Below are 57,671 nucleotides of genomic sequence, written 5' to 3' on the forward strand. Positions count from 1 at the left end.
ATGGCGGACTAGCTAAGAAAATTCAAGAGCATTTAGTAACAGTAACACCGATGATTCGGGAGGAATTAGAAACAGCAATTATCAAACCTGCTGAACAGGTGAACTTAGCAGTAGAACCGGAATTAGTTTCTCAAATGATTGCAGATGTAGAAAATTCGCCAGGAAGTTTACCGTTGTTGCAGTACACGCTGACAGAACTATGGCAGCAAAGAACTGAAGAACGGTTAACCTTGACTACCTATAGCAAACTAGGTGGAGTCAGGGGAACCCTGCAAACACGCGCTACAGAAGTTTATGAGTCATTATCACTTGAGGAACAGCAAGCAACAAAGCGGATTTTTTTAGAATTGACGCAGTTAGGAGAAGGAACAGAAGATACTCGTAGACAGGTTGTGCAGCGAGATTTAGTTAGTTCGCAGTATTCAGAAGTTGTGATTAATAAAGTAATTCAACGGTTAGCTGATGAGAAGGTAGTTGTCACCAGTACCTTATCTAATCAAATTGCTGTGGTAGATGTGGCACATGAAGCACTGATTCGCCATTGGTTGCTATTACGCAAATGGATTGAGGAAAGTCGGGATATACTGCGACAAAAGCGGAAAATTGAAGCGGCGGCGGCTGAATGGCGGGATAGAGGGAAGGTGAAAGATTACCTGTTTCAGGGGAAACGCTTGACAGATGCAAAGATTTTTCAAAAAGAACAAGCTGAAAGTTTAAGATTATCCAACCAGGCTGAAGAGTTTATTCAAGCAAGTAGCAGACAAAAGCGGAATGATAGCTTGCAGTTTATTGGTTTTTCTTTAATTCTTCCATTAATTTTCCTTATATATGTGACTCCAGGAGTTATAAAACAGATTGAGATAAATCTACTTTGGCAGACTCTCGATACTGTTAAGGGTAAAGAGTATAGTCAGGCAAGAATTCAAGCACTTGAAAAACTAGTCCAAGCTGGTGAGAGTTTAGCTAATAAAAATTTCAGCGGTACCAACCTCAGGGGTGCCAACCTCATCGGTGCCAACCTCATCGGTGCCAACCTCAGCAGTGCCAACTTTAGTAATGCCAACCTCAGTAATGCCAACCTCAGCGGTGCCATCCTCATTAATGCCAACCTCAGCGTTGCCGACCTCAGTAATGTCAACCTCAGTAATGTCAACCTCATCGGTGCCGACCTCAGCGCTGCCGACCTCAGCGGTGCCAACTTCAGCTATGCCATCCTCGGTAATGCCGACCTCAGCTATGCCGACCTCAGCTATGCCAACTTCAGAAGTGCCTACCTTAGCAATGCCAAAAATTTTACTCCTGAACAAGTTAAATCTGCTGATGGTTGGGAGAAGGCAAAATATGACGAGGATTTTCGTGCCAAGCTCGGTTTACCACCAGAACCAACTAAATGAATACTTTGGATTGCGTTTTCATTTTTACCCAATCCTGCGATGCAACTTTCGGCAAACTTTTTCTACATCATTAATCGACTAAAAGTAGTTGTTTTGCAATCTTTTTTGCGTCTATGAGTAAAACCAAAAGATTTATTTGTCAAAGCGAGTAAAGCTCACAAGACTTAGAGATTGCATCGCTCGCAATGAGTTTTTATAATTAAGCGATCACACCAAACAAAGACAAACCCTGCATCTAGTCTGAAAAAATGGTGTTACATAGCACTCGCTCTTTTCAAGATTGCTTTGCTGGCAATGAGTTTTTATAATTAAGCGATCGCCTGAAGTGACTCCTGTCAACCCTGAAGCCACTTCCGCCAACCCTGAAGTCACTCCCGCCAACCCTGAAGCCACTTCCGTCAACCCTGAAGTCACTCCCGCCAACTCTGAAGTCACTCCCGTCAACCCTGAAGCCACTCCCGCAAACCCTGAAGTCACTCCCACAAACTCTGAAGCTACTTCTGTCAACCCTGAAGTCACTCCTGTTAACCCTGAAGCCACTTTTGCCAACTTTGAAGTCACTCCTGTTAACCCTGAAGCCACTTTTGCCAACTCTGCATCTAATCTGAAAAAATGGCATCAAAGAGCGATCGCAGCAAATAAAAACCAACCCTGATGTCAAAAGTAAACCCGTTAGTCCTCCAAAAGTAATAATAGTAGTGTTTGCAATAACTAATATCATATTTAACCTGAGTTACCCTTAAATCAATGGGGACAAATGAGCTGTGAAAATAATCAAACACAGGCGGTTAAACTATATCAAAAAGTATTGCTTTCATCAAAATGGTTAACCGTTTACTGATGACTATTAACTGATAACTGTCAACCACCAAGTATTATGTATAATTACAATCCCTTAGACTGCCTACCTTCATCGGCGGAATTACCAGATTCTGATGATACCCCTGTGGATAACGAACTACAAATATTAATTCCTAATTTATTGTTAGCCATCTTAGCCTCGATTTGGCAAACCCGTGATGACTGGTTTTTCGGTATCAACATGGGAATTTACTATACACCATTACAACCTGCTATAGTCCCCGATGGGTTTTTGAGTTTAGGTGTTGAACGTTTTGTTGGAGAAAACGGACGTTCTAGTTACGTTTTCTGGGAAGAAGAAGGGATTACGCCCATTTTAGCTTTAGAGGTGGTTTCTCAAACCTACAATGGCGAATATGAACAAAAGAAAATAGACTATGCTCAATTAGGCATCTTATATTATGTGATTTATGCACCAACGCGGCTACGTCGTAAGCGTCAACGTTTAGAAGTTTATCGCTTAGTTGAAGGTAACTATATTTTACAACTCGGCGATCAAATTTGGATGCCAGAAATTGGTTTAGGGATTGGACGAGAACAGGGTACTTATCAAGGAAGAACACGAGAATGGCTATTTTGGTATGACCAAGATGGTAACAGATACCAAACTCCAGAAGAAATAAACGTACAACAGCAACAACAGCTAGAACAAACTCAGCAGCAGCTTCAAGAACTTTTAGCCAGATTACAACAACAAGGAATTGACCCAAATTTACTATGAACTATCCCTGGCTTAGAGGTTGTCTGAGAAGTATCAAATATTTGTTGATCCCCCCTAACCCACGCCACTTGCTCCACTTGGGGAGACCCCAAGTGGAGCAAGTGGCTCCCCTTAAAAAGGGGGGATAAGAGTCTTAAAGTCCCCCAATTTATCGGGGGATTTAGGGGGATCTTCAAGGGTTAGGTGTATACAAAAAAACTTTTCAGACATCCTCTCAAGCAAATTTTAACAGAGTATCAAACGATACCTTCACAAGTTACTGTTGTTGATGTGGATGAAGTGTTAATGTTTGATGATGAGAGAAATCAATATTTGTGGTTCAATATTGGTTGGAAACAAGGGAAAAGAGTTAAAGGAATTTCTGTCTATATTCGCATTAAAAATGAAAAAATTTACATTGAAGAAGATTTGACTGAAGAAGGAATTGCAACTGAGTTAATGCGTTTAAATGTTCCTGCTAGTGATATTGTCTTGGCTTTTCAGCCTCCAGAAGTGAGGAAATACACTGAGTTTGCAACGGTTTAAAGCAGCAAAGCAGACTCAAATTTAAGGAGGGTTAGGGAGAATCAAACCTTAACCCAAGTGCATTTGCAAATAATTAACTACGATTATCTATCTGAGCGCGTTGCAAACTTCCAGAGAAGTCAACATAGACACTTTTCCATTCTGTGAAAACATCCATTGCAGTAGTTCCAGCTTCGCGGTGTCCGTTACCGGTTTGTTTCACACCACCAAAGGGCAAGTGTACCTCTGCGCCAATAGTCGGGCCGTTAATATAGGTGATACCTGCTTCGATGTCGCGCATAGCAGTAAAAGCCCGATTGATATCGCGGGTGTAAACTGAAGAAGAAAGACCATAATTGCTATCATTGAGAATTGCGATCGCTTCCTCAAAGGAGCTAACCTCAATTAATGCCACCACTGGCCCAAATATCTCTTCACGAGCAACTCGCATATCAGGAGTTACATCATCCAAAATAGTTGGTTGAAAGAAGTAACCGTTTTTCAATGAAGCTTCACTGGCAATTTCCCCACCAATTAAAACCTTTGCTCCTTCCTCACGGGCGATATCCAAATACTTGCTCACCTGTTGGAGTTGCTTTTCATTGACTATCGGCCCAATATCTGTATCAGAGTCGGTGCCAGCACCCAAGCGTAACTTACTAGTACGCTCATAAAGCATAGCGGTAAATTTTTCCTTGATATCACGATGCAAAATCAGCCGACTGGTGGCCGTACAACGTTGCCCAGTTGTCCCAAAAGCTCCCCACACTGCACCATCAAGAGCAAGTTCTAAATCGGCATCTTCCATCACCACTTGAGCGTTTTTACCACCCATTTCCAAACAGACACGCTTGTGAGTCCGTCCGCAAGTCGCGCCGACAAAAGCACCTGTTTCTGAAGAACCAGTAAACGATACTAAATCTACATTGGGATGCTCAACTAAAGCTTTCCCCGCCTCTTCTCCCACACCATGCACCAAGTTAATTACTCCTGGTGGTAAACCTGCTTGTTGAAAAATTTCAATCAATTTAGTTGCACAGGCAGAAGTATCTTCGGCAGGTTTGAGGATGACTGTATTGCCACACACCAAGGCTGGCATAGCTTTCCAGCAAGGAATTGCCACTGGGAAATTCCAGGGAGTAATTAAAGCACAGACTCCGATGGGCATCCGCACAGTCATGGCGAATTTATTGGACATTTCCGAGGGTGTGGTTTGCCCAAATAGTCGCCGTCCTTCGCCAGCGCTGTAAAAGGCGCAATCAATACCTTCTTGGACATCTCCCCTAGCTTCCGTCAAGGGTTTACCCATTTCCCGACTGATTAATTGAGCAAGTTCTTCTTTATGCTGGAGCAATATTTCTCCAACGCGAAAGATGTATTCTGCCCTCGCTGGGGCTGGGACTTTGCGCCAACTGCGGTAGGCTTTACGGGCGGCGGCTACTGCTGTATCTACATCTTTAACTTGAGAACGGGGAAATGTGGCCACCACTTCGGTTTTATCGGCAGGGTTGTGACGCTCCAGGGTTGTTTCCCCAACAGCACTCAACCATTGACCATCTATATAATTGCGGCAAGATAGCGGAGTTGTCATTTTGAAAATCTCCGGCTGATGATCCACTGAAACTTGTGTATTAAGTTTGCTTGCTTTCTAGTTTGGCGTCAAGGCTCTGTTTTTTAGGCGTAAACGTTGTCAGTCTTTCTTAAAGTAGAATGCACACCAATACCGTTCGGTTAAGGAATTTTTTGGTTGAGGTAGGCTGTTCTTGGCAGGGAGAGAAGAATTGCTGAAGATAACCCTCTTTCCTCCCCTGCCTCCTAAAATTGGGAGAAGGGGAGACAATTCCAAAGTTCCTCTGGCAAGCTTGCCAGAGGGATTTAGGTTAAAAGCTCATTGATTCATGCAAGAAGTTTAATGTTTCTTTCACATCCCAAGCTGTGACTTATTTTACACCTGCAATACATTATTACTAATCTAGTTTAAGGCTAAGTGACTAATCATTAACAATGACACGCTGCCCTGTGAAGGTGAACCGAAACGGCTCACCTTCACCTACAGGCTCGTTTTCATCTAAAGGATTTTTAGTCAAATCGAAAGTACGAACTTCAAATGTTCCTTCCACTGTCTGAGTCATTCGATTAAATCTGAAACGATAATCGGCTCTACCAGTAGTGATAGAGGCTGTGCTTTCTGGAGCTGGGAAATTGAAGTTCAATGAAGTAGCGGTAATTTCTCCCGATTTGTTAAACTTCCAGACACCTCGGCCATCAGTGAAACGATTGTTGGGGAAAGACTGAGCAGCGATAGGCACACCCTTTGTGCCACCTTGGTTTGAGTCAATAGCGAAAAAGTTGCCGTCTTCAGTCAGTGTAATCACTCTACGTCCCACAAATTTGCCATTGAGGAAGGTAGACAAGATATATGTCCCGACGACAAATTTGTCATTATAACCTTGTTGAAAAAAATTTGAGTCTTTTACGGATTGAGCCATTGCCTGACTTGGGCAAAGATAGGGTGTTGATAAAGCACAAACTGTTAAGATGGTAAAAATTTTACGAATTGACATAACTCACCTTTATTTGATGCCGTTAGCAGAACGCCAATACCCCCACAGGAGAACCAGAACCACCACGTAACCTCAGAACTGCGATCACTAGAGTAGTACCTTTAGGTGGCAGTTGATCCAAATTTGTCAGATTCTCCAACACAATGCGCGGTTTTTCCAATACCAAGCGGTTAATCGCAAAACTGTTATCCTGTCCTGGGTCTACACCATGAGTATCAATTCCTACCCCAATTATTTGCCGTTCATTGAGTAAAAATTGAGTGGCATCGCTGCCAAATCCTGGAAAGTGGGGAATCCCTTGAGCATCATGATTGAGGAATGCACTTTTATCCAACCACTTTTTTTGCCAACCAGTATTCAGTATAACTACGCAGCCACCAGAAATTTCTCCGTATTCTGCTTCCCAAGCCAAAACATCAGTAATAGTCAGAGCATAATCAGGATTAACTGCTGTAGCTTGGCAAACATTTATGACCACCGCAGGTACAACCAAAGACTGGGCTGGGTATTGGTCAATTCCCACAGCAGAACTATGAAAACTATTAGGGGCGTTGATATGGGTAGCAGTATGTTCCCCCAAAGAGAAACGCCGCAGGTAATAGCCATCATTATTTAGTTCTGCCACAGTTTCAAATTCTACTGTGGGATCTCCAGACCATTGGGGAATATCTACGTCAATTACATGACTTAGGTGGATAACACGTGTGTAGGTGATACTATTTTGACTTTGGGGTTGTATCATCCCAGCCTTCTATTTTATTTGTACTCAGGGATTTTTTTGTCAGGTGCGTAGGTGCAGTTCACTGTGTACATTATCTCGGTTGGCTACGCCTACGCAAAGATAGTACTACCATTACAACTTTTTTCAAACCTAATTCCCTATACTTGAAGAAATAATCCCCCCAATTCCTGTAAATTTTAGGTTATTGAGGGGGTTCAAATGTTGCAGCAAAAAGTGAGTTGATCTTAGTTAACAACTATTAGGTTAATTTTTGATTAAGCTTAGATTAAGATTAGATATCTCCAGAAATTAAATACGTGTTATCCAGAACCCCTGTAGAGATGTAGCAGTGCTACGTTTCTACATTTTTTTCACTTATATCTCTATTGTGTGATATCTACGTTGAGGGCTCTTGCTTTAGTGGAATCACCACAACAAACTCGGCACCTTCTCCTGGTGCTGAAATACACTGGATCTTTCCACCGTGTTTTTGGACTATAATTTGGTAGCTAATTGATAATCCCATACCCGTGCCCTTACCCACAGGTTTTGTAGTGAAGAACGGGTCAAATAGGCGTTTGCGTACTTCCTCAGTCATGCCTGGGCCATTGTCAGCAATTCTAATGATTACATGGTCTTCTTGAATGAGGCTGCGAATGCGAATTTGTGGAAAAGTCATTTGTCCTTGGGAAGCAGTGTGTTGGACGGGTTTCCCGGCTTGTTCGCTCTTAGCGTTCCCGAAGGGTAGCAACTGCCGTTCATTTGTCTTTTGTTTAGTATTGTTTACTAATGACATAGGTGCTTCACCTTCCTGCAAGGTATGACTATTGATATAGGCGCTTCGCCTTCTTGCAAGATATGACTCTTCTAAAGCATCGATCGCATTTGTCAACAAATTCATAAACACCTGATTCATCTGTCCAGCGTGACAGACTACTGGTGGTAAATTGCCGTAGTCTCGGATTACTTGGATTTCGGGATGTCCTGGTTTGGCCTTTAGGCGATTTTGCAACAGTAGCAAGGTGCTATCCATCCCTTCATGAATATCCACTGCCTTGATACCGTCTTCATCAAGGCGAGAAAAATTGCGTAAAGATAGGACAATCTGCCGAATGCGTTCGGCTCCCATTTTCATAGACTCCAGGATTTTGGGTAAATCTTGCTTGAGAAAGTCTAAATCAATGGTATTGATTTGTCGATCAATCTCTGGTGTTGGTGGGTAGTAGCTCTGTTGATAAAGTTCTACTAAGTGCAGCAAATCCTTAGTATATTCATGGGCGTGGCTAATATTGCCGTAGATGAAATTAACCGGATTATTGATTTCGTGGGCAATACCTGCAACCAATTGTCCTAAACTGGACATTTTTTCAGTTTGAATCAGTTGCGCTTGGGTTTGTTGAAGTTCTAGCAGTGTTGCTTCTAGTTGCTGGGCTTTATCTTGAGCAGTTTGGGCAGTGATGCGACTTTGGGTGTAAAGTTTAGCTTGGTCAATAGCGATCGCTAGTTGAACTGTAACTGCTTGTAGTAATTCTACTTCGTTGTCCAGCCAAGGCCGCAACCCACTACAATAACCACAGCTAAATGCACCAATTTCGCCAGATTGGGTGTGTACAGGCAGCGACATAAAGGCAGTGAAACCAAAATCCTGTAAAAACTGCCGTGCTATGGAATTGTCCACAGTCTCGGCATCATCAATACGGATGATTTCTCCCTTCAAAATTTTGGTTGCAATTAGTTTGATTTCGGCATTAGTTGCTTCTTGCTGATTAAGCAGACAGGGTAAAAAGGAACTTTTCGCCTCATATACTCTTTCCCAGTAGGATAGATCAGCGTCTTGTCGATACCAAAAGAAGACGCAGCGATCGATCTGGAATAAGTTATGAATCTCCTGCACTGCGGTTTCTACAATGTGATTGAGATCCAAAGAACCTCGAATCTGACTAGAAAGACGATTGAGTAATGTTTCCCGCTGGACGCTTTCTCTGAGTGCAACTTCTGCTTGTTTACGGTCAGTGGTGTCATAGCAAATACCAACGAAGTACAAAATATTGCCATTAGCGTCTTTAATAGCAGATGAGTTGCTTGTATGCCATCGCCAATTACCATTTTTGTGTTTAACTCGATATTCAATTGCCTCTTGTTTCTTGCCTGTTGTCAAAATTCTTTGGAAATAATCGGCACAGATATGCACATCGTCAGGATGTATAAAGGGAATAAAAGATTTGCCTTCAACCTCTGCAATCTCATGCCCAAAAATCTCAGTCCAGTTAGGAGAAACGTAAGAAAATATCCCTTCAAGTGTCAGCGCAAAAATAACGTTATTGGCATTTTCCACAATGCTGCGGAACTTGGCATCACTTTCTATTAAGGCTGCTTGGATGTTGTCGCTGGTGTCGCGGATCAGAACTATGATTTGCTGGTCTAGTAATGGTAATAATCTAGCTTCAAAATTATTATTTTCTTCTGGTAACAGTAACGTATATTCAAAACTGATTAAAGATTGAGTTTCAAGTACTTGATTTATTGCTTGATGGAAGCGATCGCCTACAGCAGTCGGTAAGCATTCTTGCAAACTTTTGCCCTGACAATCTCCTGGTGGAATATACAGACTCTCCATCTTCCCTGGCTTGTAATCCAGAATACTTCCATCAGCATCAAGGCGAAAGTATGAATCAGGAAGTACTTGCAAAATCGCTGCGAATTCTGATGTTTTTTGGCGTAACTGTGCTTCAACTGCTTGTCGTTTGCTAATTTCAGCTTGCAGTTGCTCTAATGCTTTTGCTAATTGTGTTGCCCGATCTCTATCTGTAATTTTACGTAGGTTGTGAGAGGAATTTGTAGATAGCAAGCAGCTTTCTGTTAGGGAAGGTTGATTTATCCCTATCGGCACTTCTGTTAGATCGATACAATAACCGATGTAACCGACAAAGCTACCATCTGCTGCAAATCGTGGCGCGGCTGTATCTAAAATCCAGCGATATTCGCCATCAACTGCACGCAGGCGATATTGTCTTTGGAAGGAATTATGCGTCGCAAATGCTCTCTGGTATATATCTTCGCATCGTTGTGTATCTTCTGGATGGACGCTGCAAGTCCAAATATTTCCTATTTCCTCTTCTGGCGCAGATGCAGACGCAGTTTTTGTTAGATGTGTTCCAGTAAATTTCAGCCAATTAGAATTGAAGTAACAGTAAAGTGCATTGCATCCAGACATCCAAATCATCAGAGGAGCAATATCCGCCTGCTGGCAAAATACTTTTTCATCCTGTTGTATTTCTTCCTCTTCAACTATGATTTCTTTAACGTAGCTCTGCACCTTTTTAGAAAACACTTTTGCCTGCCTGCTCTGCCTAAATTATTAAGGTAATATGCTGAAAATACAATTTCTTAATATATGGATATAATCTTGTTTCTGCCAACTTGTTAACGATCTTAATACTTTATTTATTTTTATATATGCAGCAATTCCTCTTTTTCTGTAAATAAATTGAAAAAATGCTGAAGTTATCATTAAGATTAACTTCAGCATTTTTGGTGAAAATTAAACTATCCAAGTGTCAAGGAAGTTGTTTAACTTTGCTTCTTCTTAAAATCACTTATAAATTCATCTTAACTATGTGATTGCATTGCTCAGAAACCTAATTTAGCTTTACGGAAACTATTTGATTTTTGAATATCTGAGGTGTCTATATCTCCGACTTCTTTAAGAAGTCGGGGATCTAACTTTTCACGAATGATTTACGACTGCTATATAACGGTTCCCGCATAGGTAAGCTGTAAGCTACAGAGAGAAATAATTAACCACAGATGAACACAGGTAGGTTAGCACAGCTATGCTATCCTACCTGTGTACCTTACTCAAATGAAAATCGCTACAAGTATAACTTAAATGGTAATGAAATCCATTGCAGTAATCAAACTTGAATTGGCAGCCGTCAAGGATGCCAGAGTTTCAGTACCGAACTTAATCAGGGTATTCCACTAGCAGGGGTAGATATAGCCTAGCTGATATAAGTGGCATTCCTAATCTGACAGTAAATTTCCCCAAAAATAGATTAAATCAAGATAAAATCGGCTGAAGTCAGCAGACTAGAATTCACGCCATTGAGGGTTGCCAACAACTCATTGTTACTCGTCAAACGAATTAACGTATTACTACCAGAAGCAACTACCGTGAGTTGTCCAAAGCTTAAACTCGACAAACCCACTAAATCAGTGCCATCTTGAAAATCGGTAATCGTGTCGCGACCTTCGCCGCTAGTGAAAACAAAGACATCAGCACCAGTCCCTCCGATGAGTTGATCGTTACCCAGACCCCCTCTGAGAGTATCATTGCCAGACCCCCCCGTAAGTTGGTCATTTCCGCCTAAACCGAATAGACTATCATTATCATTGCCACCAGAGACATTATCACTTGCGGCACCCCCGGTAAAGGTATCGTTGCCACCTCCTAAATCAACCACAGCATTGCCATAAGTTCCCAAGAGAGTGACAGTATCATTGCCATCTTGGGGGGTATTACTCACGGGTTCATCTCCCTTCATATTCAGGAAGAAGCCACTCTTATTCATGGTGACGGTGATGCTATCGTCTCCATAGCCTCCCGTAATCTTGCCATCAGAACGAGGTGCCGTACTGGGATTGTTGTCATTATCCCAAGTGGCTGCGAAAGTGACTGTAATCGTGTCGTTTCCTGTACCACCATGCGCCCCTAAAATGCCATCAGGGTCAGTAATCGTATCATTGTCACCGCCACCAAACATCAGATCCAAGTTCCCTAATCCACCATTGATGGTATCATTCCCTGCCTTTCCTTCCAGGTAATCATCGCCAGCATTGCCATTGATGATGTTAGCAGAGGCTGTACCAAGGAGGTTATCATTGGCTGAACTCCCTTCGAGATTGAGTGGATTAATACTGAGGCTGACGGTAGCGGCATTACTGATTGCCCCTGCTGTATCTTTAATCGTGTAGCTAAAGCTATCAGCACCGGAGAAATTGAGATTAGCTTTGTAGGTGAAGGTACCATCAGTATTCTGAGTGACAGTGCCGTTGCTAGGGTTAGTGAAACTGTTGATGGCGAGGATGTCACCGATATCGGGGTCAGTGTCGTTGGCCAGAATGGGAATGACTATAGATTGCCCTTCTACGACTGTAGCCGTATCAGGGTTGGCAACAGGAGGTAAGTTATCATTGCTGACTCCATTGATGGTGATGTTGATGACTTGATTAGCAGTGCCGTCAATTGAAGAAACAGTAAAGGTTTCGGTTTTGCTTTGAGCTGTGTTGAGATATTGTACGTCACTGTTGGCTACGGTATAGGTGTAAGTTCCTGTATTGGTAATACTCAGACTACCTAAGTTACCTGCTGTTGAGGTGACGATGGTACTAAATTGGTTTTGTCCGGCATCGACATCATTAACGTTAAGTGTACCTATCGCTGTGAGGTTAGGATTACTATCATCTTCGGTGACTGAAGCTGTTGCCGTACCTGTGATGGTGGCAACATCGTTAGCGCCATTAATCGTGATGGTAATGTCTTGTGTGTTAGTACCACCCAAACCATCATTAGCCGTAATCACATAGGTGAGAGTGAGGGTTTGACCGACAGCAAGGTAGTTGAAGGCTTCCGTGCCAGAGTTGAAGTTCCAGGTGAACTGACTCCCGGTAGTTGTATTAGTATCTACTACGCTGGGAAGGGTTAAGTAAGTTAAAAGTGTGGCATTGTTTGGCACTAGCCCAGTGGTATTACCAGAGGCGGTGAGGGATGAAACTGCAACTGTTACCACATCCTTAACATCAGGATCAGTGAGGGTGAGGGTACCATTGGCAGTCAGCCCGGCATTGGTTTCGGTAACAGAGGCTGAGGCACTGCCGCCAGGATTTATCCTGATAACAGGAGGCTGGTTGTTGATGTAGTACAAAAGCGTGCCGTAATTTTCTCCAACAACGGCATCGAGGTCACCATCACCATCGATATCGGCTAACGTGGGTGCGCTATTATACCCTACATCAATGCCATTGAAGGGGTTGCTGCTGTCCGTTTGCTGAGTGTATTGGGGGTTGGTGGCACTGCCCGTATTTTTGTAGTACAAAAGCGTGCCATTATTTTCTCCAACAACGGCATCGAGGTCGCCATCACCATCGATATCGGCTAACGTGGGTACGCTCTTAAAATCCACATCAATGCCATTGAAAGGGTTGCTGCTGTCGGTTTGCGGAGCGTATTGGGGGTTGGTGGCACTGCCCGTATTTTTGTAGTACAAAAGCGTGCCATAATCTTCTCCAACAACGGCATCGAGGTCGCCATCACCATCGATATCAGCAAAGGTAGGTTTGCTATACCACCCCACATCAATGCCATTAAAGGGGTTGCTGCTGCTGGTTTGCTGAGTGTATTGGGGGTTGGTAGCACTGCCCGTATTTTTGTAGTACCTGAGCGTACCGTACCGTTCTCCAACAACGGCATCGAGGTCGCCATCACCATCAATATCAGCAAACCCACCTTTGCTGAAAAGCCCCACATCAATGCCATTGAAGGGGTTGCTGCTGGTTTGCTGAGTGTATTGGGGGTTGGTGGCACTGCCCATATTTTTGTAGTACCTGAGCGTGCCGTAGAATTCTCCAACAACGGCATCGAGGTCACCATCACCATCGATATCGGCTAGCGTGGGTGCGCTATTATACCCTACATCAATGCCATTGAAGGGGTTGCTGCTGCCGATTTGAGGTACAAAAGCCATAATAATTGGTTTCCTTTGGTAAACAATTGCTTTTGAGAAGTCAAGACACAATTGATTGGATCTCTACAGAGGTGAATGGCTAGCAGTAGCCATTCACCAAGACTTTGAGCGCAGTTCGCCAGGTTTCGCTCTTTTGAGATGAGCTTGTCGCTAGCAGTTCTCCAGGAGGCTTTTCGAGTTGCCAGCTCAACTTCAAAAGCAACGCCTCAAGGGTAGAGGTAGTCAGGTCGAGCTGGTACACCACTTGCAACTGCTGAGTTCCCTGTTGTGCCAGTTCCTGCTGCAAATAGTCAACCAGGCGTGTCCCAATCCCTTGCTGGCGATACTCTGGCAACACCAGCAACGATAGTAGTTGTGCCGTTTGCTCTGTTAGCCGTTCACATATCGCCATACCCACGATTGCCCCTGCCACTAAGGCAGACACCCCCAACAGTTCGCCTTGCTGGGACTGGGTTTGCCACCGTGTTTGCAAACTAGGGAAAGTCAGGGCATCGTACTTAAGCATGTTGCCAGGATTGAGGTGGTAAACGCGCTGGTATTTGATGGAAATTGGGGAATGGGGCATTGGGCATTGGGGAGCCACTGCGGTCTTGGGGTCTCCCCAAGTGGAGCAAGTGGCGTCATTGGGCATTGAGGAAAGACTTGTAGCAAATTCTTCTTTGCCCCTCTGCTCTCCTGCCTCCTCCCCCCTCGGCAACCCCGCCACAGGTGCTTTCGCCCCGATACTAGGACGTTTAACGGTGGGTTTAGTAATCACAATGCCGCCAGAACCGGGGAAAGTAATCAGGCGTTCAATATCATCTTTTTGCAAACCCAACGCTTGGGGTTGACGCACACCAGGCAGAACTACCACATCAAACAGTTCTTCGACCACACCATCCAGGTGCAGCCAATGGACGATTTCGCCAGTGGTGATGTCAATCACCATCAGTCCGCAATGGGCGACATTACCCTCCTTTGCTAGTCGAGTTTCTAAGGCTAGTCCGCTAAAGGGACGCGATCGCAGTTTCGATAAACCCACGACGGCATACTTGTCCCAAAATGCCAGCCCCCGCCCGAACCCAGGACAAAAGGTTAACGGCACGAATTTACCCGCCTCGATATACCCCAACTCCCCTGTGCCAGCGTTAAGCAGCCACAGCTTACCCCTATACCAACGCGGGGAGTGGGGCATGGATAACCCGGTGGCGATGATGTCGTTAGTTTGCACATCGATGACAACCCCACCTTTAATCCGGTGGTCACGCCATCCAACGGCGGTGTCGGTGGTACTACAAGCTGTAACGTATGCTGGTTTACCCTCGCGCATTGCTAACCCGTTGAGATGGCAACGGTCTTCAGCTGCCAACTTCGAGATAAACGGCGGTTGCCACAGGGGTACAAAACTGTAGTCGTTGCTGATGGTGGCGAGGCAGCTAAAATCTGTATTCACAAATATGAGATTTTCTGCATCATCTAGCACGACATCGTGGACATTCAAATCGCCTGTGGTGTAGGCAGTGCGGGGAATATAAAGGCGATCGCTTTGCTGATAAATTTCCCCTGATGCGAGTAAATTCTCAAAACGCCAAATTTGATAACGTGTGCTAAGATATATACTGTTCTTTGATGCATACATGCCCATTGGTTTGTCAAATAACCGCTCGTGGGCAGCCACTCGTCCTTGGGAATTGCAACCGATGAAAAACAGCCGATTGGTTTGATAGGTAGTGAAAGCGAGGCTAACAAACTGGGTTTGCAACCAGGGTACTAAGTGCGGTGAGCAGGTGATTTCTAATTTGGGCGCACTGGAAAATGAGATGGGGTTACTGCGGGGCAGAAAACTTTCCATACAACAAAAGTTTTAAATTTATCAGTAATTTTTGAGCAAACAAAATACCCTCCATGACCCCTGAATTGAAGTATATGGAGAGAGCGCTCAACTAATTTCTAGTTTTTATTTATCAGTAGTGATGGTAATCTTACGGCTAAATCTTTGGTGCTTGAGGGAACTTTATCAAAATTTCAATAAATAAATATAAATCATCCCTCTAAGGGCATAATCTTAGTTTCTAGGAAAACTCCAAGAATTTACCGCTTCTTTTTATTGCTTATTGCTACAGAAGATTACAGCTACTTCTAATAAAAGAGATGGCGGTGATGTCTTCATAGAAAATTCACAATCTTAAAGATTTTCATCCCAAATCAATATTTATTAGGACTTACGCATTGACAGGAAAGACTAAATATGGAGCATTTGAAAACCACATCTGTTGTAGAGGCACAAGCAATGCTGTGCCCGTAGGGTGCGGGTCTATTTACCATCAATAATTAATAAAAGCCTGAAACGAGCTATTTTGGTAAATTCATACCATGATTAATTTGTAGAGTGCGTGAGTCCTATTTATTTTTTATTTTTTTTAGCAAAACCAGATTTTTCAAAATTGTCTTGATGGGTTAAAGGGGACTAGGGATATTAAGGAGACGCAAGGACTAATGCTCAATACTTCGACGCCGCTCAGTACAAGTGCCCAATGCCCAGTCCCTTTACGTTACGCGAATCGCTGGCGATCGCGTTTTATATGTTATAAAGCTCACAGAAATTAATGTTAGGCGGAAACTACTTTATGGAACCAGATAAACTGGGCCGTTTTAAGGAGTACGGCAAATTCATCCTCCGAAAGATAGATTCTGTGCCGCAGTACCCTTCTAAACAAGAAGATTGGGTTCCAGCTAGTCTTGATGACTGTCTTCTTCGTTTGCGATCGGCTGCCCAGAAAACTGTAGACCTGGCAACTTCGCCTGTGAAAATTGGTGTGATGGGGGAATTTAGTAGTGGAAAAACCTTACTTTTAGGCAGTCTAATTGGATATGCAGATGGTTTGCCAGTCAGTGAAAACCCCACTACAGGTAATGTTACCGCCATACACATTATCCCGCAAGACGATTTTGCAACTACTCAATTAAGTAACTTTACGGTAGAGTATCTTTCTCATGAGGGAGTACACGAGTGTCTACGCTTCATGTTAGGGGAAGCTAATAAACGAACAACAGCAGCAGGGCTTCCTCCGATACCAGTATCAAAACTCAACTCTGGCACAGATATTATTAGCTGGTGTGAAGAAGCATGGAATAGCAGTAACAATTTAGAGCTACGTTATTTACTCCGGGAGTTGGTATTATTTCTGCGGGCTTATCAAGCTTATGGGGAGGTTATGTGTGGTGGGCACTACCAAATTGATGCTACTACCGCCCGTGAGGGGCTACAGCTCGTTGAACAGCCAATGGCAATCCAAACTCTGAAATTTGAGGATTTACCCCCAGTGCATATCCGATTACCAAGTCCACCCCAGAGGCTACCAACAAAGTTATTGCAAAATAGTTTCCCACTTATCCGCCGCGTAGATATCGATGTAAAAATATCACGGGAAATTTGGGATTTTGCAGATGCAGCGAAATTTATTCTCATCGACTTTCCAGGATTGGGGGCTGCTAATTCGGGGGCTAGGGATACCTTTTTGTCATTGCGGGAATTGGCAGAAGTACAGACAATTTTGGTATTGCTAAATGGTAAATCTCCCGGTAGCGATCGCGCCAATAAAATCTTCACGATGATGCAGCAGCAGCGACCGGGACAAGATCTGAAAGATTTAATTCTCGTTGGTGTGGGTCGCTTCGATCAATTACCTCTAGATAGCGAGGGTGGCGAAAGAGAACTCGATCAATTGATTGAAGATGGCTCATATTTGCAGCAAGAAACAGTTTTCCAAAAACTCAAAATTCTGCATACGACTATTGACAGTGCAGAAGCGTTTACAACCCAAAAAGACCGCATCGTTTTACTATCGCCACTGTTGGGATTGGCTGAATTGGCAAAACGTTCTAGTACAGTCAAAGCCGGTTCACCAGAGTTTTTGGCTAACTTAGACTATCCTGATTACCTAGATCGGTCTAAACGGCTACAAGATAAATGGGAACGCTTAAGTAAACATCTGCTAGAATCTGACACCCGTAGCTATTTGGGCAGACAGTTGGGTTACTTTGGTCAAGATGGGGGACTTAGTAAGCTGCGGGAATTGATTCAAACTCACGTAGCTACTCATGGTCTGAAGCAACTGCATGAAGATACTAAAAGAGCTGCTGATGTGGTGAGTCAGCAACAAGATCACTTGAAAGACATCATAGATGAAATTCATGAGCAAGGTATCCCTACAGGTGATAGTCCCGCTTTTATCGAATTGCGTTTTGTGGTCGAAAGCTTAGATAAAATTTACAGAAATTTCCAAAAAGATATCGGGAAAGAACCACTCAAAGACCGGCGTGGTGTTGTTGTCAGCGATATAGTAAAAGACGAACTCACGTTTAGAATCCTCAATTGGAACCAGTGGACTTTACTCTTCAACAAAGCTAATAATGGAGCGATCGCTCTGGCAGAATCTAAAGGTGCAGCCGGGAAATTATTCGATCGGGGAAACCGCGTAAATACTTCCCTTCCGACTAAGAGTGATGATTTTTATCCAGTATTTGAAAAAACCGTTAAAGAAGTAGAAGATTTTGCCCGCGATCGCATTCATCAAGCCCTGGTAGATTTGTTGAACCAATTATCAAATTATATAGCCCCAGAACGCGAACAATTGCAGGCATTTTTCCACCCAGAAATGGAACAAGAAATCGAAGAAAAATTTGGTTTTGAAGATGCGGATCTATTTTACAAATTATTACTAGGATGCGATCCTAACGAATGGAAAGAAGCAATCATCTCGGAAATTACTAGTAAAGATAAAACTGTTGCACCTGAAATTATTTTCCCTCTAGCACGTCAAGACGATAAACACAACGTTGGTCAAATATTTGATTGGGCACCAGAGAAAAGCCAAGGCTTACCCAGATCGAGCAATCACCAACTTTTAGTACTGCGACTGCGAGATGAAATTACTGCTAGCGCCAGCCTCCATCTTGTGCAGTATGTCAGCGAAGTTAATCAGCAAATCAATTCCGAACTAGAAGGCATTTTGGATCAAATTATTCCGAGTCTGCAAAACCTTTCAAAAAAAGAAACTTTGCTGAGATATCTAGCGGCTGGGGAATTGCCATCTGAAATACAAATTCCTACTTGGTTGCAGATTATTTCAGAACTTGCTGCTATTTCTTACTTAGATGATTTGAGATAAGCTAACTCAGAAAGTGACTGATTGCGATCGCTACAGTTATAAGGATGTATTTGTGAGACGTGATGCGATTTTTTATGCAATTTTTAAGCGTGTCCCAGGATTGTTTTTCGAGTTAGTAGAACAGCCACCAGTAGAAGCTGCTAGCTATCGCTTTGAATCAGTTGAAGTTAAAGAACCAACATTTCGGATTGATGGGGTATTTTTACCTCCACCTGATGCAACATCTCAGATGATATTTTTTGCTGAGGTACAATTCCAGAAAGATGAATTACTGTACCATCGCTTTTTCTCAGAGTCGATGCTGTATATGTATCGTAATCCATCGCTTTACGATGACTGGTACGGAGTGATTATTTTACAGTCTCGCAGCTTGGAACCGGAAAAAACCACTATTCACAGATCGCTACTGAACAGTTCCCAAGTACAACGGATTTATTTAGATGAGTTAGGTAGTCCTGATGAGCAAAGAATAGGTATCAGTTTGATGCAGTTGACTATTGCCTCAGAGACTCAAATGGTGCAAGAAGCGAAACGTTTAATTGAGCGGGTGCAACAAGAACAAATAACTGTTTTAGCGAAGGAGGAGATAATAGATGTAATCACAACAATCGCTATTTATAAATTTGCCAACTTAAGTCGTGAAGAGGTAGAGGCAATGTTAGGAGTTAAGTTAGAAGAAACTAGAGTTTATCAAGAAGCTAAACAAGAGGGACGAAAAGAAGGACGAGAAGAGGGACGAGAAGAAGTAAAACTTGAACTTATACCTCAGTTCTTAGCTCGTGGTATGTCGATGGAAGAGGTTGCCCAATTACTTAATTTAACCATCGAACAAGTAAGACTTGCAGCTGAGTAATCACAACCATTACTGTTTATAAATTTGCAAACTTAAGTAGTGAAAAGTAAAAGCGATGTTTGAAATTAAGTTACAAGAAACTAGGGTTTATCGAGAAGCTAAACAAGAGGGATTAGAACTAGGACGACAAGAAGGACTAAAACAAGCACTAGAAAAAGGACAAGAACAAGCAAAACTTGAACTTATACCTCGGTTCTTAGCTTATGGTATTTCTATAGAAGAAGTTGCCCAGTTACTTAATTTAACTATCGAACAAGTCGAACAAGTAAGACTTGCAACTGAGCAAGAATCTTCAACATCAACTCAGTAACTGCCGTAATTTTCATAGCGATCGCCTAGTTTGGGCTACGCCTACGTCCTTTCATATAAAAGCGTAGGCGTAGATATTGCACCAAATAAAAAAGCCAGTGCTAAAGAGAATCAGTGGTACAAGACCAACGATTAACAGTCTTTACCACAACGATTCTTTAAATTTGTAATTTTATGATACAACATTACAGTTTTTAGCTAGCGATAAAACAAACAACAGAAACTGATACTATAATGAACCCTTTCCAACTCAACAAATATAGCGATCAAGAACCAAGCAAGAAACAACAAAAAAGATTTCCGGGATGGTTTGCTTTAGATTTTGGCACGTCGAATTCAACAGTGACACTTTTCGATCCAATTGAAGTACCGATCGCAGAAATTTTACCCAAAGAACAAGAAATGCGGTTGCGCGATCGCTTATCGCAATGGCTAAGTTCTCCCGCCTCAGTTGCCTTACCAGATGTCAGCGCTGATGATTGGGCAAAGTTTATCATAGAAATTAGCAAAAATTTGGAGATAGAACCCAGCCAATTGAGTGAAGTATTTGAGAGTGATAATAAAGAGCGATTTTTGGAAGCAATTCGCCAAATTGAACTTTCTTTAGGAAACAGCGAGAGATTCCGCCGTGCTGTCAGCAAAAAACTTTACCAAATCTATCATGAGGTGTTTCGTGTCCCCACCTTAGAGTCGCAAAATCTGATCCCAGTTGTGTTAGATATCGATCGCCGTGATACAGAAATTCCCAGCGAGTCGGAAATTTCATATTTAGGGGACTTAAAACTACAGATGGGTAGGGAAGCTAGAGATAACCGAAAAAAAGCGATCGCTCAAGGTACAAGCGGTTCTTTAAAGGAAATTATCAGCAGGTTTCACCATTCACCCAAACGCTATTTTGGTCAGGAGCGCTCGTTTTCAGTTATTTTGGATGGTGAAGAAGAAACAATTACTGCTAACCAGTTAATACAATCTGCTTGGGCGCATTTAATCGAGTTAACTGAAGACTACCGCCAACACGCACGACGCAGATTTTCTGAAGGAGATTTTTTAACAGCAGTTGTCACCTACCCAACAGTCGCCCCACCAGTTGTTCGTAAGGAAGTTAGGGAATTAGTTGAGCAGTTGGGAATCGATGATGTGCAAACTGCTTATGATGAAGCCGTTTCTGTGGCAATATTCTTTTTATGGCGAGAATTTGGTGGTAATCTCAACATTGGTATTGAGTCATTCAAAACCCGTTGCCGTCAAGCAGGAAACAAATGGTCACAAAATGTCCTCGTCTTGGATATCGGCGGCGGAACTACAGACTTAGCTTTAATTGAACTGACTTTGGAAGACAAAACCCCAGCTTTTGCTGATTATGAAGACCGGGGTTTAGGAGGACGTTACTATAAACTTACCCCCAAACTATTAGGTTCATCTGGTCATTTACAGCTAGGTGGTGAATTAATTACACTGCGAATTTTTAGATTATTAAAAGTTGCGATCGCAGACTTTTTATTGACAGCAGTAACAATAGGCGATCTTGAAAACGAAAAGTTAGAAGATTTAATTAACTCTGAGTTAAACGAGCGCTTCTTAGAACAAAGCAAATTTAAAAATGGCAGTCTTTTAAAATGTTTAGATAGAGAGAATCCAGAAGGCGATATTGCTTATAAAGATGCCCTAGATACTGCCGAGAAAGTATTACCCACCCGTTGGCAACAAACACCCCAACGCCTGCAATCCTTTTATATTCTCTGGGATCATGCAGAAGCAGCTAAACTAAAACTTGGGCAAAAGCCACCAGCAGAGAATTCTCTATTAACCTTCACACTTTCTGAGCAGCAAATTTCCGAACTGCTTACCCAAAACGCCATTAAATTGCAAGTTAGAGATCCAAATAACATCTGCATTACCCTAGACAACCAGCAATTTGAACGAGCCGCCGCATCTGGAATTAAAGAAGCGATCGGAATTGCCAAAGGATTAATGGAAAGCCGTTTATGTCCCGATGATATTACCAAAGATTCTTGGAATTCCCAAAAAGTTGATTGGTTAATTTTGTCTGGAAAAACTTGTAATTTAGACATAGTGCAGCGCCAAATCTACCAAGAATTTAGTAAATCTCCATATTTTGTCTGGAATCCAGAACGGATTACTTTTGTGTTGGAATTTACCAAGCTAGCCACCTCCGCCGGGGCTTGCTATGCCGAAAAGTTACGAAGATTGAGATTCGATCCAGAAGAGTCTAAAAGCTTGCTGCGTAAGGGAGCCAACCAGCTAGAAATTGATGTCAAAAACCTATTTTATTATTTACCCTGCAACTTCAAACGCAAAACCCAAAGTAACGATTTACTAACTATATTCAAAGCTGGACAAGAACTCTATCAACTCGCACCTTGGGAAACTGTTGCTAAAGTTCGTACTCATTGGCAAGGCACACAATTGACTAATATTATCTACCGTCAGGATTACGAAGAAGGAGATTTACGACTTTGGGGAAGCTTTGACGGTAAAAACCTGATGAATCAACTGGAAATACCAGAAGCAGAGTTTTTGAAAAAAATCAAAGTCCAGTTTGAGATTGACCAAACCCTCGAATTTAACGTATTGCTTTGTCAAGGAAATCCCCATTATTTAATTGACATTCCTGGCATTGATTTAGAATCGGTAATTTCAGAAACTTCAGCCCTATTTGCTGATGGTAAATTAAACTGGAATATTGCTGTGGAACGCTTCAATAAAGACTTAAATGATGGTGATATTGCCGTCAATGTTATTGAGTCAGCAACTGTCGATCAACCAGATGCCTATCATCTTGTGTTTGAAGTCGGAAATGATGGTAGTAAAACGTTTCACAAATTTCATTATTTGCGCGATGGTGTGACGCAACCAGGAATTGGGTTAATTAGTAATCCCTTACCTCCATTCCCACAAACTGGCCAGCACACCTTCTATGTTTATCAAACAGATGCCGAAACCAACAGCAAAAAATGGATAAGAATTGGCGCACTCAGCAAACCAGATGTAACCACAGATTACCCTTGCCAATATCGTGTAACTCTCGATGATCAAGGTATTCTAAGGATGCACGCTGGTGAAGTCCCTTACTGGACATCACAAAATCAAGAATGCCTGAAGCAAGAAGGATGTGTTTACCGTGCTGAATTAGAGTTACAACCTAATGAAGTTGATAAAGAACGCGATCCCTTTTGCGGCATACATTAACTCTTGCATTAAACCTCTACTGTTGAAAAAATTAATATTTTTAAACAAAAAGGGTCGCAGAGGTTTGCCAAGCTTAATTTGCTACGAATCACATACAGGTAATATTTGGAGGTGATATTCATGCAGCACTTGCGTCAATTATTAGAGATAGAAAACTCTGAGTTAGCCCGGTTACTGCGGTTTAGTCTGTATGGACTAGAGGCTAATCTGAATCAGGCTCGTGCAGAATTACCATTAGATCCAGGATCTAAAATATGTGATGAGGTGCTGCAAGAACTTCATAACCTCTTACAACCTGCACCGCCACAGCAAAATACTGGTTGGGAAGATGCGCCAGATGAGTTAAAACTAAATCACCTTCGAGAAGCTTTTAATTCTGACTCAGAACTTAATTATTATTTGGGTAATTCCCAACTGCAAAGCCAAACAGACTCAGATTTGTGGAATGAAATTCAACGTAAACTGCTGCGAGTCCCAGAGGATTTAGCTGCATCTTGGCGATCGCGCACCTTAGATTTAGCTCAAGAAGTTGGTGCGATCGCAGATAATTCTAATCTCTTTCAACTTCCTTTTATCCGCGACGAAATTATCTACCCTGGTCTTAGTGGTACTGTTCAAACCCAGGGATTATGCTTATATCAACAAGCACTTTCAAATCCACTAATTACCCAAGGTAATGCATCCGATTTACCAGCGGCATTCCTATTTTTATATATGAATTTTATCGAAATAGACCCAGATTTACATCATGCTTTAAAAAGCGTTTTTAGCTTCGATGTCATTTCCTTACACTCCAAACCAGAACAGCGCGATCAATATATTGATGCTTTAAGCGATCGCTTCCAACGCACCCAAAAAGCTGAGAAAAACACTGATACTCTGTCAATTCTGCGTGCCTGGATTGACATGGACGAGGCTATACATTCCCTTATTTTTGTACCACCTGCTGAACGCTATTCTTGGTGGGGAAAGCTACAACATGAATCACGGCGTATCCTGAAGAAAATCGCTGATGAAGCTATTAATGCAGGTAATGAAGTGCGAATTCGCCAATTATCAGGACTTTATGCAGATATCTGTGCTTTATCCAAGGATGACTTACAACTAGACTGTGGTGGTATTCCTGGCGAAGTTTTAACTTGTCTTCGAGTATATGCGCGAATTAATCAAGAAGAATCTCCAGGTCGTGTAATATTTCGCTCATCACGCTAGCTGCTAGCAACTTTTCTAATTCTTGAGATTATGAGGTAAGGCAGACAATTTTACAAATCCCCGCCTTGCCTCATAATCTAATGAAGCTAAAAACGTTTAAATCTAAAGGATGCCCCAGAAGTGTAAAATCCCTTGACCAGAAAACACTTCAAGCGCAACAGCAGATAAAAAACCAATCATTGCAAAACGACCGTTCCAGTTTTCGCTCTGAGGAGTGAAGCCCCAGCGCAAAGCATTAGGATCTTCTGAAACTGAAGGCGTAGTCTTCTTAACGTTTGCCATAAAAAATACTCCGAGCTTTTATGTTGTAACAGTTATAACTGCCTGTAAAGTAATGTAACAGAATTTTACGAAAATGCAACATAAACTCAAGATAAAATTCAGTAAGAGATATTACGGGTACGTACTTTTTTGTTGGTAGGTTTGCGATCGCCTAACTTATTTTTCACCAATTTTCTGGAAAGGATGTTAAAAATGGCTAGAGTTTCATTTTTGTAAACTTTTAGATAGATAAAAATGGCAATACCTAATTATCAAAATATAATGCTTCCATTACTTAAATATGCAGTTGATGGTCAAGAACACTCTATGAGAGAAGCCATTGGAGCTTTAGCCGACCAGTTTAATTTAAGTGAAGACGAACGAAAAGAATTATTACCATTAACCCGCGTTACGCTACAGGAGCGGAGAACGAAAGTATTGATGCTGATTTAGTTAGAGCATACACAAATACTTTTTAGTAAACAAATTGAATGTTTATATTACCCCAAGTGTGACAATTTCTAATTATGCTCAAAAGTCCTCTACGATATCCTGGTGGTAAGTCGAAAGCAATAAATCAAATAGTTGAATATTTACCAGAGAGCTTTTCTGAATTTCGAGAACCTTTTGTGGGTGGTGGTTCTGTATTCATTTATTTAAGACAAAAGTTTCCTGATATTAAGATTTGGATTAACGATTTAAACCACGAACTCTTCTTATTCTGGAAATTTGCCCAATCTGATATAGCTCAGTTAGTTAAAGAGATTCGGGATATTAAGGTTAAATATACAGATGGCAAATTACTCTTTGCAGAATTGACTAAGATAGATATCAATAATTTATCTGATTTACAAAGAGCCGTTCGCTTTTTTGTCCTTAACAGAATTACTTTTTCTGGAACTGTAGAATCAGGTGGTTTTTCGCAAGAAGCTTTTCATAAGCGCTTTACCAATTCTTCAATAGAACGATTAGAAAAGTTAGAAGATATTTTGTCAAATAATGTCCAAATTACTAATTTGGATTACAGCCACCTATTAAAATCAAAAGGTAAAGATGTATTTTTATTTTTAGATCCACCATATTTTAGTGCTACAAAATCAAAATTATATGGTAAAGATGGTGACTTGCACACTTCTTTTGAACATCAGAGATTTGCTGAAATTTTACAACAATGTCATCATCGCTGGCTAATTACCTACGACAACTCAACGCAAATTCTAGAAAATTTTCAATGGGCTAATATTTCAGAGTGGGAATTGCAGTACGGCATGAATAACTACAAACAAAGTGGTGCAGCTAAAGGAAAAGAGCTATTCATTACTAACTATGAAGTTCAAGGGAATTTAGACAAAATCGCATCTTCTATTGCATAGTCCAGCAACCACGGTACTGCAAACTGCTGCGGTTCTTGAGGTGAATGAGTCCGCTGCCAATCAATGGTTCGCCGCAATGCTTCATCTAACGGCACAATTTCCTTATATTCCAACTCTTGACGGATACGAGTTGGGTCTACAAACCAATCTTGCTGTGTATTGACAGGCAATTTCCCCTCTGATGGTAACTGGCTTTTAGGTACGATAACAACTTTACCCTGCCATCCTGCTATTTTTCCGATTTTGGTGATGCGTTGAGCTTCGGTAAGTGCTTCTACATCAGCGACATGATAAATGCGACTAATTGCGCGTTCGTTTGTTGCTGCTAGTGCGATCGCATACGCTACATTTTCTACATAGCCGTAAGAGCCACGCCATTGAGCGATATTGTCTTCCAAAACAATTGCAGAACGGTTATCATCCATCCGCCGAAGATAGGAATACAGGCGATGTCGGAAATCTCTGGAACCATATACCATTGGCAGGCGTATAATCGTTCCGGGTAAGTTGGATGCCATCACTATCTGCTCCACCAGAATCTTTTCATAATCAATTGGCACAGCGATCGGTCTAGAGGGTATTTCTCGATATGGATAAAGTTGTTGGCGCAGGGGCGAATCTTCGGTAAGTGGTACAGGTATAACATCAGATTCCTTACCCCAAAGCACATCGTATGCACGATACACATCTATACTGCTAATCGCAACAACACGCTGGGCAATACCTTCAAATGTGTTCATCAGAGTTAGTGCATCTTGTTGGTTATAGGCAATCATATCTACCACAACTTGAGGCGAAAGCTGCTTAAACTTGCTTTTCATCTCCAAAAGATGGGAGCGATCGCCCAAAATTTCATGCACACCTGGTGGTAAGTTAGCTGTAGTTTTTCCCCGATAAAATACGCTCACTTCATGACCCATTGTAATCAGTTGACGGACTACAGGAGGGCCAATAAAATTTGTGCCACCAATGATGAGTATTTTCATTTTGGTTTCCATCCATTTAGGTTGTTTGCAGATTCAATAGATACAGATGTTTTCAAGATAATATTGTCAATTAAACCGTAGGCTTTTGCTTCTTCGGGACTCATGAAAAAGTCACGTTCAGAGTTCTGTTGAATCTGCTCTGGCGATTTACCTGTATTGACAGCGAGTATTTTGTTCATTAATTGGCGGAAATACAAAATTTCTTTGGCTGCAATTTCAATATCAGATGCTTTTCCCTGAGCGCCTCCTAATGGTTGATGAATCATAATTCGAGCATTTGGTAGAGCATATCTTTTACCCTGACTTCCAGCAGCAAGCAAGAATGATCCCATTGAAGCGGCAATACCGATGCATACAGTACACACTTCTGAACGAATTTGATTCATGGCATCATAAATAGCCATTCCTGCTGTCACCGAACCTCCAGGACTGTTAATATACAATGTGATATCTTGCTCTGGAGCTTCAGCATCAAGAAATAGCATTTGGGCAACGATGAGGTTAGCTGTCTCGTCTGTAACTTCATTTCGCAAAAAGATAATTCGCTCTGCAAGTAAGCGTGAATAAATGTCTAATGCTCGCTCCCCTCTTTCTGACTGTTGAATAATCATTGGGATGCTGATTTGATTTTTAGAATTCATATTTGATATCTCCAAATAAAATAAAATGTTCATTAAAAACTATTTTTTTAATAAAATGCTTAGGCTATTTTTTGAAGAAATTAGGATTTTTATAACCTCCTCAAAGATTCCCATCTCACCAAGACGAATTGTAATAAGCTCAGGGTATGAGCAGGCGTAAACCAAAATGTTCCTGCTTTGCATTCACATACAGCAGTTTGAATCGTTCCTTTCAGGACAAAAACATATTCATCACAAGGATGGTAATGAACTGGAATCACTGTGCCAGCAATCATTTGTAGTCTATGAATTGAACCTTTTGGCACTGGTTCAGCTAATGGCAATAATTTTGTACCTGGAACAGGCTGAAACTCAAACCATGTTTCAGCTTCTGTGTCAACAAAAGTCTGTTTATTCATATTTAGTTTTCCAAAAGCTCAATTTAATTTGGCTTGGCTAATACTTGTCTAACTACAAATGATAATATTGCCAAGCTTTGAATTTAAATGTAGATATTGACGTGCAATATGTGAATTACCACTTTAATTTGTGCAGAGTGTAGCTAAAATTTGTGGTAACTTTTCATGTAAACTGTCGTTCCATCCACCATTAAGAAAATAACTAAAAACGATACTATCTAATGCCTCATATCTACCAACAGGTATTGATGAAAATACAGTGCTGCGATTATTTGGCATTACTGTCTGTATCCCTACCTTGGACTCATGCATAAATTTGCCTTGCCACGGTTGAGAAAGTTGCATTGGTTCATTCAGCTTGATGGCTTTTTGAATCAAACCTTTATGTTCGAGTAGAAGTTTCGTACCCCCAACTACGGGTTGGATTGTCCAGGTAACAACTGAAGGCTGGCACATCATACTGTCTTGCCAAGTGAATGCCAGTCGTCTTGGCTCATCAAGTTCAATTACCTGACAGTCTATTTCTTCCTCCAACCCTGGCAGTGTCGAATGCACAAATCGAAATTTGTGTCCCAAACGCGGCTCAAAGTCGTTTTCCATTAGCCATACTGCCAATGCCTCACGGTTAGTGAGTACCTGCCAAACCCGTTGGGGAGGATAGGGATAGAACACTTCCATATTCAATCGGAGCATCAATTTTCCTCCAAATAATTGCCAAGGGCATCGAGTTTTTCTTGCCAAAACTGCTCGTAATCAGCAATCCATTCAGATATCTGTTTCAATGGCTCCGGGTTTAGCCGATAGAAACGCTGTCGCCCTGCTTTCCGCATTTGTACTAAGCCTGCCTCGCAAAGAATCTGTAAGTGCTGAGAAATCGCTGGCAAACTCATGGCAAATGGCTGGGCTAGTTCTTTGACTGGTTGCTCACCACTACGTAACAGATCCAATAGCGCCCTGCGTGTGGGATCTGCGATCGCCACAAAAACATCCGCACTGGCAGCAGGTCTACTCATTCCTATTAACCATATATTTAAGCAAACGCTTAACTATTTATAGAATACATAAGTAATTGCTTAAATGTCAACTACTAGGAACAGCAAAAGATTTGGATTTTAGTTTCCCAAGCTTGGCTGCTACTTTCTCATTTTTCGATAGGATGGCTCCCATACCTACAAAAACCTTAGCTATGGCAACTTCCCCAATCCCTGCTCAAAAATCCTCTATTAGCTGGTATATTCTGTTGCAACAATTAATAGATGGACAATCATTGTCCCGCGCTCAAGCTGCTGAATTGATGCAAGGATGGCTCAGTGAAGCGGTTCCCCCAGAGTTATCGGGAGCTATTTTAACAGCGCTGAACTTTAGAGGCATTTCTGCTGACGAGTTGACCGGTATGGCTGAAGTATTACAATCTCAATGTTCGCCACTCAGCACTCAGCACTCAGTCCTCAGCACTGTAATTGATACCTGTGGCACTGGTGGAGATGGTTCATCAACTTTCAATATTTCTACAGCAGTTGCTTTTGTTGCTGCTGCATCTGGCGTACCTGTCGCCAAACACGGCAATCGTTCAGCGTCTAGTCTCACAGGAAGTGCAGATGTATTGGAAGCCTTGGGTGTAAACTTAAGTGCCTCTAGTGAAAAAGTACAAGCAGCACTACAAGAAGTCGGGATCACCTTCTTGTTTGCTCCTGGTTGGCATCCAGCACTCAAGGCGGTTGCGTCATTACGGCGGACTTTGAAAGTGCGAACAATTTTTAATTTGCTCGGGCCGTTAGTAAATCCCTTGCGTCCTACTGGGCAAGTGGTAGGGTTATTCACTCCCAAACTTTTGGCAACTGTTGCTGAAGCTTTACAGAATTTGGGCAAGGAAAAGGCGATTGTGCTGCACGGGCGAGAAAAACTTGATGAGGCTGGGTTAGGAGATTTAACTGACTTGGCGGTGTTATCGGAGGGAGAAGTGCAGTTAACTACTATTAATCCCCTAGATTTGGATCTAACGCCTGCTACCATAGGTATGCTTCGGGGTGGAGATGTCCAAGAGAATGCACTGATTCTCAAGGCGGTACTCCAAGGTAAGGGAACTCAGGCGCAACAGGACGCAGTTGCCTTAAATGCGTCATTGGCGCTGCAAGTAGCAGGTACGATCGCATTCCTCAATCATGCCGAGGGTATTACAATCGCTAAGGATATCCTACAAAGTGGGGCTGCTTGGACGAAGTTGGAGCAATTAGTTGAGTTTCTGGGGAATTGATTTGCGATCGCAATTGCGGACGGAATTCGACGATATTACGCTTAATGGTGACATCATAATTACCAAAAAAGTCATGTCCTAAAAGTCCAGTTTCTAATTCCGCACCTGCGATCGCAACTGGTATTTTATTTACTATTACCCCGCCAACGGCCATCGAATTAACATAGCCCACAGGAAATTCTACCGCTCTGGAACTTGCGGTGTTTGCCTTAGCTTTTCCCACTGTCACGATTCCCAAAGCATTAGCCATCTCTTGGGTAATTACAGTGCCACTTGCTCCCGTATCCACAATCATCTCAAATTGTTGCTGGCCATTGAAGGTGACTTCCACAATCGGCGTACCACCAATTCGTCTTTTTATCGGGGCTGTAAATACTGCTTCATCGGGAATCACCACTGCTGATGATGGCAAACCTGGCTCTGGTGATAACGGTTTTGTTTCTCGTGGAGGTAAAGTGAACTTTGGTGTGGTTTCTCTCTGGGGAACAACAACTACTATTTTATGAGGTACTCTAACTGCAACAGGGCGAGGATTAGCTTGCTGTTGGGCATATTTAACTTGGCGGCGATATTCCGTGATTTTGGTTTGAGCGATCGCAAATTCTGGGCTTTGTCGGCGTACTTTTTGCATCAGCGCGATCGCATCCTGGTACTGACTCGCCACCAATTTCCAATCATCTGGAGATTGAGCTGATTGGCTAATACTCCAAGCGCCAACAGCTTTGTCTCGGCCCATCTCAAAAAGACTTGGTTTACTTTCAAACGGATCTAGCGGCTGCGCTTCTGGGGTAGCTGCTGGTCTTACTGGTTCAACGCTAGGCTGGACTGGTGCTAGATCCCCAATTGGCGTAGGTTGCTCATCGCCACCAATAGCGGTGTTCAGTTTGTCTTCACTACAGGCAACGCACAAAACCGCTAGAGTGCTTGATACAAAAATTAGGGTTGCACGGGATAAAAAAGACTGAAGCATAATTAATTTTAACTGCCCAAGCTTTGTCAAATCCACTCCCGCTGCTTTAATTCCTTTTTAATTTTAATTAACTATCTTAAAAAATCCTAATTGCTCAACTCATGGGATAATTAACAATTGCAGTATTAAGGAATAGGGAGTGGAGAATAGGCGATAAGAGTTTTCCCAATGCCCAATACTTCGGCTTACCTCGGCTTCGCTCGGCACAAGTCGCAGTTCGACTGCGCTCACCGTAAACTCAGTACAAGTGCCCCATGCCCAATCCCCAATCCTATCACCTATGCCCCTGACTGACTCAATACCAGCTTTACTTGTCCTAGCAGATGGAACCACTTATCGCGGTTGGTCTTTTGGTGCGACGGGAACCGCGATCGGAGAAGTGGTGTTCAACACTGGTATGACCGGCTATCAAGAAGTCCTGACCGATCCTAGTTACCGCGGTCAGATTGTGATTTTTACCTATCCTGAATTGGGGAATACTGGCGTCAATCTTGAAGATGAAGAATCAGATGGACCCCAAGTGCGGGGTGCGATCGCCCGGAATATTTGTCACCGTCCAAGTAACTGGCGATCAACACAATCTTTACCTGACTACCTCAAACAAAACCAAATACCAGGAATTTACGGCATTGATACCCGCGCCCTCACCCGCAAAATTCGGATGTTTGGAGCGATGAATGGTGGTATTTCTACAACCATTCTCGATGAAGCGGAATTGTTAGAACAGATACTAGCAGCCCCCAACATGACAGGATTGAATCTAGTTCGTGAAGTCACCACCTCAACGGCTTATAAATGGTCTGATCCCACAATTCCAGCTTGGGAATTTAACTCTGAGGCTGCGGAAAATCTTGAGGAAGCCTTTACCGTTGTTACCCTTGACTTTGGCGTCAAACGTAATATCTTGCGTCGCTTAGTAAGTTATGGTTGTCGGGTAATTGTTGTACCCGCTGATACACCACCAGAAGAAATTCTCAAATACAATCCAGATGGTGTGTTTCTTTCTAATGGGCCTGGCGACCCTGCTGCCGTCACTGAAGGGATTGCAACTGCCAAAGCTCTCCTATTAAGTGAAAAACCCATCTTTGGTATTTGTATGGGACACCAAATTTTAGGTCATGCACTAGGGGCAGAAACCTATAAACTCAAATTTGGTCATCGTGGTTTGAATCAGCCTGCCGGTTTACAACAACGGGTAGAAATTACTAGTCAAAATCATAGTTTTGCTATTGACCCAGATTCTTTACCTACGGCAGTTGTAGAAATCAGCCACCTAAACTTAAACGATCGCACCATTGCCGGAGTACGGCACAAATCTCTACCTGTGTTCTCCGTACAGTATCACCCAGAAGCTAGTCCTGGCCCACACGATGCTGATTACTTGTTTGAGCAATTTGTTCAAGCGATGCGAACAGCACGTCAACTTCTCCAGGGAATTCCAAATTAAAAATTCAAAATTCAAAATGAAAGATTTATTTTTGAACTATGCATTTTTAATTTGGAATTGGCGCAAAAAGCAAGAGTCAAGTTGTCGCATCTAGGATTAAATAAAAATAGCAAAATGCAAATGGAAGATTGGGGACTAATGACTGAGGAAAAGTTTTCCAATCCCCAGTACCCAATCCCCTATTCCAGCAGATTGTAGACAACTTGCTCAAAAACCATCTATACTTGAGCGTTCACTTTAACTCATGAGGAGGGAATTATTGCTGAGCCACTGAATCTAACCGTTAGCCTGAGGGGCACTCGTGAAGTCCGGGATAACTGTCAGCTATTCCGCCTCACAGGTTTGTTAGATGCTTTTTCTGAGCCGACATTTCGCAAGACACTTGGCAGCAAAATAGACGAGGGTCCTAAGCACATTATTTTGGATCTCTCACAAATTGACTTTGTTGATAGCTCTGGCTTGGGCGCTCTGGTGCAGCTAGCCAAGCAAGCTCAAACTGCTGATGGCACTTTGCAAATTGTCACGAATGCCCGCGTAACTCAAACGGTCAAGCTTGTTCGCCTAGAGAAGTTTCTCTCCCTGCAAAAATCAGTTGAAGACGCTCTAGAAAACGTTAAGTAGTCTTGATTGCTCGACCTGAGAGTTAAATTTAGCTATCCAGATTCAATATCGGATAGCTTAATTTTTAAAACTTCTGGCAGAAAACCTCTCTCCTTGTGGGAGAGGCATCAAGCCAGTTGAGCTATTATGTTTAAAGTTGAGTAATAACTAAAGATATAGACACCCAACTCTTGGGTATGTAATCCTTGGCTACAATATTGGATAAATAATCAAGTCTAAGATATTTGTAAGAAATACAAAGCCAGCAGATTTGTTTATAGATAGACTTGACTTGATGCTGTATAGTTAAAAGTTGTCGTTTACTGCGTAAGCATGGCAATGCTACCAAGTAAAAAGGTGAAATTGATGTTAAAATTTTACCCTATCTTAGGCTTAGACCACAAGAAGTAGGCGAAATTTGGTTTATAGATGTTGACATCAGGGTGATTTAAAATGCCAACTCTCAATCAAAAAGATGAAATTAAGAAGTAATTTTGATAGTATTGATTATGCTAAGTATACTATCATGGCATACTTCAGAAAAATCAGTCTTTGCGAAGAATGCCTGCCAAATGTAGCCCGTCAAGGAATGATTTATTTGTGAAGTCACAGGAGGAAGAGCTATTAGATGAACAAGATGAAACTCCCAAACAGAGTTTATCTTGGACTGAAGCACTCTTGGCAACCACAGGGCCATTCCAACAGATTTCCCTCTCACAAGTGCAACAAATTTCTCCTAGTGCTTTAGCATATTTGGGGGATGCAATTTATGAGTTGTATGTTAGAATGTTCTATCTGCTGCCATTGCAGCGGTCAGGAATTTACCATCGTCTGGTAGTGGAGCAGGTAAGAGCAGAAACACAAGCGCTACATTTGCGATCGCTGATTCCTCATCTCAGGGATACCGAATTAGAAATTGTCCGACGGGGTAGAAACGCCGCAACAGGACGCCCTAAGCGACTTAATCCCGAAATTTATCAACAGGCAACTAGTCTAGAAACTTTAATAGGCTACTTATATATCACCGATTACCAACGTCTAACCGAACTGTTGCAAATACTTCATCTAGAAAAAGAGTGAAAACTCAATTTCGCAGTAGCCACAACACTAGATTAGGTTCAAAAAATTGAGGTAATCGGAACGATCAACCATACGCTATATCCATAACTCAAATGCAGAATAAACCCAGAAAAGTTAAGACTTCTAGCGAACCAAATCGCGGACAACCCGTAAAAATTAAAGGTAAGCGTGTTGTTACTAATCCGACTCGCAATCCCAGAAAAGTAGATAGCAAACCCGTCTCTGTTGCTAATCCAACTCGCAATCCCAGGAAAGTAGATGGCAATACCATCTCTGTTGCTAATCCGACTCACAATCCCAAAAAAGTAGATGGCAACACCATCTCTGTTGTTAATCCGAATCGCAATCCCCGGAAAATAGATAGCAACCCCAGTTATAGCAACTCCCGACAACGAAATAGCAACTTCTCCCAGCCGTCTGTATCTACACAACCGATAGAAGAAGATAACGATCTCATCTACGGTCGTCATCCAGTGTTGAGTGCATTGCAAAATCAGCGCAATCTCAACCGTCTCTGGATTACTACCCGTCTGCGGTACGATCCCAGCTTTCACCATTTTCTCTTGCAAGCAAAGGAAAATGGCACAGTTATTGATGAGGTTGAACCCAAGCGTTTAGACTATCTCACCAACGGCGCTAATCACCAAGGTGTAGCAGCACAAATTGCTCCCTACGCTTACATCGAATTGCCCGATCTAATTGAGCAGTGCAAATCTGTAACCGATGCTGTAATTGTTGTGGCTGACGGAATTACCGATCCCCACAACTTGGGAGCAATTATTCGCACTGCCGAAGCAATAGGCGCTCAAGGATTGGTGATTCCTCAAAGAAGGGCATCTGGGATCACTTCCACTGTCATGAAAGTGGCAGCAGGCGCTTTAGAAAATTTTGCTGTAGCTAGAGTTGTCAACCTCAGCCGCTCCTTAGAAGAATTAAAAGAAGCTGGCTTTTGGATTTACGGTACTGCTGCAAGTGGCAGCGAACCTTTGCATACAGTCAATTTCACTGGTCCAATCGTTTTGGTAATCGGCTCAGAAGGTGAAGGTCTGAGTATGTTAACTCAACGCTCTTGTGATTTTTTAGTATCGATTCCTCTACAAGGTAAGACTCCCAGCCTGAATGCTTCTGTAGCAGCAGGTATGGCGCTTTATGAGATTTATCGCCAGCGATCGCTAAATACGCTGCACTTAGATAAATTGCAAAAAATCTCTTTGAAAAAATAACAGTAACAGAGTATAAAGAAATGTAAAAGATAATAAAGCAGCATATCGTTTAACACCCTGTAGACGTTTATAAATCGACTAAAACCATGAAAACCATTTGGCATAACCTCAAGGAAGTCTTAATTAACACATTCGACTACATCGGCTTGGCTTGGTGGGTAGAGATTGTGACGCAGAATCCCCGTTGCACGTATTACTTCGGGCCATTTCTAAGTTCTTCTGATGCAACATTAGCAAGCAAAGGATACATAGAAGATTTGGAACTCGAAGGAGCTACGGGAATTGTTGTGAATGTCAAGCGCTGCAAACCTAATACCTTAACAATTGCTGACGACTTGGGGGAAAAATTTGACCGCAAAGTACAGCCTGCCTTTGGCGGTCAAATTTAAGTTAGGCCAGAGAATGAAAAGGATGCTCTAATGCAAAGACGTAAATACAGAAAGACACAGAAAATTCTTTTACCGCGGGTTATTGCGTCTTTTTGACTCATTGCGTCACCACAGCTTCCCTCTCTATTTCTTCTTCGTCAATAGTCAAAATTTTTTAAATATTAAATATTTCGACTATTGACTACCAATTACCTGCGGATGAACTTCGAGCCAATGGTCAATATCATTTAGCACCTGCTGGGGAACCTCCCACGGAAAAAGATGGGCGGTGTTGGGATAACACTGCCAGTGAGAATTGTTGAGGTGTTGAGCAGTTTGTAAGCTGGAATCAGATGTGATGTGGCGGTCTTGTTCACCAGCAAGTACTAAACTGGGACATTGTATTTGTTGTAAATCTAGAACCCGATTGTATCCTGATTGAATTGCACTATAGAGGGCGCGAGTAGCAGCTGGAGAAGTTTGCAAATAAGCTGGTACTGCTTCCTTGGCGATGTAATTGTAAGTAATAGATGTATGTTGTTGGATTAGATAGCGGAAAAGCGATCGCTTACCAAAAGTTTCAATATTCCATTGCCAACTCGGTTTTATATAGTTCAATAGGGCAGCAACGCCAGTATATAAATTATCTTGCCAAGTGATAGGAGGATGACTGCCACAGGGTTTTGCAGCTGTCGCCACTAAAATCAGCCCAGTAACACGCTCTGGCAAACGTAATGCCATCTCCATTGCCAGAATACCTCCAAGTGACCATCCCAATACTAAGCACTTTTCAATCTGCAAACGGTCTAGAAGCGCTTCTAAATCAATCAAATGGTCATTCATGTCAAAATTGCCGTTGTAGCGACTTTTGCCGTATCCGCGTAAATCAGGGGCAAAAGTTTTGTAGCGTTTTGATAAATGATTGGTAAAGACAGAAAGACTATGACCAGTACCAGGATGACCATGTAAGCCCAAAATTGGGAATCCTTGACCTTGGATGTAGACATTGAGACGTGCAGCAGTTGTGGTGTGGCGATCGCTCATTACTTGCCGTTCTCCTATCTACCGAACAAATGTTCTAAAATGTGTTGACTTTCAGTTCTCAAGCCTTTAATTTCCGGTCTGATTTCTCTCAAGTTCAGTGACAATCGCTTCAAAGTTACGTACCTGCAACAAGGAATTTACGGTTGAGCGTAGTTGGGCAATCGCGCATCTATCCGCTTCTATAGCTACCATATTCGCTTCAGCCTTTTGTGCTGTCTTTTCTAGGATTGCTTCAATCCGGTTTGGCCACTATATCCTAAAAGAATATGTGCTATGCATTACTGCCAACTGCATTGATCGCAGCCTCCAGAGCGATCGCCACATGAGTCCAATGAGTCCCCCCCTGGCAATAAACTACATACGGCTCACGCAAAGGCCCATCTGCCGATAATTCCAAGGTACTCCCTTCAATAAATGTCCCCCCAGCCATGACTACCTTGCTCTCATACCCCGGCATTTCATCTGGAACAGGGTCAAGATAGGAACCTATGGGAGAATGCTGTTGTATGGCTTTACAGAAAGCAATTAGCTTTTCGGCTGAACCAAGTTTAATTGCTTGAATTACATCCCCACGGGGAGCCAGGGGAGCAGGATTCACTGGATAACCGAGTTTATCAAATACATAACCAGTTAAGTACGTCCCTTTTATCGCCTCTCCTACCATTTGCGGAGCCAGAAATAAGCCTTGGAACAGTAAGCGATTTTGGTCAAAAGTAGCACCGCCATAACTACCGATACCAGGAGCAGTAAGGCGACAGGCGGCTGCTTCTACTAAATCGGCGCGACCGGCGACATAACCGCCAGCGCTGACAATAGTGCCACCAGGATTTTTAATCAATGACCCTGCAATTAAATCAGCACCTACAGATATAGGTTCCTTAGTTTCAATAAATTCGCCGTAGCAATTATCCACAAAGCAAACGGTGTTCGGGTTTTGCTGTTTGACTAAGTGGACGATTTTTTCAATATCAGCAATTGATAAACTAGGACGCCAAGAATAGCCACAAGAACGCTGAATTAACACTAAACGAGTGTTTTCAGCCACATTAATACTTAAAGATTGCCAATCTATAGTTCCTTCGGAGGTTAGCTCTAATTGGCGGTAATTTATGCCAAACTCGATTAGAGAGCCTTGACCTTGACCCCGTAAACCAATGACTTCTTCAAGCGTATCGTAGGGAGAACCGACCACTGCTAACATTTCATCTCCAGGACGGAGAACACCAAACAAAGCACAAGCGATCGCATGAGTTCCCGAAACGAACTGCACTCGCACCGCAGCAGCTTCGGCACCCATAACTTCGGCAAAAACTTTATCTAAAGTTTCTCGTCCTAAATCATCGTGACCATAGCCACTTACACCAGCAAAGTGGTGTGCGCCTACACGGTGATTACGAAAGGCATCCAGCACTCGTTTTAGATTATGCTTGACCTGAGCGTCAATACCAGAAAAAATTTCTAATAGTGCCTGTTCTGCTTGCCGCAGCTGTTCTAAGCTGTTCATCAGTTCCTCGTTCAAAAAAAATTAAATTATAGATATGCGGATTTTTAGATCGCGCAGACTAGGCTGGAAAATTAAAATTCAGGTTACTGCATGACAATTGCTACCTCAACTAAACCTCAAATTAACTGGGTCAATACCCTGTTTTTCATTGGACTGCACATTGGCGCTTTATTTGCCTTTGTTCCTGGTAACTTTAGCTGGACGGCAGTTGGTGTAGGTTTATTGCTGTACTGGGTAACAGGTGGTTTAGGAGTTACTCTAGGATTTCACCGCCTTGTTACTCATCGCAGTTTTCAAACTCCCAAGTGGCTAGAGTATCTCCTGGTTTTCTTTGGGACACTTTCGTGTCAAGGAGGTCCAATTGAGTGGATTGGGACACATCGCATTCATCATTTAAACTCTGATACTGATGCCGATCCCCATGATTCTAATAAAGGCTTCTGGTGGAGCCACATGGATTGGCTGATTCACTACTGTCCCGCTCATGCTGATGTTCCTCGTTTCACCAAAGACATTGCCGAAGACCCAGTTTATCAGTTTTTAGAAAAATATTTCATTTTGATCCAGGTTGCTCTAGGCGTATTGCTTTTGCTTCTGGGTGGCTGGTCATTTGTTGTCTGGGGAATTTTTGTTCGCATTGTCTGGGTTTACCACTGCACTTGGTTGGTGAACAGCGCGACTCATAAATTTGGCTATCGTAGTTATGATTCTAGTGATAGATCGACTAATTGCTGGTGGGTAGCCTTACTAGTTTTCGGTGAAGGCTGGCATAATAACCATCATGCTTTTCAATACTCAGCTCGTCATGGGCTGGAATGGTGGGAAATCGATTTAACCTGGATCACAGTTCAATTGCTACAAGCAGTTGGTCTGGCTACTAATGTAAAGTTGGCCCCAACAAAAGTTAGTTAGGAGAGATGCGACGCCAGTTGCTACAACGGGGAGCCACTCCGTTGGGCGGGCAATGCCCGACTTGAAGGAAGTGGCGTGGAAACCCCCCTTCGGGTTCGGGGGTTCGCAATCGACGGGAACCGCCAAGACTGCGACCCCCTCACCGCAACGCGCTGGCTCATTAATCGCGTTTGTACAGGAGTTAGGATGTGTAACATTTTTAATTGATCGCTTCTAACTCCTAACTTTTCAAAAAGCTATTTACTTACGGGTGCGCTTGTGTCGGTTAGGTTGCTATAATCCGAAGCGCTAATGTGAAGAATTTTTACGGCAAGTTACTTTTTGGTGACTTGGTGGAGGAGTTTGTTGTTTTTTAGGTGTCCATGACTACATCAATAATTAATAGCCAGAAACTAAGTGACGAGCCTAGTAATTCCGACTTCCGGCTCAAAGATATTGTCAAAACCCTACCACGGGAATGTTTTCAGCAGAACCGTCGCAAAGCTTGGACACAAGTCCTGCTGAGTGTCTTGGCAGTCGCTTTGGGCTATTACAGCCTGATTATCACTCCTTGGTTTCTCTTGCCCCTAGCTTGGATTTTTACGGGCACTGCTTTAACAGGTTTTTTTGTAATTGGCCATGATTGTGGTCACAGGTCATTTGCCAAACGTCGTTGGGTAAATGATTTGGTGGGGCACTTTTTCATGACGCCGTTAATTTATCCTTTTCACAGTTGGCGCATTAAGCATAATTACCACCATACTCATACCAACAAGCTGGATGAGGACAACGCTTGGCATCCAATTAGACCAGAAGTGTTTGAAAGTTGGGATAAAACCCGACAGTCTGCTTTTGAACTGTTCATGCGTAAACGCTTCTGGTGGGTAGGTTCCATTGGACATTGGGCTGTAGTGCATTTTGATTGGCGGAACTTTAAAACCAAAGACCAATCTAGTATCAAGCTGTCTGTGGCTGTAGTAGTTGCGTTTGCAGCGATCGCTTTCCCGATTCTCATCGCCATAACTGGTATCTGGGGCTTTGTCAAATTTTGGCTAGTGCCCTGGATGATTTACCATTTTTGGATGAGTACTTTTACTATTGTTCACCACACTGCCGCAGATGTTCCTTTTACGACAGCGAACAAGTGGAACGAAGCTGTAGCACAGCTATCTGGAACTATTCATTGTGATTATCCGCGTTGGGTAGAAATCCTGTGCCACGATATCAATGTTCATGTCCCTCATCATATTTCCACTGCTATTCCTTCTTATAATTTGCGGTTAGCTTACAGCAGCATCAAAGAAAATTGGGAGCCTTATTTACATGATGAGTATCAGTTTTCTTGGCCTTTAATGAAACAGATTACAGACCAATGTCAACTATACACAACTGATGTTGGCTATAAGACTTTCGACGAATATTATACAGAGCAATAAATAGCACTGTGACTACACTGACGCTCTTGAACCACCAACGAGAGCGTTTATCATGCTGTGTCTAAATAGAATTTGGCGACTTTTTACTAACTAAAAATTGTTAAGTAAATTGCCAAAAATTATCTTCTTTGCTGTTAGCGATCGCTAGTTTCGTGGGCATCCTAGAGGTGAGATAATTTTGTCTCAAATAAAGTTCCGATTTATATCCAACAAAAGAATCCAGTGCAATCAAATCTCGTCACGTTCAATAATCCTGCTGGCTGCAAAACGTCTGAGGATTCCACTAAATTACCTTTCACTCTTCAAGATTTAAAAGCTGCAATCCCTGCGGAATGTTTTCAGCCCAATGTGACAAAATCACTTTTTTACTTTTTTCGTGACATCTTGATTATCGGTCTGCTTTATGCAGTAGCTAATTACCTAGATTCTTGGCTTTTCTTCCCGATTTTCTGGCTAATGCAAGGAACGATGTTTTGGGCTTTGTTTGTAGTCGGACATGACTGCGGACACCAATCTTTTTCTAAGCATAAATGGCTCAATGATTTGATTGGACATCTTTCTCACACACCAATACTTGTTCCTTATCATGGTTGGCGAATCAGCCATAGAACCCATCACAAAAATACTGGCAATATTGATAACGATGAAAGCTGGTATCCTGTGACAGAATCACAATATAAGGATATGCCTTTAGCACAAAAAATAGGCCGATATTATGTTTTTCTATTGGCTTATCCTGTGTATTTGTTTAAGCGTTCTCCTAATAAAGAAGGCTCTCACTTCTTGCCCAGCAGTCCGCTTTTCAAAGCATCAGAAAAATGGGATGTCATCACTAGTACTGTACTTTTGATTGGCATGGTAGGTCTGCTGGGTTTCCTCACCTACCAATGGGGTTGGATGTGGTTGCTGAAATATTATGCTGTGCCCTACCTTGTGTTCATAATTTGGCTAGATTTGGTGACATTCTTGCACCACACTGAGCCAGAGCTTCCTTGGTATCGGGGAGAAGATTGGACTTTCCTGAAAGGCGCAATTTCTAGTATTGACCGTGATTATGGTTTGGTTAATCATATCCATCACGATATCGGTACTCATGTTGCTCACCATATATTTCTTAACATACCTCACTACAATTTGCTGAAGGCAACTGAGGCAATAAAACCAGTGATGGGTGAGTATTTCCACAAATCGGAAGAACCGATTTGGAAGTCATTATGGGAGTCATGTATCAGCTGTCATTTTGTACCTGATACTGGTAGTAAAGTTTACTACACATCCAACAACAAATTAGCTAAAGACTAAAGCCAATTTCAAAGTCCCTCTCCCAAGCTTGGGAGAGGGATTTTGATTCATGCAAGAAGTCTAATAACTATAAGCTGTCTTGCTTTTGATATTGTTCACCATGATGGTTACAGCCACCCTAATGATTATGGTGATGATGATTATGATCGTGACCGTGGGAGCAGTTTTGCAAATCTTGCTTCATCAGGCTTTGGCTGATTTCCTGCAAAGAATCATCCACAGGCTTTAAGCCAATCCAAGCATCAATCTTTTCTACATCGAATCCTACCTCGCGGCGCTCGCCTATTTCTAACAAAGGACGGCGAATCAACAGTGGCTCTTTCAGCATCAACTGCAAAGCGGTTTGGGCATCAGTTTTTTCAGGAACTATTTCACCAGATTTTATCTTGGGGGAGGAAAGATTAAACCATTCGGCAACGGGGCGATCGCCAAAAAATGAACGCAACTGCTCAACTGTCCAAGGTTCTGTTAACAGATTGTATGGGATCACCTCATGTCCAGCAGCTGTTAGTAAAACTTTTTGCTTAGTACCACCTTTACAGCCTGGTTTGCTATAGAAAATTACTCTTGCCATTTTAACTACCTCTTAGTGGAATACAATTCGTTTTTGGGGGCGCATAGCTGCGCGCCCCTATCAGATGGTGCTAAAAGTTTTTAGCACTATATTTAACCGGATCAAACTCAAATCTTTCATTCGGATCGGTTTCGCCGTAGACATTAAAAGTCACGGTTGGTTCATCACCCATTGCTTCTACACAGTGAATTGCATCGGGAGTAAAGCTGATAATATCCCCTGGAAATAGAGTTAACTCTCCCGTTTGTTCAATTTTGTCCTGAAATTCTGGGCTATGGGTGCGTTGCCAAAAAGTGTTTTTTTCCTGACCTTTTAACACCGCTACTATTCCCCATGTCCCATGATTATGAATGGTTGATCGGGTTCCCGGTGCAAATGTTACTGTTTGCACTGTCAACGGAAAACCCAATTCATCGTATAGGAGCGAAACAGAGGTTCCCGTTTTGGGCGAAGGCTCTAAATATTGACTTCGCACCCAGTAAGAATTTACTATCAAGCGCCTTACGAGCATCTGAAGTTCTGGTAGACGACTGGCTTGGTCGTCAACGCTATTGAGAACATCTTCCACCTCAGTTAAAAACCGATAAAGGCGGTAATTTTCTCTCAATAAATCCCATGCTCTCACAGATTTACAGGCTTGATACTGACCGTCCCCCGTTAGCAGCCAATCCTTACCTTTCATAACTTTTAAATTGATAGCCGATAAGATTGGAGGACAACGATTGGAGATACATTAGGAAGACTGCCTACGTCAACTTTAGTCGGTACGTTAAGAGGAGGAATGATAGAGTTACTATTAGTACCCGCTCCCAAGAGGGAGTAAGAGGAATACGATGTAGTAGATAACCAATTGTTCATGATTGTTCACCTTGATTCTTGACTAATTAATCATCTTCTTCTGCTGGACGTGTCAAAATATCTAGGAGAATTCCGGCTCCGAAATCATTCTTTTCGTCTATTTCTTTGACTTTGGCGCTGATTTCTTTTGCTTGCTCAATTTCACCTAAATTTGCTAGGACTAATCCAGAAGCGGCATAAGCATTTAAGTACAATCGGATTTGTGGGTCTTCTTTGCGATTGACTAATATCGGCTTAAGTTGCTCCCAGTCATCAGGAAGTTTCTCTCGTTCTTTAATTTTATCTAATAATTTAACTGTTGTTTGCAAAGCAAGAGAATAATTATTTTTATAATAGAAATATCTATATGCTGCTACCAAGACATCTGTATTTTCACCAGTTTCGGCTAAAGCTTGTTGAATATACTTTTCCGATTCTGATGTATTCTCCCAGTTTTGTGCAGCTAAAACTAATAAATTTTTGATATCCTCTGGAACCTGGAACCATGAAAATTGGTTTGTACTAGCTTGCATAATCTACTCCTAGATAGTTAGGAGTTAGGAGTTAGGAGTTGGAAGTTGTAAATCATGAGTTAGAAGTTATAAACTCTTAACTCCTCACTTCTCACTCCTGACTCCTAACTTTTGTTAAAACAAAGTGAGAATGTACACCAAGGTGAATAATACAATCCAAATAATATCTACGAAGTGCCAGTAAATTTCTGTCATTTCGATGAAAGTATGATTGGTTGCAGAATATTCACCGGAAAGACGCGATCGCCACAATACACGTAATATCAATAACAGTCCCACAAAAACGTGCAAACCGTGGAACCCAGTCATGATATAAAAGCAATTAGCGAAGACGTTGGTAGTCAGTCCGTATCCTAATGTTGAGTACTCATAAACCTGACCACCTAAAAAAATTGCACCCATGATTGCAGTAATTCCATACCACAGTTGCATTCCCTTGACATCATTCTTTTTAATCGCCGTATCACCGAAGTGAATAACGAAACTACTAGACACCAGAATAATGGTGTTAATCGTCGGTACAAGTAGTTCTACTTCACTCCCTTCTGGAGGCCAAACGGCTGTAGTACCTCTAAAAAACAAGTAGGTGGCAAAAAATCCTCCAAACATTAGGGATTCAGAGGCGAGGAACGTCAACAGTCCCCAAACTCTCAAATCTGGATGTTCTTCGTGTCCTGCACTGTGATCTTCGCTTGTGGTTGTAGCTATAGTCATAGATTTTTTGACAATATTATCTGCTGCGTCTGTTGTGGAAGCTTGAATGAAGAATGAAGTCTGAAGCGGCAAAATTTTCATTCTTCATCCAAAATCCTTGTTTAATTCAACTCTTCACTTGTTCAACAATTTTCAAAATTCCAAGTTCCGAGTTCTGAAGCTGAAGTTCCGAGTTCTGAAGCTCAAGTTTCGAGTTCTGAAGCTGAAGTTCCGAGTTCTGAAGCTGAAGTTCCGAGTTCTGAAGCTGAAGTTCCGAGTTCTAATATCATGTCCGCTAGATTACTTATTAAACCTGAAGAACCCCACCCCGCCAAAGCTATGCTTTGTCTCCCCTCCCCGCCTGCGGGGAGGGGCTGGGGGTGGGGTCAATGACTGTGGAAATCATAACTAATTATACGGACATGATATAAGCTTGAAGTTCCGAGTTCTGAAGCTCAAGTTTCAAGTTCTCAAATCAAATGACTAGAAATTGCAGTCACCTTAATAGCGATCGCACTACTAACTTTACTACCTAAGCACTAGCTTCCGGCGTTGCAGATGGCTGTACTTCTGTACTATGACCATGACCGTAGTCATAAGGCCCATGAGTCACAACCGGCAACACTTCCCAGTTTTCAATTGCAGGTGGTGAGCTAGTTGTCCATTCTAAAGTCAAAGCTTGCCAAGGATTATCACCAGCCAAAGGCCCCTTCTGCCAACTATAAATAATGTTGATCGCAAAGGGAATTACCGATATCCCCAAAACAATTGAACCATAGGTACAAATTTTATTGAGGTCGATAAATTGGGGGTCATACATTGCCACTCGTCGCGGCATTCCTTGCAAACCCAACTCGTGCATAGGTAAAAAGGTGAGATTTGTGCCGATGAAGGTGAGGGCGAAATGAATGCGACCCCAAGTTTCATTCAGCATTCGTCCGGTCATTTTGGGGAACCAGTGATAAATACCGGCATAAATGCCAAACACGGAACCGCCAAACAGAACGTAATGGAAATGTCCGACTACATAATATGTGTCGTGGACGTGAACATCAAAAGGTGCTGTTCCCATCGTCACACCACTTAAACCACCCATGACAAACATGGACAACAAGCCAATGGCGAAAAGCATCGCACCTGTGAAGCGGATTTTACCACCCCAAAGGGTAGCAACCCAGGCAAAAATCTTCACGCCCGTGGGAACTGCAACTATGAGCGTGGAGATGGTGAAGAACATCCGCATCCAACCGGGTGTTCCACTGGTAAACATGTGGTGTACCCAGACGAACAAACCCACAACGCAGATGGCTACACTAGAGTAAGCGATCGCTTTATAACCAAAGATTGGCTTGCGGGAGTGAACTGGAATTACCTCTGACATGATGCCGAAAATGGGCAGAATCATTAAATATACTGCCGGGTGAGAATAAAACCAGAATAAGTGTTGATAAATTACAACGTTACCGCCTGCATCTGGTTTAAAGAAGGAAGTACCAAAGTTGAGGTCAAACAACAGCAGAATTAAACCGGCTGCTAATACAGGTGTGGAGAGAAGTGCTAGCAGGGAGGTTGCCAAGATTGCCCAGCAAAACAAGGGCACTTGATCCCATTTCATGCTAGGAACCTTCATCAACAAAATGGTGATCACAAAGTTCAGCGAACCCAAAATTGAAGAAGTTCCTACCAAAACGATCGCAAGTATCCACATAGTTTGAGCGATTGGTGCTGTAACCAAGCTCAAGGGCGGATAAGCTGTCCAACCAGATTGTGAACCGCCAAAAATGAAACTACCTAAAATGAGCGCACCTGCTGGGGGATTTAACCAAAAGGCGACCGCATTCAGCTTCGGGAAAGCCATATCCCTAGCACCGACCATCAACGGCACCAAATAGTTACCAAATCCCCCAATGGCGCTAGGGACAATCCACAGGAAGATCATAATCGTCCCGTGATTAGTCATGAAAGCGTTATACAGATTGGGGTCGAGTACGTCTGCTTCTGGTGTTGCTAATTCGACACGCAGAGCGATCGCCATCAGTCCGCCGATGAGATAGAACACGAACGCCGTTACTAGGTATTGAATACCAATAACCTTGTGGTCAACATTAAATGTAAAATAGTCTTGCCATTTCCACGCCTTCGGATGAGAGGTGTGGCTAGCCACCATTTCCGGTTTCTTTCCTTCTGGTGGAGTATTCCGTGGAAATTCTACCTGCGTCATATTTTTTACCACTATGCCGAGTGTAAGGTCAAACGTCTCTACTTTTGACCAATAACTACTGACTCTAAAGTTGCTGCACTAATTCCCATATCATGGGTGTGGGGCGCAAGAAACTCTGATGTTGATAAGTCGGCTGGATTAACTGCAACGACTTGATTGAGGTTTTGCTTTTGAGCAATCTGGTTTTCTGTGCGCCAGCTTTTATAGTCTTCTGGTGTGTGGACAATTACCTCTGTCCGCATTGAACCGTGATAACCACCGCATAACTCAGCACAAACTACGGGATATGTACCTGGTTTAGTGGCGACAAATCGTAGTTCAGTCGGGATACCAGGAAGTGCATCTTGTTTCAGGCGGAAGTTTGGTACCCAGAATGAGTGAATTACATCTTGTGCAGAAAGGTTGAGTTGCACATCAGCACCAACGGGAATGTGCAATTCCCCAGAGGTAATGCCACTATCAGGGTAGTTAAATAACCAGGCGTATTGTATCCCTTTGACATCAACAACTAAATCGGCTGGTTTGTTTAGAGTTTGAGGAGACGCACCGATACCAATTGTTGGGGCAATTGCTGGGGCAGTTGTTGCTTGGGAGGTATCGCTTAATGTAGCAGCGATCGCACTCCCTGGCATCTGAGCAACATGAGCTGCTGAATGAGGATGACCCGCAGGATCAAAGCCTCCCATTCGGTTAAAAACATCTACACTGTAGATGCCCAAGAGGAGGACAATCACTGTTGGAATTGCTGTCCAAAAGACTTCTAAGGGCAAATTACCTTCTATTGGCACGCCATCGGTATCGTCACCCCGACGCTGACGAAACTGAATCAAAAAAACTACAATTGTTCCTTCTACCACCAAGAAGAGTGCGATCGCAATGGTAAACATGACGTTGAAAAAACCGTCTACCAAAGGCGCTTGTAACGATGCCTGCACCGGCATGAGAGTGTGGTTTTGACCAATCCAAATGCTGATTGCTGTAACTACTATCCCAGCAACCAGAGTCCATAGTGAAACAGGAACTTGTTCCATACATGCTACCTGCTTTGTAAACCGGGTTTAGAGGTGTTATTTTCTGAGCATTGGGCATTGGGCACTGGGCATTGGGCATTGTTACCTATTCCCCATTCCTTATTCCCTATTTCCTTTTCACTTATTAACTTTCTAACGTGCAGCCATAAAAAATGGGGGAAACTTCCAGATTTTTTCCATATCTTTCCCCCAAAAAATGACAAATTATATTTCAACTCATACCACAAAGTTAGCCCCCTGCTTTCAGAAAAGCTAGTTGTTCCAAGAGGGCACTGTTAGACCTAATATTGATTAGGCTATATTAGCAGCAAGTTTAAATTTGTTAATAGCTAACATTCTGCGATTTACGGATTTGTTTACTGTGAACTTTTTATTAGTTCTAGTAAATATTTAGTATTCCCCTCTAGTTACCTTGCCTAGCGCATTTGCGCTTTATTCAAACAGTGCCTCCTTCGACGAACAACAATTTTGACTAACTCTAAAAACCTTAATTATTTAAAGTAACGTGGCTGTAGCAGTTTTTCGGACAGATCCGTGAACAAGCTTCACAACCAATACAGTTTTCTGGAGAAGTAACTGCCATTACTTTCCGTTCAATTTCTTCATCATCTTCATCTTCCACAAATTCACCTTCTTCATTGAGTGCCTTCAACCCCAGCACATTGTATCCGCATACTTTAACACATCTGCCACAACCGATACATTTATCCTTGTCGATTTCTTGAGCGAATTTTGGTGTCCATGCCTTACCGCCAAATGTCAAACCTGTTAGTTGTGCCATGAATAAATCCTCAGCAATTTTGCCTGTCAATCTGTTTGTGCATTAATCATCATATTATCCTAATCTTTTATTTTTTTATATTCAAAAATTACTTTTTTCACATCAATTTTCGATGACTTTGAACACAATACTAAATTGTTTTTATTTCAAGTTATAGATAAAGTTTATTGCAAATAATTCTTATGAATATTTAGTATTCCTCGTTCCCCTGCTTTGGAAATGCATTCACCGAGTCTCTGACTCAATATCTGACTGGAGACAGCAGCCCACAATCGGACATTTCCATACGAGCATAAATAAAAAGTTGAGGATTTGAAACCTATATAGGTGAGTAAAGCCTCATATATATATGGTTTATAACTGCCGATTTAACTATTATTTACAGCAAATGCAACTATATCTATAAGAGTAATGATATTTTTTTGCAAATATTTGTAGACTTGGGCAAATAAATTTCTACAAACAGTATACATATATACCAAAGTGAATGTTTATCAGTTACATTTTGATATATGCAATATGTATTTTAGAAAGCAACAATTTTCAATTTAGTTTGATTTAAATATTTAGATAAATGATGATAAAAGAAATATTCTTATTTCATCTGAATAAACATAATTAATTTATAAAGGAACTGTAAAGTTTATGGCAGAATATTATCATGCCTTAAATATTAAAATTATTAACAAATTAGAGCAAGTTCAATTGTCGGAGGCTTAAACATTTCCTAAAAATACTTTGTATAAGGTTTTCTAGTCAAAGCTAAAATGTTCATCAAGTACCTAATTAAATAAATGCTAAGATTTTTTCCTAAGCTCAATACGAACAAACTAATCATATTTTTCATGAAATGTATAGTTAATAAGAAGTTTTATTAGGCTATTTTTTAAGCATTAAATAGCTTGTAATTAGATACAAATTTAACAAGTGGATGTGGGAATTGAACCTGGTGAGAAAAGATTATTCTCACTAGAAAGAGAATGTGGTAGCGAGTCATAAATAAACAGGACTCATCCAGGGGAGACCTGAGCCAGACATCTCAACGATTAGAGTGGGAAAAGAGCCAAATGCCTTATACAATTCCTAACAACAGTTGCGTTGGATGTGACAACTGCCGCCCCCAATGTCCTACGGGTGCAATCAGGATAGAGGACAATGAATACTGGGTTGATCCTGGTCTTTGTAATAATTGTGAGGGCTATTATTCAGAACCGCAATGTGTAATAGCTTGTCCAACTAATTCTCCTATTCCTTGGCAGGCGAAAAAGGGAAGATGCAAAGTTGAACCAAGAGATGCTAGCAGCTTAGACTTGTTTTCTAATGGCAAGAATAATCCATTTGCTTCAGCGATCGCAATTTGGGAAGCTTGTAATGTATTAGCGCAGCGCACATCCCTACACTGGGAAACCGATGAAGAAGGCTACATCAGTTACAGCCGACAAGTCAATCAAGGACGAGGTGCGATCGCTTTTCATATCCAAGATCCCTTCAAAGTCAACGACAAGGCCACAGATATAGCAGCAATTGAGGGGCTTGACATTAGAGCCGCTTGCATACATCTAATTTTTGCAGCTTATGCCACAGCTTTAGAGCAACCTTGGGAGCAAGAATTTGCGATCGATGAGCGACAAATTGAGAAATATTTGGGGATGGAGAAACGCAAAGACTTGAGCAAAGCTGCCAAGCTGGCTTTAATGAAAAATATCGTTCAGCAAGCTTGCTCCCTGATTATCTCCATTGACTGGCCCCAACAAGGTCGAATTAATGGATTCTCTGTTGTCGAAAGCCGTTTATGGCACTTAGTAGATATTCAGCACCACTTCCAAGAAGACAATCTTGGATGCAAATATCTGATTGGGCTAACTTTTAAAGTAAAAGCAGGCTTATGGGCACAATATTTCTTAAACAAACAAGCATGTAAAGAGCGAACCGCATTCTATCAATACGGCAGTCTTCCTAAAACACTGCTAACCACAGTCATGAGTATTTGGCAGCAACATGAAGGTGCAGTTCGACTAATGCTGTGGTTGCTGTTTAAAACTAAAATGGGCAAAGAACAACGCATCACCATCCCTACCTTGCTGCGTATTGCTTATGGTGAAGAAAAAGTCGCCCTTGCATCCAGGCAACGGGAAGAACGCAAACGTTTGCTGCGAACTTTTGAAAGTGATTTGGAAATTCTCAATCACTATGGAATGAAACCGCTTTTCGATCCAGTTACTTACCCACCAGAAATCCAACCTTTATGGGCAAAGTTAATTGATCTTCCCGAAGATCCAGATGAAGCATTAGAATTTTGGACTAATGACGGTGGTGCTGAAACTCGTCTCACAGACACAGGCCCCCGTGGTAAATGGAATCTGCTAATGAATGCGCGGATTTTGGCTTTTGAACTCCCGCCAGAATGGGAACAGCAAATCTCAGAATCAGAAAAAAAGAAAACAAGAACTGCTAAAGCCAAAAAGAAGCCCAAAGCGACAAACGATTTGCTAGGCGAACAGATTTTGCAGGCGCGAAAAAATTTGAATTTTTCCCAAAGAGAATTGGCAAAACTCACAGGTAAAAGCCAAAGCTGGATTCGAGATATCGAGAATGGTCGTTTAAAAGCTAAATTAGAAGACCAAGTACTGTTACGAAAAGTCTTAAATATGGCTTCATCTTGATTCAGAATTTAGAATTTAAACGCAGCGGAACGCAGAGATTTTATTACGAATTTGTGCAGCGTTATATTAAATACAGCATTTAATTAATTCGTAGCGAACTAGATTTAATAATACTCTGCCTTCCTCTGTGCTTCCCTTTGCGTGACGGCAGTCGCTACAACGGGGAGGCAGCGCGGTCTTGGGGGTTCCCCCCATGAGCGACTGCCGTGGGAACCCCCGCAACACGCTGCCTCCCCTCTGCGTTTAAAAACTCTCCACTTCTATGTACTATAACTCATTACCTTACTAGAGGTAATCCAAAAACTACCGACAGCATATTTAGTAACTACCAATTCTCGTGTAGCATTGCATGAACTCTTCAGTTGTTGAGTCTTGGTTTCATCTTTCACAAGTTTAGCCTGGTAAGTGTAAAGAGAACCACAAGGTTGTTCAAAACTAAGTTCAGCTAAGATAGTACTATTGTCTAAACTTTGCTCTAAAATTTTGCCTGCAACTTTGTAATTAAACCAATCCCATCCCTTACAGAGGATTAACTCTCTTTCCAAAACCTGAAGTGCAGCAGGCAGAATTCCCCAGCCTCGATAGACTTTATGTAAGCATTGAATATCACCACTACGAGTCAAAATCGATCTAAATGAATCTTGATCGAGACGACCATAGTATCTTCCTTCTGGCAAGTCTATAACTGTTGGTGCAAAGCGATGTCCACCAAAGTGCGATGATTTCCAAATTCGCACATTATCTAAGCACAAATCAGCATTACTCGCTGTCACATGGAAGTAAAAAGGAGCGCCATATCTCGCACAACATTTATCATGGCTACCGTGGGTACAAACTAAAATATCTCTAGTTGTAGTAGTTTCTACTTCAAGATTAGAACCGATACCCCATATCCATTTTCGGACAACTTCTGCTACTTGCTCAATATTTGCTAGCTTAAACTCTTGCTTACGGTATCCATTACTTAGTCCCTCTTCTTTTTGATAAATCAAAAGCGTAGTGTGATTTACCTTGTGTGATACATCATTAGCAATTAAGAGAAATCTAATCGGCAGTTTAGCACGCTTCACTTCTTCTACCAAAATCCTCAAATTCTGGGGTACCCATTTGGAGTTAAAGGCTTCTGATATCCAAGGTAAAGGACACTCAACTAAAATATAAGTTTGATAATTGGTGGCACTACCAATAACGTCTTCTCCTACTTGCCGTGAATCATCAGAACAAAAAAAAGTATTCATCTCGCTGTACTCATTAGCATATTTTATGGACAAAAGGTATTACAAAATACAATTGTGTTCTTAGCTACAATATCCTTAGCTCAAGGAGATAAAAAAGAACAATATTCATTTCCAAGTTAAAACTAGGTAGCCACTTTATAACATCATTATTGATCGAGGTCTTTCCGGTTAATAAATTCTCCACAATAGAGATAAACAGTGTCAAGATAGATTTTTCCGTATCAGTGGCGTTAATTTTGTATCTAGTTTTATTGTTATTTGGTATTTCATAAATTTTAATTTGCGGAAACTCAGTTTTTCTGAACTTGGTTTCTTTGGCAAAATCAAATATATTAAACCTGTTATATAGATGCAGAGCGACTTGGAGAGTTACCGACGATTAACTTGCTTACAATATCAATGTAGCTGATACTACAATCAAAAATATTCTTAGCAACAATCTAGTTGTTTAAAGTTTTGCTGAAATAATCTACATAGCTAGTTACAGTTCCTGTTTTTAGACATAAAAATATAATTTTGAGCTGATATTGTGAGAAATATATTCCTAAAGGTAGATGCGGAAACATTTAATAAACAGTGAGCGCTTTGTAAGCCAATACTGTTTTAAGACTTCTTCCACACTATCTGCTTTTAATTTATCTATCGAACAATCATATTGAAAATCATTCTCAATAGCTTAAGAAAATAAAAAAAGTCAAATTAGGGGTAAATGCTTTACTTCCCCGTACTCCATCTGCGATAAGTTAATAATTAAAAGTAGTGACTAATTATTAGCAGCATCACTGAGATTAACATTAACAAATTTGGTATTTAGCGTTTTACCTAATCTAACTTCCCGAAGATAGTGTCAGGGTTTGATGATAGGCATCTGCTTTGACTGTAACTGAAGTCAATAAGAAATGCAAGTATTTAAGAATCTTTATGACTTCTTTATAGTTTGTTGCCTCTAGGACATTGCTTAAATCAAGGTGAACAGGCATTTAATTGTAGAGATATCTTACTATAACAAGTATTGATAGCTTCAATTTAATAGATAAAGTTTTGCAATTGTGACGAATTGTTGCTAGTAAAGGCGCACTTACTAATCCAAATATCTGTAGCTATGGCGATCGCATATTTCTACTTTCATGCAGAATTGAATCATTTTTTACCACGGCATCATAAGCAGGTAAGAATCTCTCATTTGTTTGAGGAAAAAGCCTCAATTAAGGACATGATTGAGTCGTTGGGTGTCCCTCATCCAGAGGTGGATTCTATAAATGTTAATGGTGAATATGTAAATTTTTCTTACATAGTTTCCAATGGAGACACTATCAATGTTTATCCAATTTCAGCTAGGAATGTTATTATACCAAGCGTTTCTGTTCTGCCAAAACCGTTCAGTATTGTCCACTTTGTTTTAGATATTCATTTGGGGAAGCTTGCGACAGCTTTACGACTTTTAGGTTTTGATAGTTTATACTGCAATGACTATGAGGATGAGAAATTAGCGCAAATATCCTACAACCAAGCGCGGATTCTCTTGACTCGTGATAAAGGTCTATTGATGCGTAGTTTGGTAAAGCATGGGTATTATGTTAGAAACACTAACCCTCAACAACAAATCCTAGAAGTACTGCAACGCTTCGATTTGTTTAAATTAATCTCACCATTTAAACGGTGTTTGCGTTGTAATGGATTATTAGAACCTGTAGATAAGCAATCCATTATTGAACAAGTGCCAGAAAAGGTGCGATCGCAGATTGATGAATTCCAGCGTTGCCAGGACTGCGATCGCATTTATTGGAAAGGTTCACATTATGAACGATTACAACAGTTTATTGATGGCGTAATTAACTCACAAAGAGATGAGTAACTATTTACCCAGCTGAAATATTCCCACTGATTATTTGACTACCCCCGATTCTGGGATCTTCATCTTCACGATTCAAATCATCAGGAGTGGGGTTTTGCTTACTCTCTCCACTAACTTCTTCTGGTTCAATGGGATCTGCCTCTTGAGCTTTATCGACATCAAGAGAAGTAGGAGGTTCTTTGGCGTGAGAGAAATCGATAAGTGGATTGGGTTGATCGGTAGTCATGAGTTATTAAATAATAGTGTAGTTTTTTCTAGTGTTAAATGTATCTTGAGCGCAAACATCTTTCTGAAGAAAGAAACTACCTTGTGTGAAGGTGTAAGAAAAGGTGAGTGAATGACATTAATTTTAGCTCTCGATTTTGGCGGAACTAAGCTGGCGGCAGCAACAGTAAATATCGGTTCGAGAAAGTGGTTGCGTTATGAACGTCGTTTCTCACCAGTAGGTGCAGATGCTAGCACTGATTTGGAAATTATGCGATCGCTGATTTACTCTCTGCTGCAAGACACAAAACCTGCTGCGATCGGTGTCAGCTTTGGCGGCCCAGTTGACGCTTCTACGGGGACGGTGCGACTATCTCATCATGTCGCTGGATGGGAAAATATTCCTCTCAAAAGGTTGTTAGAGGAGGAGTTTGACGTTTCTGTTGGTGTAGATAATGATGCCAATGTTGCGGCTTTGGGTGAACATCGCTTTGGTGCGGGACAGGGATACGATAGCCTGTTTTATATAACTGTCAGTACTGGCGTGGGTGGTGGTTGGATACTCAATGGCCAGCCTTGGCGGGGTGCTGGTGGGATGGCTGGGGAAATTGGGCACATCGTTGTCGATCCTGCTGGGCCAGTTTGTTTGTGTGGTAAGCAGGGATGTCTGGAACGTTTAGCTTCAGGGCCTTATATGGCGCAAAATGTTAGGGAGATTTTGGAAAACGAACCGCAGAGGCGCAAAGGACTCAGAGATGGAGAGATTTTGAGGGGTTTGGTGGGGAATAATTTAACGTTGTTGACGGGACAGTTGGTAAGTGAAGCTGCGGCGGCTGGGGATGATTTGGCGAAGGAAGTTTTGCACAAGGCTGCTTGGGCGCTGGGTGTGGGTATTGGCAATGTAGCGAATTTGATGAATCCGCAGCGCTTTGTGTTGGGAGGCGGGGTGACGAAGGCGGGGGAGGATTTTTGGCGGGTGGTGCGTCAGGTGGCGCGGGAGACGGCTTTGCCAGAAGTTGATTTTGAAATTGTGCCGGCGGTACTGGGAGATGATGCGCCGTTGTGGGGGGCGGTGGCGATCGCTTCTATAACAATCCCGAATTTGTAAATGAGTGAGGCGTAGAGCGTGTGCAAACAGAATTAGTTATTTTTGACTGTGATGGAGTGTTAGTAGACAGCGAGGGATTAGGCAATCGCGTTCTTGTAGAATTTGTCGCTGAGTTTGGACTTGCAATGAAACTTGAAGAAGCCATTTTGTTATTTAAGGGTTGCAAAATGGCTGATTGTGTTGCTGTCATTGAGCAAAGACTTGGAAAAAAGATGCCGCAAGATTTTGTAAATCAGTTTCGTACTCGTACCGCTCAAGCATTCGAGCGTGAACTACTTGCTGTAGAAGGAATAGAAGCAGCTTTAGACAAGATTAATCTACCTATTTGCGTTGCTTCCAGTGGCCCACCGGAAAAAATTAAGTTAGCTTTGCGTGTAACTAACCTACTGCCTCGATTTGAAGGACGTATCTTTAGTTCATATGAAATTGGAAGTTGGAAGCCAGCACCTGACTTATTCTTACATGCTGCTAAAAATATGGGAATTCAAGCTGCATTCTGTACGGTTGTCGAAGATAGCGTTTTGGGTGTACGTGCAGGTGTTGCCGCTGGTATGAGAGTTTTAGGTTACACCGAGCAAAGTGAGGCTACTCTACTTGAGGCATGTGGAGCGCGTGTCTTTTACTCCATGTACCAACTGCCTTCTTTGTTGTCACACCATTAGATGGGAAGTTCACAGCATTTTCTAACGTTTGAGTCATAATATTTTTCACTATCGCAGTTAGTGTTCACGAAATTTATCTCATTTCTGTCCTAAGTCAAAACCAAATTATCTCGATGAATCACGGTTTCTGCACCGGCATAACCTAAAATTGTGAAAATTTCTCGTGAATGACGCCCACAAATTTTTTGCAATTCATCGCTGTTGTAATTTACAAGTCCTCTAGCAATTTCGTTACCATTGCTGTCACATAATTGCACTGCGTCCTGTGTGCAAAACTCTCCTTCTACCGCCTTAATTCCAGCTGCTAATAACGATTTTCCTGCTAGAGAAATTGCCGCGATCGCACCTTCATCTAAATACAATTTACCCGCAGGTACAAGTCCGTAAGCTATCCAACGTTTACGCGCCGAAGTTGGTTCAGGTTGCGGTTCAAAATGTGTACCAATAAGTTCGCCTTGGATAATTTTTTCGATATTCCGGGGAAATCGCCCTTGGGTAATTACAGTCCGCACTCCCGCAGCGATCGCAATCCTCGCAGCCGAAATTTTTGTCACCATCCCACCAGTACCCCACCGAGAACCTTGGGAACCTGTTTGTATTTGTAATTGAGCTAATTCTTTAATGCTACTAACTAAAGCGATCGGCCGCGCATCTGGTACAGAACGGGGATCGGCTGAGTACAGCCTATCGACATCAGTAAGTAAAAATAGCCAATCTGCTTTTACTAAGCTGGCAACCAATGCTGAAAGAGTGTCATTATCACCAAATTTTAGTTCGTCTATTGCTACGGTATCATTTTCATTTACTATGGGAATCACTCCAAGTCCCAATAGTTCTTGAAAAGTGTTGTAGACGTTGAGATAGCGACTGCGCTGTACTAAGTCACTGCGTGTCAATAATACTTGAGCAATTGCCTGTTGCAAAGTAGTAAATAAATCATCATATATCCGAATTAACCTGCCTTGTCCAACTGCTGCTACAGCCTGTTTGAGTGCGATCGCTTTCGGACGTTCAGTTAAACCCAACCGCGCACAACCCACGCCCACAGCGCCAGAAGAAACCAAAATCACCCGATGTCCTTGGCGTCTTAAATGGCAGAGTGTTTCCGCCAACGTCGCGATGGTAGAAAGTGCTAATTGTCCCGTTTCTGGTTGAGTTAGGCTAGAAGTGCCGATTTTGACAACAATTGTTTTAGTCATATCATGTTCGCATAATCGCTTATGATAAAAGTCAAGAGTGCATCTATGAACT

Annotated in this window: 50 protein-coding genes (1 of these 50 only partly in view); 24 read left to right on the top strand and 26 right to left on the bottom strand. The window is 42.0% G+C overall.

All coding sequences use genetic code 11. The features are described 5' to 3' along the window. The 4 genes from V7K60_RS20600 to V7K60_RS20615 all read left to right on the top strand — a co-directional run. Window positions 1-1,394, top strand: the 3' portion of a protein-coding gene (locus V7K60_RS20600) for an nSTAND1 domain-containing NTPase (RefSeq protein WP_334927838.1). The gene continues 1,327 nt to the left of window position 1, outside the view; only the last 1,394 of its 2,721 coding nucleotides appear in the window; its start codon lies beyond the left edge, outside the window; the stop codon is at window positions 1,392-1,394. Between the two features lie 325 nt (window positions 1,395-1,719). Continuing rightward, window positions 1,720-2,049: a hypothetical protein gene (locus V7K60_RS20605; protein ID WP_334927840.1), complete on the top strand. Its 330-nt coding sequence runs from the start codon at window positions 1,720-1,722 to the stop codon at window positions 2,047-2,049. A 222-nt stretch (window positions 2,050-2,271) separates the two neighbouring features. Beyond that, window positions 2,272-2,976: a Uma2 family endonuclease gene (locus tag V7K60_RS20610; RefSeq protein WP_334927842.1), complete on the top strand. Its 705-nt coding sequence runs from the start codon at window positions 2,272-2,274 to the stop codon at window positions 2,974-2,976. Window positions 2,977-3,159: 183 nt separating this feature from the next. After that, window positions 3,160-3,501, top strand: coding sequence for a XisI protein (locus V7K60_RS20615; RefSeq protein WP_334927844.1), 342 nt, complete (start codon window positions 3,160-3,162; stop codon window positions 3,499-3,501). A 73-nt stretch (window positions 3,502-3,574) separates the two neighbouring features. Here the strand turns inward: V7K60_RS20615 and V7K60_RS20620 are convergent, their stop codons facing one another. From V7K60_RS20620 to V7K60_RS20645, 6 genes are all read right to left on the bottom strand, one after another. After that, complete coding sequence (locus V7K60_RS20620) at window positions 3,575-5,071, bottom strand: aldehyde dehydrogenase family protein (RefSeq protein WP_334927846.1); 1,497 nt, start codon at window positions 5,069-5,071, stop codon at window positions 3,575-3,577. Window positions 5,072-5,471: 400 nt separating this feature from the next. Further along, window positions 5,472-6,044: a hypothetical protein gene (locus V7K60_RS20625; RefSeq protein WP_334927848.1), complete on the bottom strand. Its 573-nt coding sequence runs from the start codon at window positions 6,042-6,044 to the stop codon at window positions 5,472-5,474. A 22-nt stretch (window positions 6,045-6,066) separates the two neighbouring features. Continuing rightward, window positions 6,067-6,786: a cyclase family protein gene (locus tag V7K60_RS20630; protein ID WP_334927850.1), complete on the bottom strand. Its 720-nt coding sequence runs from the start codon at window positions 6,784-6,786 to the stop codon at window positions 6,067-6,069. Between the two features lie 376 nt (window positions 6,787-7,162). After that, a complete protein-coding gene (locus V7K60_RS20635) occupies window positions 7,163-10,096 on the bottom strand; it encodes a PAS domain-containing protein (protein WP_334927852.1) in 2,934 nt (977 codons plus the stop codon). Between the two features lie 724 nt (window positions 10,097-10,820). Beyond that, entirely contained in the window at window positions 10,821-13,508 is a 2,688-nt protein-coding gene (locus V7K60_RS20640; RefSeq protein ID WP_334927854.1) for a VCBS domain-containing protein, read from the bottom strand. A gap of 79 nt (window positions 13,509-13,587) precedes the next feature. Then, window positions 13,588-15,339 (bottom strand): TIGR03032 family protein, encoded by a 1,752-nt coding sequence (locus V7K60_RS20645; RefSeq protein ID WP_334927856.1) that lies wholly within the window; start codon window positions 15,337-15,339, stop codon window positions 13,588-13,590. 775 nt (window positions 15,340-16,114) lie between these two features. Here V7K60_RS20645 and V7K60_RS20650 point away from each other — a divergent pair. The 5 genes from V7K60_RS20650 to V7K60_RS20670 all read left to right on the top strand — a co-directional run bounded on the left by V7K60_RS20650 (window position 16,115) and on the right by V7K60_RS20670 (window position 24,242). Further along, a complete protein-coding gene (locus V7K60_RS20650; protein ID WP_334927857.1) occupies window positions 16,115-18,658 on the top strand; it encodes a proteasome protein in 2,544 nt (847 codons plus the stop codon). Between the two features lie 52 nt (window positions 18,659-18,710). Beyond that, window positions 18,711-19,511, top strand: a complete 801-nt coding sequence (locus V7K60_RS20655) for an Rpn family recombination-promoting nuclease/putative transposase (RefSeq protein ID WP_334927924.1) — start codon at window positions 18,711-18,713, stop codon at window positions 19,509-19,511. 55 nt (window positions 19,512-19,566) lie between these two features. Beyond that, window positions 19,567-19,821, top strand: coding sequence for an aspartate aminotransferase (locus V7K60_RS20660; RefSeq protein ID WP_334927859.1), 255 nt, complete (start codon window positions 19,567-19,569; stop codon window positions 19,819-19,821). A 233-nt stretch (window positions 19,822-20,054) separates the two neighbouring features. Next, complete coding sequence (locus V7K60_RS20665) at window positions 20,055-23,030, top strand: molecular chaperone (protein WP_334927861.1); 2,976 nt, start codon at window positions 20,055-20,057, stop codon at window positions 23,028-23,030. A gap of 120 nt (window positions 23,031-23,150) precedes the next feature. Beyond that, the gene (locus V7K60_RS20670) at window positions 23,151-24,242 is read left to right on the top strand and encodes a hypothetical protein (RefSeq protein WP_334927863.1); all 1,092 of its coding nucleotides are present in this window, start codon (window positions 23,151-23,153) and stop codon (window positions 24,240-24,242) included. A gap of 102 nt (window positions 24,243-24,344) precedes the next feature. On the opposite strand, the gene V7K60_RS20675 is transcribed toward V7K60_RS20670, so the two are convergent. Next, window positions 24,345-24,524, bottom strand: a complete 180-nt coding sequence (locus V7K60_RS20675) for a high light inducible protein (RefSeq protein WP_104907792.1) — start codon at window positions 24,522-24,524, stop codon at window positions 24,345-24,347. A 234-nt stretch (window positions 24,525-24,758) separates the two neighbouring features. Between V7K60_RS20675 and V7K60_RS20680 the strand changes: the two genes are divergently transcribed. Beyond that, window positions 24,759-24,956, top strand: a complete 198-nt coding sequence (locus tag V7K60_RS20680) for a winged helix-turn-helix domain-containing protein (protein WP_334927866.1) — start codon at window positions 24,759-24,761, stop codon at window positions 24,954-24,956. A gap of 74 nt (window positions 24,957-25,030) precedes the next feature. Then, on the top strand, window positions 25,031-25,876 hold the full coding sequence (locus tag V7K60_RS20685) for a DNA adenine methylase (RefSeq protein ID WP_334927868.1): 846 nt from the start codon (window positions 25,031-25,033) through the stop codon (window positions 25,874-25,876). Here the strand turns inward: V7K60_RS20685 and V7K60_RS20690 are convergent. The 5 genes from V7K60_RS20690 to V7K60_RS20710 form a co-directional block, all read right to left on the bottom strand. Next, the gene (locus tag V7K60_RS20690) at window positions 25,837-26,862 is read right to left on the bottom strand and encodes an NAD-dependent epimerase/dehydratase family protein (RefSeq protein ID WP_334927870.1); all 1,026 of its coding nucleotides are present in this window, start codon (window positions 26,860-26,862) and stop codon (window positions 25,837-25,839) included. The two genes, V7K60_RS20685 and V7K60_RS20690, sit on opposite strands and share 40 nt — an antisense overlap. Continuing rightward, entirely contained in the window at window positions 26,859-27,503 is a 645-nt protein-coding gene (gene clpP / locus V7K60_RS20695) for an ATP-dependent Clp endopeptidase proteolytic subunit ClpP (protein ID WP_334927872.1), read from the bottom strand. Before clpP ends, V7K60_RS20690 begins: the two co-directional genes overlap by 4 nt. An 89-nt stretch (window positions 27,504-27,592) precedes the next feature. Beyond that, the gene (locus V7K60_RS20700; protein ID WP_334927874.1) at window positions 27,593-27,901 is read right to left on the bottom strand and encodes a cupin domain-containing protein; all 309 of its coding nucleotides are present in this window, start codon (window positions 27,899-27,901) and stop codon (window positions 27,593-27,595) included. A gap of 123 nt (window positions 27,902-28,024) precedes the next feature. Beyond that, entirely contained in the window at window positions 28,025-28,594 is a 570-nt protein-coding gene (locus V7K60_RS20705; protein ID WP_334927876.1) for an SRPBCC family protein, read from the bottom strand. Beyond that, window positions 28,594-28,914 carry an ArsR/SmtB family transcription factor gene (locus tag V7K60_RS20710; RefSeq protein WP_334927878.1) on the bottom strand — a complete coding sequence of 107 codons (321 nt, stop codon included), beginning with the start codon at window positions 28,912-28,914 and terminating at the stop codon, window positions 28,594-28,596. Before V7K60_RS20710 ends, V7K60_RS20705 begins: the two co-directional genes overlap by 1 nt. A gap of 173 nt (window positions 28,915-29,087) precedes the next feature. On the opposite strand from V7K60_RS20710, the gene trpD reads away from it, so the two are divergent. Next, window positions 29,088-30,155, top strand: coding sequence for an anthranilate phosphoribosyltransferase (trpD, locus tag V7K60_RS20715; RefSeq protein ID WP_334927880.1), 1,068 nt, complete (start codon window positions 29,088-29,090; stop codon window positions 30,153-30,155). On the opposite strand, the gene V7K60_RS20720 is transcribed toward trpD, so the two are convergent. Beyond that, the gene (locus V7K60_RS20720) at window positions 30,085-31,125 is read right to left on the bottom strand and encodes a retropepsin-like aspartic protease family protein (RefSeq protein WP_334927882.1); all 1,041 of its coding nucleotides are present in this window, start codon (window positions 31,123-31,125) and stop codon (window positions 30,085-30,087) included. The genes trpD and V7K60_RS20720 overlap by 71 nt on opposite strands. A gap of 280 nt (window positions 31,126-31,405) precedes the next feature. Between V7K60_RS20720 and carA the strand changes: the two genes are divergently transcribed. From carA to V7K60_RS20745, 5 genes are all read left to right on the top strand, one after another. Next, on the top strand, window positions 31,406-32,572 hold the full coding sequence (gene carA / locus V7K60_RS20725; protein WP_334927884.1) for a glutamine-hydrolyzing carbamoyl-phosphate synthase small subunit: 1,167 nt from the start codon (window positions 31,406-31,408) through the stop codon (window positions 32,570-32,572). A gap of 255 nt (window positions 32,573-32,827) precedes the next feature. Continuing rightward, window positions 32,828-33,193 (top strand): STAS domain-containing protein, encoded by a 366-nt coding sequence (locus tag V7K60_RS20730; protein ID WP_084227153.1) that lies wholly within the window; start codon window positions 32,828-32,830, stop codon window positions 33,191-33,193. 579 nt (window positions 33,194-33,772) lie between these two features. Further along, a complete protein-coding gene (locus V7K60_RS20735; RefSeq protein ID WP_334927886.1) occupies window positions 33,773-34,252 on the top strand; it encodes a Mini-ribonuclease 3 in 480 nt (159 codons plus the stop codon). 92 nt (window positions 34,253-34,344) lie between these two features. Next, window positions 34,345-35,475, top strand: coding sequence for a 23S rRNA (guanosine(2251)-2'-O)-methyltransferase RlmB (rlmB, locus tag V7K60_RS20740; RefSeq protein WP_334927888.1), 1,131 nt, complete (start codon window positions 34,345-34,347; stop codon window positions 35,473-35,475). Window positions 35,476-35,561: 86 nt separating this feature from the next. After that, window positions 35,562-35,864 carry a DUF1816 domain-containing protein gene (locus tag V7K60_RS20745; protein WP_334927890.1) on the top strand — a complete coding sequence of 101 codons (303 nt, stop codon included), beginning with the start codon at window positions 35,562-35,564 and terminating at the stop codon, window positions 35,862-35,864. Window positions 35,865-36,038: 174 nt separating this feature from the next. Here V7K60_RS20745 and V7K60_RS20750 read toward each other — a convergent pair whose 3' ends face one another. The 3 genes from V7K60_RS20750 to V7K60_RS20760 all read right to left on the bottom strand — a co-directional run bounded on the left by V7K60_RS20750 (window position 36,039) and on the right by V7K60_RS20760 (window position 38,391). Beyond that, a complete protein-coding gene (locus tag V7K60_RS20750) occupies window positions 36,039-36,887 on the bottom strand; it encodes an alpha/beta fold hydrolase (protein WP_334927891.1) in 849 nt (282 codons plus the stop codon). 66 nt (window positions 36,888-36,953) lie between these two features. After that, a complete protein-coding gene (locus tag V7K60_RS20755; RefSeq protein ID WP_334927893.1) occupies window positions 36,954-37,079 on the bottom strand; it encodes a hypothetical protein in 126 nt (41 codons plus the stop codon). Between the two features lie 79 nt (window positions 37,080-37,158). Next, complete coding sequence (locus V7K60_RS20760) at window positions 37,159-38,391, bottom strand: methionine gamma-lyase family protein (protein WP_334927895.1); 1,233 nt, start codon at window positions 38,389-38,391, stop codon at window positions 37,159-37,161. Between the two features lie 90 nt (window positions 38,392-38,481). On the opposite strand from V7K60_RS20760, the gene V7K60_RS20765 reads away from it, so the two are divergent. The 3 genes from V7K60_RS20765 (at window position 38,482) to V7K60_RS20775 (ending at window position 42,020) form a co-directional block, all read left to right on the top strand. Beyond that, entirely contained in the window at window positions 38,482-39,303 is an 822-nt protein-coding gene (locus tag V7K60_RS20765; protein ID WP_334927897.1) for an acyl-CoA desaturase, read from the top strand. A 362-nt stretch (window positions 39,304-39,665) separates the two neighbouring features. Then, on the top strand, window positions 39,666-40,718 hold the full coding sequence (locus V7K60_RS20770; RefSeq protein ID WP_334927899.1) for a fatty acid desaturase: 1,053 nt from the start codon (window positions 39,666-39,668) through the stop codon (window positions 40,716-40,718). Window positions 40,719-40,940: 222 nt separating this feature from the next. Further along, window positions 40,941-42,020, top strand: coding sequence for a fatty acid desaturase (locus tag V7K60_RS20775; protein WP_334927901.1), 1,080 nt, complete (start codon window positions 40,941-40,943; stop codon window positions 42,018-42,020). Window positions 42,021-42,138: 118 nt separating this feature from the next. Here V7K60_RS20775 and V7K60_RS20780 read toward each other — a convergent pair whose 3' ends face one another. The 7 genes from V7K60_RS20780 to fdxB form a co-directional block, all read right to left on the bottom strand. Beyond that, window positions 42,139-42,594: an ArsC/Spx/MgsR family protein gene (locus tag V7K60_RS20780; protein WP_334927903.1), complete on the bottom strand. Its 456-nt coding sequence runs from the start codon at window positions 42,592-42,594 to the stop codon at window positions 42,139-42,141. A 70-nt stretch (window positions 42,595-42,664) separates the two neighbouring features. Beyond that, on the bottom strand, window positions 42,665-43,276 hold the full coding sequence (locus V7K60_RS20785; protein ID WP_334927905.1) for a cupin: 612 nt from the start codon (window positions 43,274-43,276) through the stop codon (window positions 42,665-42,667). A gap of 202 nt (window positions 43,277-43,478) precedes the next feature. Continuing rightward, a complete protein-coding gene (locus V7K60_RS20790) occupies window positions 43,479-43,964 on the bottom strand; it encodes a hypothetical protein (RefSeq protein ID WP_334927907.1) in 486 nt (161 codons plus the stop codon). Between the two features lie 114 nt (window positions 43,965-44,078). After that, window positions 44,079-44,678, bottom strand: coding sequence for a cytochrome c oxidase subunit 3 (locus V7K60_RS20795; RefSeq protein ID WP_334927925.1), 600 nt, complete (start codon window positions 44,676-44,678; stop codon window positions 44,079-44,081). Between the two features lie 511 nt (window positions 44,679-45,189). Continuing rightward, the gene (ctaD, locus tag V7K60_RS20800; protein ID WP_334927909.1) at window positions 45,190-46,878 is read right to left on the bottom strand and encodes a cytochrome c oxidase subunit I; all 1,689 of its coding nucleotides are present in this window, start codon (window positions 46,876-46,878) and stop codon (window positions 45,190-45,192) included. Window positions 46,879-46,916: 38 nt separating this feature from the next. Then, window positions 46,917-47,909, bottom strand: a complete 993-nt coding sequence (locus V7K60_RS20805) for a cytochrome c oxidase subunit II (protein ID WP_334927911.1) — start codon at window positions 47,907-47,909, stop codon at window positions 46,917-46,919. A gap of 487 nt (window positions 47,910-48,396) precedes the next feature. Continuing rightward, window positions 48,397-48,690, bottom strand: coding sequence for a ferredoxin III, nif-specific (fdxB, locus tag V7K60_RS20810; protein ID WP_334815048.1), 294 nt, complete (start codon window positions 48,688-48,690; stop codon window positions 48,397-48,399). Between the two features lie 1,067 nt (window positions 48,691-49,757). Between fdxB and V7K60_RS20815 the strand changes: the two genes are divergently transcribed. Continuing rightward, complete coding sequence (locus tag V7K60_RS20815) at window positions 49,758-51,353, top strand: helix-turn-helix domain-containing protein (RefSeq protein ID WP_334927913.1); 1,596 nt, start codon at window positions 49,758-49,760, stop codon at window positions 51,351-51,353. A gap of 260 nt (window positions 51,354-51,613) precedes the next feature. Here the strand turns inward: V7K60_RS20815 and V7K60_RS20820 are convergent, their stop codons facing one another. Continuing rightward, complete coding sequence (locus V7K60_RS20820; RefSeq protein WP_334927915.1) at window positions 51,614-52,591, bottom strand: sucrase ferredoxin; 978 nt, start codon at window positions 52,589-52,591, stop codon at window positions 51,614-51,616. 1,102 nt (window positions 52,592-53,693) lie between these two features. On the opposite strand from V7K60_RS20820, the gene V7K60_RS20825 reads away from it, so the two are divergent. After that, entirely contained in the window at window positions 53,694-54,446 is a 753-nt protein-coding gene (locus V7K60_RS20825; RefSeq protein ID WP_334927926.1) for a Mut7-C RNAse domain-containing protein, read from the top strand. Between the two features lie 4 nt (window positions 54,447-54,450). Here V7K60_RS20825 and V7K60_RS20830 read toward each other — a convergent pair whose 3' ends face one another. Continuing rightward, on the bottom strand, window positions 54,451-54,672 hold the full coding sequence (locus V7K60_RS20830) for a hypothetical protein (RefSeq protein ID WP_334927917.1): 222 nt from the start codon (window positions 54,670-54,672) through the stop codon (window positions 54,451-54,453). 111 nt (window positions 54,673-54,783) lie between these two features. Between V7K60_RS20830 and V7K60_RS20835 the strand changes: the two genes are divergently transcribed. Further along, window positions 54,784-55,758: an ROK family protein gene (locus tag V7K60_RS20835; RefSeq protein ID WP_334927918.1), complete on the top strand. Its 975-nt coding sequence runs from the start codon at window positions 54,784-54,786 to the stop codon at window positions 55,756-55,758. 20 nt (window positions 55,759-55,778) lie between these two features. Further along, window positions 55,779-56,420, top strand: a complete 642-nt coding sequence (locus V7K60_RS20840; RefSeq protein WP_334927920.1) for an HAD family hydrolase — start codon at window positions 55,779-55,781, stop codon at window positions 56,418-56,420. A gap of 89 nt (window positions 56,421-56,509) precedes the next feature. On the opposite strand, the gene proB is transcribed toward V7K60_RS20840, so the two are convergent. Further along, window positions 56,510-57,619: a glutamate 5-kinase gene (gene proB, locus V7K60_RS20845; protein WP_334927928.1), complete on the bottom strand. Its 1,110-nt coding sequence runs from the start codon at window positions 57,617-57,619 to the stop codon at window positions 56,510-56,512. Window positions 57,620-57,671 lie beyond the last annotated feature (52 nt).

The organism is Nostoc sp. (assembly GCF_036917555.1).
In the GTDB taxonomy this organism is placed as follows: Bacteria; Cyanobacteriota; Cyanobacteriia; order Cyanobacteriales; family Nostocaceae; genus Nostoc.

Coding starts and splice junctions, on each gene's coding strand:
- V7K60_RS20645 (WP_334927856.1), bottom strand. CDS start 15,339: ATGGAAAGTTTTCTGCCCCGCAGTAACCCCATCTCATTTTCCAGTGCG.
- ctaD (WP_334927909.1), bottom strand. CDS start 46,878: ATGACGCAGGTAGAATTTCCACGGAATACTCCACCAGAAGGAAAGAAA.
- V7K60_RS20620 (WP_334927846.1), bottom strand. CDS start 5,071: ATGACAACTCCGCTATCTTGCCGCAATTATATAGATGGTCAATGGTTG.
- V7K60_RS20670 (WP_334927863.1), top strand. CDS start 23,151: ATGCAGCACTTGCGTCAATTATTAGAGATAGAAAACTCTGAGTTAGCC.
- proB (WP_334927928.1), bottom strand. CDS start 57,619: ATGACTAAAACAATTGTTGTCAAAATCGGCACTTCTAGCCTAACTCAA.
- V7K60_RS20815 (WP_334927913.1), top strand. CDS start 49,758: ATGCCTTATACAATTCCTAACAACAGTTGCGTTGGATGTGACAACTGC.
- V7K60_RS20750 (WP_334927891.1), bottom strand. CDS start 36,887: ATGAGCGATCGCCACACCACAACTGCTGCACGTCTCAATGTCTACATC.
- V7K60_RS20650 (WP_334927857.1), top strand. CDS start 16,115: ATGGAACCAGATAAACTGGGCCGTTTTAAGGAGTACGGCAAATTCATC.
- V7K60_RS20770 (WP_334927899.1), top strand. CDS start 39,666: ATGACTACATCAATAATTAATAGCCAGAAACTAAGTGACGAGCCTAGT.
- V7K60_RS20820 (WP_334927915.1), bottom strand. CDS start 52,591: ATGAATACTTTTTTTTGTTCTGATGATTCACGGCAAGTAGGAGAAGAC.
- fdxB (WP_334815048.1), bottom strand. CDS start 48,690: ATGGCACAACTAACAGGTTTGACATTTGGCGGTAAGGCATGGACACCA.
- V7K60_RS20785 (WP_334927905.1), bottom strand. CDS start 43,276: ATGAAAGGTAAGGATTGGCTGCTAACGGGGGACGGTCAGTATCAAGCC.
- clpP (WP_334927872.1), bottom strand. CDS start 27,503: ATGAATTCTAAAAATCAAATCAGCATCCCAATGATTATTCAACAGTCA.
- V7K60_RS20625 (WP_334927848.1), bottom strand. CDS start 6,044: ATGTCAATTCGTAAAATTTTTACCATCTTAACAGTTTGTGCTTTATCA.
- V7K60_RS20745 (WP_334927890.1), top strand. CDS start 35,562: ATGAAAACCATTTGGCATAACCTCAAGGAAGTCTTAATTAACACATTC.
- V7K60_RS20660 (WP_334927859.1), top strand. CDS start 19,567: ATGTTTGAAATTAAGTTACAAGAAACTAGGGTTTATCGAGAAGCTAAA.
- V7K60_RS20710 (WP_334927878.1), bottom strand. CDS start 28,914: ATGAGTAGACCTGCTGCCAGTGCGGATGTTTTTGTGGCGATCGCAGAT.
- V7K60_RS20680 (WP_334927866.1), top strand. CDS start 24,759: ATGGCAATACCTAATTATCAAAATATAATGCTTCCATTACTTAAATAT.
- V7K60_RS20665 (WP_334927861.1), top strand. CDS start 20,055: ATGAACCCTTTCCAACTCAACAAATATAGCGATCAAGAACCAAGCAAG.
- V7K60_RS20640 (WP_334927854.1), bottom strand. CDS start 13,508: ATGGCTTTTGTACCTCAAATCGGCAGCAGCAACCCCTTCAATGGCATT.
- V7K60_RS20610 (WP_334927842.1), top strand. CDS start 2,272: ATGTATAATTACAATCCCTTAGACTGCCTACCTTCATCGGCGGAATTA.
- V7K60_RS20805 (WP_334927911.1), bottom strand. CDS start 47,909: ATGGAACAAGTTCCTGTTTCACTATGGACTCTGGTTGCTGGGATAGTA.
- rlmB (WP_334927888.1), top strand. CDS start 34,345: ATGCAGAATAAACCCAGAAAAGTTAAGACTTCTAGCGAACCAAATCGC.
- carA (WP_334927884.1), top strand. CDS start 31,406: ATGCCCCTGACTGACTCAATACCAGCTTTACTTGTCCTAGCAGATGGA.
- V7K60_RS20675 (WP_104907792.1), bottom strand. CDS start 24,524: ATGGCAAACGTTAAGAAGACTACGCCTTCAGTTTCAGAAGATCCTAAT.
- V7K60_RS20830 (WP_334927917.1), bottom strand. CDS start 54,672: ATGACTACCGATCAACCCAATCCACTTATCGATTTCTCTCACGCCAAA.
- V7K60_RS20720 (WP_334927882.1), bottom strand. CDS start 31,125: ATGCTTCAGTCTTTTTTATCCCGTGCAACCCTAATTTTTGTATCAAGC.
- V7K60_RS20825 (WP_334927926.1), top strand. CDS start 53,694: ATGGCGATCGCATATTTCTACTTTCATGCAGAATTGAATCATTTTTTA.
- V7K60_RS20765 (WP_334927897.1), top strand. CDS start 38,482: ATGACAATTGCTACCTCAACTAAACCTCAAATTAACTGGGTCAATACC.
- V7K60_RS20835 (WP_334927918.1), top strand. CDS start 54,784: ATGACATTAATTTTAGCTCTCGATTTTGGCGGAACTAAGCTGGCGGCA.
- V7K60_RS20780 (WP_334927903.1), bottom strand. CDS start 42,594: ATGGCAAGAGTAATTTTCTATAGCAAACCAGGCTGTAAAGGTGGTACT.
- V7K60_RS20700 (WP_334927874.1), bottom strand. CDS start 27,901: ATGAATAAACAGACTTTTGTTGACACAGAAGCTGAAACATGGTTTGAG.
- trpD (WP_334927880.1), top strand. CDS start 29,088: ATGGCAACTTCCCCAATCCCTGCTCAAAAATCCTCTATTAGCTGGTAT.
- V7K60_RS20795 (WP_334927925.1), bottom strand. CDS start 44,678: ATGACTATAGCTACAACCACAAGCGAAGATCACAGTGCAGGACACGAA.
- V7K60_RS20630 (WP_334927850.1), bottom strand. CDS start 6,786: ATGATACAACCCCAAAGTCAAAATAGTATCACCTACACACGTGTTATC.
- V7K60_RS20755 (WP_334927893.1), bottom strand. CDS start 37,079: ATGGTAGCTATAGAAGCGGATAGATGCGCGATTGCCCAACTACGCTCA.
- V7K60_RS20705 (WP_334927876.1), bottom strand. CDS start 28,594: ATGCTCCGATTGAATATGGAAGTGTTCTATCCCTATCCTCCCCAACGG.
- V7K60_RS20760 (WP_334927895.1), bottom strand. CDS start 38,391: ATGAACAGCTTAGAACAGCTGCGGCAAGCAGAACAGGCACTATTAGAA.
- V7K60_RS20690 (WP_334927870.1), bottom strand. CDS start 26,862: ATGAAAATACTCATCATTGGTGGCACAAATTTTATTGGCCCTCCTGTA.
- V7K60_RS20790 (WP_334927907.1), bottom strand. CDS start 43,964: ATGCAAGCTAGTACAAACCAATTTTCATGGTTCCAGGTTCCAGAGGAT.
- V7K60_RS20685 (WP_334927868.1), top strand. CDS start 25,031: ATGCTCAAAAGTCCTCTACGATATCCTGGTGGTAAGTCGAAAGCAATA.